A 57043-nucleotide genomic window follows, 5' to 3' on the forward strand; every position below is an offset into this window, starting at 1 on the left:
ATAGCGTGCGGGGCATTCCGCTGCCGCCGCTGTCGGAAAAGCCGGGCCTGGTCGAGCGTGGCATGGTCGCGGTGCGCACCTGGCTGAATCGCGGCGACCTCCCGCTTTATCGCGAACTCGGGCGCGAAAACGGCAAGGGTTATGTGGAGGTGGCCGATGCGCTGCAGGGGCAGAAGCGCTCGATGGTGCGGGTCAATTCGCGCGGCGAGGTGATCGTCTCGGTTGCGGTCCCCGTGCAGCGCTCGCGCGCCATCCGTGGCGCGCTGATGCTGTCGACCCAGGGCGACGAAATCGATCAGATGGTCACGGCCGAGCGCCTCGCGATCCTGAAAGTCGGCGGCGTGGCCGCCGCGGTTATGATCATGCTGTCGCTGCTGCTCGCGAGCACGATCGCAGGTCCCGTGCGCCGGCTCGCCGACAGTGCCGAGCGGGTCCGCCGCCGCATCAAGACCCGCGTCGAGATTCCCGACTTCACCCGTCGCCGCGACGAGATCGGCCATCTCTCCGGCGCGCTGCGCGACATGACCAACGCACTCTACAAGCGGATCGAGGCGATCGAGATGTTCGCCGCCGACGTCGCTCACGAGCTGAAGAATCCGCTGACCTCGCTGCGCTCCGCGGTCGAGACGATGCCGCTGGCGCGCAACGAGAACAGCCGCGCGCGCCTGCTCGAGGTGATCGAGCACGACGTCAAGCGGCTCGACCGCCTGATCTCGGACATCTCCGATGCGAGCCGGCTCGATGCCGAATTGCAGCGGCAGGATGCGATCCCGGTCGATCTCAGGCGGCTCCTGGGTACGCTGGTTGCGGTCGCCAATGAAACCAAGCTCGGCCACGACGTCGCGGTCGAGGCACGCTTCGAGGGCCGCAGCCCGACCGATATTTTCGCGGTCACGGGCCATGACTCGCGGCTTGGGCAGGTGGTTTCCAACCTGCTCTCCAACGCGCAGTCCTTCTCGGAAGCCGGCAGCAAAGTGCGCCTGACCTGCCGCCGTGTCCGCGGCGAGATCGAGATCGTGGTCGACGATGATGGCCCCGGCATCCGCGACGACGCGCTCGAGCGGATCTTCGAACGCTTCTACACCGACCGGCCGCACCAGGGTTTTGGCCAGAATTCCGGCCTCGGCCTGTCGATCTCGAAGCAGATCGTCGACGCCCATGGCGGGCGCATCTGGGCGGAGAATCGCGCCGGCCCCGCTGATGAAGACGGGGCGCCGACAGTTGCCGGCGCGCGCTTCGTGGTGAGGCTGCCGGCGCTATGAGCGACGGCGGGCCGAGCGTTCACGCCTCCGCGGTCAAGGTCGGCCCCCTGGCGGTACTGATCCGCGGGCCCTCCGGCGCCGGCAAATCCCGCCTTGCCTTCGATCTGATCATGGCGGGGCGCTCGGGCATGGTCGAAAGCGCCGTCCTGGTCGGCGACGACCGTGTCCATCTGGCGACAGTCGGCCATGAAATTGCAGTCCGCCCCGCCCCCTCCTGGCCGGGCTGATCGAAATCCGGGGACTGGGAATCCGTGGCTGCGACTTTGTGGAGCATGCGACGGTCGGCCTCGTGGTCGATCTGGATGCCGACGACGCCGAACGGTTGCCACCTCCAGAATCGCTGAAAACCACCATTTTTGGTGTCGAAGTACCGCGAATCCCCGTCGGGCGCGGCCATTCGCCCCTCCCCTTGGTTGTTGCGGCCTTGACCACTACCAAGAGTTAACGTGCGGCCAACCCTTGAGGCGATTGTTTGAAGGGAAATGGTAACCATATGAACCCCACACTCGCGACCGAGTAGACCGGCGCAGCTCCCCTCATCCATCCGTCTAGATTCAGGGAGATACGCAACATCCCCTCTTGCGCGGGGGCTCTGGATGGTCAAAGTGGCGCGTTCGTGCGGTGCACCAAAAGCGCCCGCGAGGAGTTTTCCGATGATTGGTCTAGTACTTGTGACCCACGGGCGCCTTGCCGACGAATTCAAGGCAGCGCTTGAACATGTCATGGGCCCACAAAAGCAAATCGAAGCGATCACGATCGGTGCCGAAGATGATTCCGATCTCTGCCGAAGCGACATCATCGAAGCGGTTAACCGCGTCGATTCCGGCGACGGCGTTGCGATCCTCACCGACATGTTCGGCGGCACCCCGTCGAACCTTGCGATTTCCTGCATGAGCCGGCCGAAGGTCGAGGTGCTCGCGGGGATCAACCTGCCGATGCTGGTGAAGCTCGCCAAGGTGCGCGAGGAGCGTCCGCTACCCGACGCGATTGCGATGGCCCAGGAAGCCGGCCGCAAATACGTCACCATCGCCAGCCGAGTGCTCGCCGGCAAATGAGCGGTGACGCGCCACAAGCCGGGACGGGCGTGCCCGCGGGCGCAATCTCCAAAGAGCTCCTGATCATCAACAAGCGCGGCCTGCATGCGCGCGCCTCGGCGAAATTCGTCCAGGCGGCCGAGCGCTTCGACGCGCAGGTATGGGTCACGCGCGGCGGCGAGACCGTCGGCGGCACCTCGATCATGGGCCTGATGATGCTCGCGGCAGGACCGGGCACGACGATCACGGTCGCCGCCGCCGGCGCCGATGCGGAAGCTGCGCTTGCGGCGATCACGGAACTCGTCGAGAGCAAGTTCAACGAAGAGGGGACCTGAAGGTCACTTCTCCGGCGGGGCGATGTAGACGTTCCACGTCATCGACGGGCCGGCCTTGCCGCGGGTGAAGCGGCGCGTCGTCATCACGATGCGCTCGGCATCCGGCGCGATCTCGGACACCCATTTTTCGAATGCGGGCAGGCGGCCGTCGGTCGGGTCGAACACGCCGATGAAGCCGTATTTCTTGACATCGTCGAGTGTCGTCAGCCCGGACCCCCACGCCTCGTTCGGCGTGAACGCAGCCGGATGATCGGGGCTGTAGAACACCATCGGCTGGATCGACTCCATCGTGCCGGCGACGATCGCCCAGCGCGAGGCGAAGCGCGAATGCCAGGCTTGCGTCAGCTCGCGCGCGAGCTCCGAGCGGGCACCATAGGTCGCCGTGTTGTCCGAATTCATCGCCATCTCGCGTGCGGCGATCCAGGGTGAAGCGACGAGCGTCGCGACGCCGAGCACGAGCCAGATCGCTACAATGTTGAACAGCACTGCGCTCTGCACCCGCAGCGCGGGAATCGCGACCAGCGCGAGCGGCACCAGGAAGAACAGCGAGATGCCCCAATCGGTCTTCATGTAGATGGAGAACGCGAGCGCGCCGAGCGGCGGCCCCGCCGCCACGATGATCTGGATGATCCAGATGTTCAGCGCCTGGGACACATTGACGCCCGCATTGGCGCCGCGCGCCCAGGCCCGCGTGACGATGCGCAACGGTGCGCGCACGAGCAGCGGGAGCCACGGCGGCACCAGCGCCATCGCGAGTGCGGCGAGCGCGACGGGAACAGCCAGCAGCGCGGCATTGTGCAGGACATAGCCGAACACCAGCTGCCGCACCTGGCCGGCATCGTCGATGCTGTAGGTGTCGCCGGCATAGGTCAGCGGCACGAAATGGGCATCCGCAAGCCAGACGATGTGCGGGACCATCGCCACGAGCATCGTCGCGATCGCAACCCAGGGCGCTGGCGACAGCAGGAATTTCATGCGCTCCGGATGAATCAGCGCGGCAAGGCCGATGGCGCCGATCATGGTCAGCACCCAGTATTTGGTCATCAGTGCCAGCGCGCCGGCAAGCCCGAGCCAGATTCCGGACTGCCAGCTCCGCTTCTCGAACGCGTTGAGATAAGCGAGCACGACGAGCGGCAAGGTGACGAGCTGAAGCAGATCGGGGTTGTACTTGAAACCCTTGAAATTGAAGATCGGATAGAGCGCGACCATCACCACGACCAGGAACGCGCGGCGCGGATCGACCACACGCAGCGCCACCAGCCAGCAGATCACCATGCCGACGCTGACGGTCGTCATCGCCAGCGCATAGGTGGCCCAGTCCGTTGCCGGGAACGCCCTGAACCAGAGCCCGGCGACCCAGCCCGACAACGGCGGATGCTTGCCGTAGCCCCACAGGAATTTCTGGCCCCAGCCCCAGGCTTCTGCGACGTCCATGTGAACGTCCTGCGCCGCCTTGAGATTGATCAGGATGAAGGTCCAGATCACGGCATGCAGGATGGCGAACTGGATCACCAGCCAAAGCCGGGCTGAGGGGTGGGTCGCGTAGGCAACCAGCCAGGCCCGGAAACGGTCAAAGCTGAGGCGGGTCTTCGCGCGCGCCCGGGCGGAGGAGATCGAGGTCGTTGACATCGCCGTTGCGTAGCGCGTTTTGGCTCCGCATGGAATCAGCTTGGCGTGAAGAAAGGCCCTGAAAATACAGCAATATGGTTGCCGCACGGGGATGTGAGTGGTATCCCGCGCCCATGACGACCGTCCCCATCTCCAACATCCGCAATTTCTCCATCGTCGCCCATATCGACCATGGCAAATCGACGCTGGCCGACCGCCTGATCCAGATGACCGGAGGCCTGACCGACCGCGAAATGGCCGGCAAGGAGCAGGTGCTCGATTCCATGGACATCGAGCGCGAGCGCGGCATCACCATCAAGGCGCAGACGGTCCGCCTCGCCTACCGCGCCAAGGACGGCAAGGATTACATCTTCAACTTGATGGACACGCCCGGCCATGTCGACTTCGCCTACGAGGTCTCGCGGTCGCTGGCGGCGTGCGAGGGTTCCCTGCTGGTGGTCGACGCCAGCCAGGGCGTCGAAGCGCAGACGCTCGCCAATGTCTATCAGGCGCTCGACAACAATCACGAGATCGTCCCGGTCCTGAACAAGGTCGACCTTCCGGCCGCAGAGCCCGACAAGGTCAAGCAGCAGATCGAGGACGTCATCGGCATCGACGCCTCCGACGCGGTGATGATCTCGGCCAAGACCGGGCTCGGCGTTCCCGACGTGCTGGAAGCCATCGTCACCCGCCTGCCGCCGCCGAAGGGCGATCGCGACGCGACCCTGAAAGCGCTACTGGTCGACAGCTGGTACGACGTCTATCTCGGCGTCGTCGTTCTGATCCGCGTCGTCGACGGCGTCATGAAGAAGGGCAGCCGCGTGCGCATGATGGGCACGGGAGCAGCCTACGACATCGAGCGCGTCGGCTTCTTCACGCCGAAGATGACGCAGGTCGACGAGCTCGGCCCCGGCGAGATCGGCTTCATCACCGCTGCGATCAAGGAAGTCGCCGACACCCGCGTCGGCGATACCATCACCGACGACCGGAAACCGGTGACCGAAATGCTGCCGGGCTTCAAGCCGGCGATCCCCGTGGTGTTCTGCGGCCTGTTCCCGGTCGACGCCGACGACTTCGAGACGTTGCGCGCCGCGATGGGCAAGCTGCGGCTGAACGACGCCAGCTTCTCCTTCGAGATGGAAACCTCGGCCGCACTCGGCTTCGGCTTCCGCTGCGGCTTCCTTGGGCTCTTGCACCTCGAGATCATCCAGGAGCGGCTGTCGCGCGAGTTCGACCTCAACCTGATCGCGACCGCGCCGAGCGTCATCTACAAGATGAAGCTCAACGACGGCTCCGAGATCGAGATCCACAATCCGATCGACATGCCCGACGTGGTCAAGATCGCGGAGATCCAGGAGCCCTGGATCGAGGCGACCATCCTCACGCCCGACGACTATCTCGGCAGCGTGCTGAAGCTGTGCCAGGACCGCCGTGGCGCGCAGAAGGAGCTCACTTACGTCGGCTCCCGCGCGATGGTGAAATACGATCTGCCGCTCAACGAAGTGGTGTTCGATTTCTACGACCGGCTGAAATCGGTCTCCAAGGGCTACGCCTCGTTCGACTATCATCTCACCGACTACAAGCCGGCCGACCTCGTCAAGATGCAGATCCTCGTCAACAACGAACCGGTCGATGCCCTCTCGATGCTGGTGCATCGCACCCGCGCCGAGGGCCGCGGCCGCGCCATGGTCGAGAAGATGAAGGACCTGATCCCGCCGCACATGTTCCAGATCCCGATCCAGGCGGCGATCGGCGGCAAGGTGATTGCGCGCGAGACGGTGCGGGCGCTGCGCAAGGACGTCACCGCCAAGTGCTACGGCGGCGACATCACGCGCAAACGAAAACTTCTGGAGAAGCAGAAGGAAGGCAAGAAGAAGATGCGGCAGTTCGGCAAGGTCGACATCCCGCAGGAAGCCTTCATTGCCGCGCTGAAGGTGGATAGCTGAGGCTGTTCAGGGGCCGGTCCGGGATGCCTGGGACCGGACACTACAAATCTCGAAACAACCTCATGCACAGTAGCCGACGCCTTGTCGGCATTATATTTTTTCGATTTTTAAGAAATCGTCTTGCTCCGTCGGGCAAAACACCGGCATGATGGCATCATGGCAGTGGTGCAGCCGGCAGGCGACGATGTCCGATCAACCCATCCCGTCACGTTTGTGCTCATCGCCCGAATCCCCGTAGAGGGCGTCGCGAACTTCAGGGCCTACGAGGATGCGGTGCTGCCGCTCTTGCCGGAGTTCAACGGACGTCTGGAGCGGCGGCTTCGAAATACCGACGGCACGATAGAAACGCACGTCGTCAGCTTCGCATCGGAAGCGGACTTCCTGAATTATCGGAATGACCCACGGCGAACAGCGCAAGCCTCGCTGCTGGAACAATCATCCGCCACGCTGGAATTGCTTCCGATGGCGAACGTCTGACGGCTCGATGATCGCTTCATGATCTGATGAAGGCAGCGAATGCACGCCGCGCCATTGCATTGGTTCTGGAGGATCGTCGCCATCATGGCTTGAACGCCCATGAACCCTCGTCCGAAAATCTGATCGTCATAAAAACAATCCGAAGGAGATGCCAAGGACGATGGATGCGCAACGCCCGTAGATGTACGGGGAAGCGCGCCGGGCGGCAGCCTCGCTGATTGCGCCAGTTGTGCTCGAAACGCGATTTGAAGGTGCAACGAAATCGAATCGCTCTTCAAGGATGAAAATTAGTTCAGCCTCATAATCGTAATGACTCCGACGCAAAAAAAGAAAATAGGCTGCAACCAACAAGAATAAAGGGAGGAGTACATGGATACTGCGGGTCGCCTGCGCGCGATGGCAGTGTTGTGCCGTCAGACAGCCGCGCGTCATCCTGATCGAAGTTGGAAATTGCTCGCCGAAGCCGAGTATTGGGAACATTTGGCCAATGATGCAGCGCTCGATCATTTCGACCATTGCTCGGTTTGCCCACCGCTTCACGGAGGGCGCAGTATTACACAGCCGGCCGCGGCACCCGCGGAGTGACTGCGAAACAAAATAGTTTGTTAGCTTCTGTGTGCCTAACTTGATGAGTGCCGCCCACCGCCGATTGCGGCACATTGGAATGGGAATGCCGGCCCCGGCTGTTACCCCATCCTGCGGCTGGGGCCGTTTTGAACTTTCACAGCATCGTTCAACCCGGTCCACAACCATGATTAGAGGCTTCGCCATAGCGCTATTCGGAATGGGGTTCCTTTCCCAGCTTGATCGCGCGCTCTTCTACGGTCGCAATACTGAGGCCGCGCTCCGGCTCATGCGGGACATCAGCAGAGGCTTCGGACTGTAGGACACCGTCCGTGCGCCTCGTTGAGCAGGCAGCGCCCCGACACGGCCGCTACTTCTTCAACAATATTCCTTTCGCTCGCGCCATTCGCCTGATCGATCCGGCATGGCGGCCCAATTCGGCGGCGATCTTCAATGCTCCAACGCCCCGCCGGGCCAGCGCGCCCAACCGACGAATCTCCTGCTCGGTCCATTGCTTTGGCTTCGGTGTCTTCATGGTGCGGCCCCGCGACCTGCACCACTTAACGACTGCGGCTAGGGGCCAGCACTTGGGAAATTTACGGGTGGCGCACCCGGGTCGATAACCGCTTCTGGCACGGAAGCAGAGATGGCCGAACTCTAGGTTTCAGAAGCGCGCGCTTAACCTCCGCCAAGATTGCCCTCACCCGATCGCGAAATCCGCCGCTGTCTCCGCGTGAATGGCCGTGGTGTCAAACGTCTCGACCGATGTGTCGGCAGCGCCGACCAGCATCGTGATCTCGGTGCAGCCGAGAATGATGCACTCCGCTCCGCGCTTGACGAGCGCGGCCATCGCGTCCTGATAGCGGCGCCGCGAGACATCGGCGACGGTCCCGAGACACAACTCATCGTAGATGATGCGGTTCACGTCAGCCCGCTCGTCGGCTGAGGGAATCAGGACATCAAGATCATGCGCCCGCAGTCGGTCGATGTAAAAGTCCTCCTCCATCGTGAACTTCGTGCCGAGCAGCCCGACCCGCCGATATCTCTTGGCCCGGATGCGGTGCGCCGTTGCGTCGCCGATGTGAATGAAAGGAATGGTGAGCTTCGGGACGATATCGGGCGCAAGCTTGTGCATCGTGTTCGTGCACAGCACGATCGCACCGGCGCCCGCGCTTTCGAGCCGCACGGCCACGTCCGCAAGGCTCGCCGCTGCCTCGGCCCAGCGGCCGGAATATTGCATCTCCTTGATCTCCTGGAAGTCGTAGGAGTACAGCAACAGCGGCGCCGAATGCAGCTTGCCGAGCCGATCGCGGACACGCTCGTTGATGAGCTTGTAATAGAGCGCAGTGCTCTCCCAGCTCATGCCCCGATCAGGCCAATGGTTTGCATCTTGGCGTCTCCGAACAGTGATTCAACCGCATCGTAAACGAGAACGTCGAAGCTCGTCATCACGTCATCCTGAGGTGCGATGCGCATGCATCGAGGGTCGAGCCTCGAAGGATGCGCGGCCGAGATGCAGCCGGGCCGTCGCCCTTCGAGGGCCGCTGAAGAAGCGGCCATCTCAAGCGACAACGGCTTCGCCGTTGCGCGGGGATGACGGCGATGGATTTCGCTTATCGGAACCACGAACAACGCCGAGCTCGATCTCGACCTGCCGCTCTCATCGAACCCGATCCGGCCTCGACGACACTATCTCCTGCAGAGAAAACGGCCTCGTCCATCCAAGAGCGATACGGGGAGCATCTCGCATGCGGAAGCGAAACTGGCGATTGATCGCCGTGGGTACGGTGCTGCTGGTGCTGGCCGTGCTGTTCTTCCTGTCGATGCGCGACATGACGCTGTGGTCCAACGATCCTGTCGCCTTGATGCGCACCGTCGGAGCGGTCTCCGGTGAGGTCGGCGGCCTCAGCCTTGCCATGATCGTATTCGGCCTGATCGGCCGGAAAGCACCGGTCTGATACACCTCACTTCCGAACGCTTCGCGGCATCCGATATGTTTGGGGCGATCTAGCCACCCTGTCTCACACTATCGAGAAACTCCTCCTTTTCGCCAGGGGCGTAACCCTGCGAAGCACCGTAATACGGTTCATTGTAGCCATGGCCGGGTGCGGGCCGGTATTGGATCGGCGGCCCGGATGGTGCGTAGGCAAAACCCGAAGCGGGGTCTGAGGCCACCATCCCCCGATCGGGACGAACGACAAAGTGCGGCCGGTGCGTGTGGTGCACCGTAGCCGCGTTCGCGGAGGCCGCCAGGGTGATCAAAAGGCTCAACGCCAAAATAGAACGCATTGCTTTTTCTCCAATCGAGAACCCCACCTTCTTAGCTAGGAATCGGGTCACGCCGTTCCAACGCGTGCGGCGTCACGATTGGTCAAATCGGTGGCATTGCGCGGACAGGCCTTCCACTTCATCCTGGCAGGGCAAATCCTATGACCGATCCGGCGCCCGCGAGAAGCGATTACCTCGAATGATTTGAGGAACGCCTGCGGCCAGCAGATTTCCGCAATGAGACGATCTGAGGTTGGACGGATTTCCGGTGTTGACCCCGATAGCGGACCAAGGCGCTGTCGCGCCTATTTTGATCCGAAGCCGACCCTTCCTGTTCAGCTTCCGTCGGGTGCTCCGCGGAGAGCCGACGCCGCCCGTCGGCCCCACACTCCCTCACGACCGCTTCGCCTCGACGTATCGTGCAAAGCTGTCGAGGATCGCCTGCCAGCCGCCTTGCTGCTGCTCGACCGAGTGCGTGTCTTCGCCATCGAAGGTGACGCGGACGACGATGCCCTTCGCCCCCGGTACGAACTCGACTTCGGCCTTGCGATCGCCGAACGCATATTCGATCCGCTTGTGCTCGATGATCTTGGTGTAGGTGCCGGCGAAGTCGAAGCCCATGCTGCCGTCCTTGGCCTCCATCCGGGAGGAGAACACGCCGCCTTCGCGCAGGTCGACGGTCGCTTTGGCCGTATGCCAATCGTCCGACGCGGCGTTCCACTTCACGATGTCGCCAGGCGTCGTATAGGCGCGCCAGACCTGATCGATGGGGGCGGCGACGCTGGTTTCGACGGTGATCCTCATGGGGCATTGCTCCAGTTCGATTTTGACGGCTCGAGGTGACGACATCACGGTGTGCAAGGTCCATGTCAAGCAAGCCGGGACGTGTCCACCCAAGGACGGTCGAGATCGGCTCATGCCGACATGGCCGGGAGGTCAAGACAAAAAAATGACGTTGGAGAGGACGCCTGATGCTCGTGTCATTCGGCGCGAAGGACGCGCACCCGAGCCCCGGGAGGCGCCTTCTACGACAACGGGAAGGTCGTTCCAAGCGACTGGACCATGGCGGTCACGCAAAGCCGGCGATAAAACAGCGCTTGCGAGACACTGGACACAAACCCGTTGGAAGCAAAACGATGGCTTTCTGGATTGCAGGCGCGGCTGGATTTGTGATCGCCTATCTGCTCGGCGCGATCCCTTCGGGGTATCTGGCGGGGAAGCTGCTTCGAGGCATCGACATTCGCGAGCACGGCTCCAGATCCACCGGCGCCACCAATGTGTTGCGGACTCTCGGCAAATGGCCTGCGCTGGTGGTGCTGATCGCCGACGTGCTGAAGGGCGTAGCGGCCATCTTCGTTGCGCGCTGGTTTTGTCCCTGGCTTTATGCCGAACTATCTCCGATGCCGCCAACGACGTCCGATCTGCAGGTCTGGGTGCCCTGGGCGGCGTGCCTCGCCGGAATTGGCGCGCTGCTGGGCCATGGCCGCTCGATCTGGCTGAACTTTTCGGGCGGCAAATCGGCTGCGACCGGGCTTGGCGTCCTGCTGGCGATGTCATGGCCGGTGGGACTGGGGGCGGCCGCAGTGTTTGGCATCGTGCTGGCGATCACCCGGATCGTTTCGCTGAGCTCGATGCTCGCGGCAGCAACGGCCATCATCCTCGTCTGCGGTTTCGAACACCCGCTGCCGTATCGGCTGCTGGTGATCGCAGGCGGCCTCTACGTGATCATCCGCCATCGCGCCAACATTCAACGGCTGCTCGCGGGGACGGAGCCGCGGCTGGGACAGAGCAGCGCGGAGGTGAAGGCGGACGCGCAGCTCTGATGCGAGATCAATTCACCGCCTGAAGCGCCGCCGTGAAGGTGGCGAGGTCGGCGCGCGCCATCTCGTCGGGCGCCCATTTCGGAAGGTCGGCGAGCTCCGCGATCACGCGGGCCCGATCCTGCGGCAGCAGAAAGCTCGCCCAGACCTCGCGCGTGTCGCGCAGCGCGGCTGCGACCAGGCGGGCGTTGGCGGGCTTGCTGGCGCCCTGGATCGCCGCGCAGACCGTGGACAGGATGTAGATGGCGCTGTTCCTGCGGAAGCCCGCAAATCCTCCTCGCGGATGCGGGTACGCTGCTCCGGCGGGAGCTCTTGCAAGAACATCGGCATCGCAACCGCCTCGCGCGCCATGCCGCGGATCATGAAGCTGATCGCCACCGCGTACTGATCGCCATACTCGGTCATATTGCGCCCAAGCGCAGCAAAATCAGGCTGCGGCCCCGGCTTTGCGCCGAACAAGATGAAGAGCTTGTGGCTCTGGTTGGCGGCGTCGGTCCAGTCCGGCAGCCAGTTCATGTCGCTCGCCTCCGGGGGGCGGCAGCGCCCCGAGCGCGTCGAGATCGTAGACGCGGCCGAGCAGGGCGGCGACGTCCGGCCGGGTCAGATCGGGCCGCCCACCCTTCTTCGCGACACCGTCGATGTAGACCTTGAAGGCCTTCGCGGCATCGCGCGCGGCCGCGAGCTCGTGGATGCCGTCCTGCGCGAGCGCCGGCCAGACAAATGCGAGAAGGATCAGGAGAATTCTGACAATTGGCATGTGCGTTGGTCGTGCGCCGCGCCGCCGAGGTTCAGAGCGCCGGCAGCCCGGGCGGCGGCTTGCGCATGTTCGAGGCCTGCTCATAGGCGTAGGCGAGGCGCAAAAGCTTGTGCTCGCTCCAGGCACGGCCCGCGAAGCTGATGCCGAGCGGATAGTCCGGCGTCTCCTTGTCGCCGGCGCCGGAGACGAAACCCGCGGGCACCATGACGCTGGGATAGCCTGCCTTGGCCGAGATCACGCAGCCGCTGCCGCCCGGAAACAGCACCGCGTCGAGCTTGTGCTGGTTCATGTAGGCATCCATGCCGCGCGTCCTGGCGGCGAGCAGGTCCATGGCGCGCGCGGATTTGTACTCGCGCTCGCTCAGATCGCCCTTGGTGAGATCGGCGGTGAGAAACAGGTCCTGGCCGAAGCGCAAGGCGGTCTGCGCGTGCGCCGCGTTGAAGGCGATGATGTCGGCCATGGTCTTGATGCCGGTATTGGTCGCCCAATCCCTGAGATAGAGATTGAGACCGTGCTTCAGCACATAGAGGAACACGATCGGCGAGCCCGTCGGATTGCCCTTGTTCTCGCTCAGCGGGTTGCGGTTGAGCACGGCCATGCCGGTGCCGGGCCCGCCGAGCCAGCCACGCGTCGGGATGTTGGCGCGCACGATGACGGCGCCGAGATCCTCGAGCAGCTTGATCGCGTCCATCATGACCTTGGCCCATGCGGGTTGCAGCTTGCCGTAATAGCGATCGTTGAGCGGATCGGAGGGGTCGCTCGGCACGCCGATGCGCGCGCCCTTCATCGCGTCGCGCGAGAGGCCCGCAGTGTAATCGACGGGCCGACGCTGCCACTCTGTCGCGGGATCGAGCGGATCCTGGGCGGCCAGCACATTCAGCAGCAATGCTGCGTCGCGCACCGAGCGCGTCATCGGCCCTGCGGTGTCCTGGCTGTGCGCGATCGGCACAATGCCGGCGCGGCTGATCAAGCCGACGGTCGGCTTCACCGTGACGAGCCCGTTCTGGCTGGCGGGATACAGCAGCGAGCCCGACGTCTCGGTGCCGATCGAGGCCGCGCACAGGCCGGCCGCTACGGCGACAGCCGATCCAGCGCTCGAGCCACCCGGAGACACCAGCGGGATGCCGTGATCGCCCATCAGCGCCGGCGCATAGGAGTTCTTCACCTGACCACCCAGCGAGGAATAGCCCGCGGGCATCTCGATCGCGAGGATGTTGGCGAACTCGGTCAAATTCGCCTTGCCCAAGATCACCGCGCCGGCCTTCCGCAGCAATTTGACGATCGTGGCGTCGCGCCTGGCGCGCGCGCCTTCCAGCGCCAGCGAGCCTGCCGTGGTCGGCTGCTTGTCGGAGGTTGCGATGTTGTCCTTCAGCAGGATCGGCACGCCGGCCAGCGGCCGCCTGGCCGACGGCCTGATGCCCTCGAGCTTGCCGGCGATCGTGAGCGCGTCCGGATTGAGCGCGCGGACCGCGTTCAGCGCCGGCCCGGCACGATCGTAGGCCGCGATCCGCGCGAGATAGGCCTTTGCCAGCGCGGTCGCGCTGACCTGCCCGCCGGCGAGGGCATCGATGATCTCGCTCATCGGCGCGTGTTCGAGCCTCAGCTCGGGCGGCGCCGTGCCGCGGAGTGCAGCCGCGACGCGACGGGCAGGCTTGTTCATGACGTGCCTCTTGGACCGATGTGCTACGAGATGTAGCATTTATCGCGATTGCGCAGCAAGGTGATCACCGACACGAGCGGAACAATGCGTCGCCGACTCCCTACCTTGATCGCTCCCAGCAAATAGACCACCATCGCGTTACTTACCGCTCACGACAGAATGGGCGAGGAAACGCTGACATGAATGCAACTCCGGGGTTTGGCCTGGTCGCGCGGGCGCGGGCCATCGTGCCGCTGATTGCCGAGGAGGCCGGCCAGATCGAGCGGACGCGGCGGCTGACGCCTGATGTCGTCAATGCGCTGATCGAAAACGGGCTCTATCGCGCGCTGCTGCCGCAGAGTCTCGGCGGATCGGAAGCGCCGCCCGACATCTTCATGCAGATGCTGGAAGAGATCGCGAAGGCCGATGCGTCCACCGCCTGGTGCCTCGGCCAATGCAGCGTCTGTGCCATGATCGCAGCCAGCCTCGACCACGACACCGCGCACGAGATCTTCAACACGGCGCCCGCCGGCATCCTCGCCTGGGGCGCGGTGGCGCATGAAGCACGCGCGGTCGAGGGCGGCTACCGCGTCACCGCGCGCTGGGATTTTGCCTCGGGTTCGCGGCAGGCGAGCTGGCTTGGCGCGCATGTCCGCATCGTCAATGCCGACGGCACGCCGCGCAAGAACGCCGACGGCTCGCCGGAGATGCGCACCATCCTGTTCCCGCTCGCAAGCGCCGTGATGCACGACGTCTGGCAGGCGATCGGGCTCGCCGGCACCGGCACCGATTCCTACGAGGTGCACGACCTCTTCATCCCCGATCGCTTTGCCGTGTTCCGCGACGTGCCCGAAGCCTTGCGCGAGCCGGGCCCGCTCTACCGGCTCCCGACCGGATCGACGTTCAGCCTCGGCTTCGCCGCGGTCTCGCTCGGCGTCGCGCGCGCAACGCTGGATGCGGCCATTGCGCTGGCGCGCGCCAAGCATCAGTCGCTCGCGGCAAGCGCCATGCGCGACAACCAGTCGGTCCAGGGCCTGATCGGCCGCACCGAGGCGGATTTGCGCGCTGCGCGCGCCTATCTCTATGCAACGGCGAATGCGATGTGGCGCGATCTCTCCGCGACCGGCACGTTCAGCCCGGCGCATCGCAGCGCCGTTCGCCTCGCCGCGACCTGGACCATCCAGCAATCAGCCAAGGTGGTCGACACCGCCTATCAGATGGCCGGCGCCACGGCCGTGTTCCGCAGCAATCCGTTCGAACGACGGTTTCGCGACATGCACGCGATCACCCAGCAGATCCAGGCCCGCGACACCCATTACGAGGACGTCGGCAAGATGATCCTTGCCGAAGTACGTTAGCCGCCGCCACGCGAAGCTGCGGCGCTTTGTCCCTGCTTGCGGCGAACGATCGGTCTCTCCATGCGCTTGCCGCATTGAGTCATGCAAAAGGATGGTAGCGAATCCATTGAAACGCGGAGCCGATGCCGCCCTGTTGTTAAGCAATTTCTGGGACCGTTCGATCAATGTTTTGGAATGCCCGGGAATTTTCGATGTTCACGCTCAAGTCGATTGCGGCCCGCCTGATTCTCACCATCGCGCTCACCGTTGCAGTGGCCTGCGCCATCCTGTCCGGTTTCTCGATCAGCCAGCAGCGGGCGCTGACACGGCTGGCGCTCGATCAGCAGCTCAAGCTGCAATATGAGAGCGTGGTCGCGGCGATCGACTATGAGGGACGTTCGGCCCTCGCCGTTTCCGCCGTGATCGCGGCGCTGCCGCCGGTCGGCGACGCCGTCGCCAGGGGTGACCGCGACGCACTCGGCGCCCTGCTCGGCGACGCCAACAAGGCGCTGAAGGCGCAGGGCATCCCGCTGATCACCTTCCAGCTGCCACCGGCGATCTCGTTCTATCGCGTTCACGCGCCCAAGACCTTCGGCGACGACGTCTCCGGGCGCCGTGCCACCGTGGTCGAGGCGCTCAAGAACGGCCGGCAGATCGTCGGCGTCGAGCCCGGCCGCGAGGCGCTCGGCATCTTCGGCATGACGCCGATCGTGCGCGACGGCAAGACCCTCGCCAATGTCGACGTCGGCGCCGCCTTCGGCAAGGAATTCGTCGACCGCGCCAAGAAGCGTTTTGGCATCGATCTCGCGGTCTATTCCGTCGACGGTTCGTCGCTGAACAAGCTGTCCTCGACCTTCGGCGAGAACGCCGTCGCCAGGCCCGACGAGCTGAGAGCCGTGATCAACGGCGCGCCGCTGCTGCGCGAGGCCGAGCTCGACGGCCACCCGGCCGAAGTCTATGCCGGGCCGATCAAGAACTACGCGGGACAGCCGGTCGGCGTGCTCGAAATCATCAAGGACACGACCGAATACGAGGCCGCCTTCGCCGCCTCCGAACGCAATCTGATCCTCGGCACGGTCGCGATCCTCGCCGCGGCGATTCTGCTGGCGTTCCTGCTCGGACGGGGATTGTCGCGGCCGCTGACCGCGATCACCGCGGTGATGAACCGGCTCTCGAGCGGCGACACCGGCGTCACCATTCCCGGCAGCGAGCGGGCGGACGAGCTCGGCACCATGGCGAAGGCGGTCGAAATGTTCCGCCAGAGCATGCTCGAAGCGGGCTCCCTGCGCGAGGCGCAGGAGGCCGACAAGACCAAGGCGGAAATCGAGAAGCAGGCGCTGCAGCGGCGGATGGCCGATCGCTTCGAGGCCGATGTCAAGGGCGTGGTGTCCGCCGTCGCCCAGGCAACCGAAGGCATGCAGCATGTCGCCGGCGAAATCACCTCCAGTGTCAACGGCACCTCGCAACGCGCTTCTGCCGCAGCGACCGCGTCGGAAGAAGCCTCGACCAGCGTCAATGCGGTCGCGGCGGCGACCGAGGAGCTCGCCTCCTCCGTCACCGAGATCGGCCGCCAGGTCACCCATTCCAGCCAGGTTGCGAGCAACGCGGTGGTCAAGGCCACCGAGACGACCGAGATGGTCGCGAGCCTTGCAGCTTCCGCCGAGCGCATCGGCGACGTGCTGCGCCTGATCAGCGAGATCGCGAGTCAGACCAATCTGCTGGCGCTGAATGCCACCATCGAGGCGGCGCGCGCGGGTGAAGCCGGCCGCGGCTTTGCCGTGGTGGCGTCCGAAGTCAAGGAGCTGGCAAGCCAGACCGCCAAGGCGACCGACGAGATCGCGAGCCAGGTCTCCGCGATCCAGGCGGCCACCGGCAATTGCGTCAGCTCGATCTCCGACATCAGCAACACCATCCGCGAGATCAGCGGCATCGCCACGACGATCGCCGCTGCGGTCGAAGAGCAGGGCTCGGCGACGCGCGAGATCGCCCGCAGCGTGCAGCAGGCGTCCACCGGCACCACCGAAGTCTCGGCCAACGTCGCCGGCGCAAGCCAGGCCGCCGACCAGTCGCGTGCGCTCGCCGGCAACGTCATGATTGCCTCGGGCGAGCTTGGCCAGCACGCGACCGCGCTGATGAAGAGCGTGGATGTTTTCCTGGCGGGACTGCGGGCGGCGTAGGGTTGAGGCGCGAACCCGGTGCATCTCTCCCCGCACGCGCAGCGCAATCGCATGTGGGAGCGATTCGCTGTGGCCATCCTTCGAGATGCCCGCCATTGGCGGGCCCTCAGGATGAGGACCGAGCATGGGGGCGTAGTTTTGACGAGGACCGATGCCACTTAGCCTCATCCTGAGGAGACCGCGAAGCGGTCGTCTCAAAGGACGAGGCGCGCAGTCAGGTCATGCAAAATGCCATAAGCGATTGCCCCGCCTGCAAGCAGGAGAGGGAGCGCACCTTCCTCGCGGCTGGCAGCCGGGCTCTATCTCGCAGGCTTAGGCCACCAGCGCGGCGTCTTCGTCCCCATCAATCCCGCGCTGTGCGGCGAGCAGGCTGATGATCTCGGCGTTCGGCCGGGCCTTGCTGAACAGATAGCCCTGGCCTTCGTCGCAGCCTTCGGCCCGCAGGCAGCTCAGCTCGGCCTCGGTCTCGACGCCCTCGGCGGTGATGATGACGCCGAGGCCTTTGCCGAGGCTGACGATGGAGCGGATGATCGCCTGGGCCTCGCGATTGGCGCCGAGATCGCGGACGAAGGACTGGTCGATCTTGATCTTGTCGAACGGGAAGCTGCGTAGGTAACTGAGGCTGGAATAGCCGGTGCCGAAATCGTCCATCGAGATGCGGACGCCGAGTGCGCGTAGCGCATGCAGCGTCGCCAGCACCTGGGCGCTCTTCTCCAGCAGCAGCGTCTCGGTGATCTCCAGCTCCAGCCGCCGCGGCGGCAGGCCGGAATGTTTCAGCGCGTCCGTGACCATCGAGAGCAGATTGCCGCTGCGGAACTGGAGCGGTGACAGGTTGACGGCGATGCGGACGTCGTCCGGCCAGGTCGCGGCGTCCAGGCAGGCGCGGCGCAGCATCAGGCCGCCGAGCGGATTGATGAGACCGGTTTCCTCGGCAACGGGAATGAACTCGGCCGGCGAGACCATGCCGCGCTCGGCATGCGGCCAGCGCACCAGCGCCTCGAAACCGGTGATGCGGCCGCTCGAGAGATCGACCAGCGGCTGATAATAGGGACGCAGCACGTCGTTCTGGATCGCGTCGCGCAGCTCGACCTCGATCTTGCGGCGGCCCTGCGCTTTCGCGTCGAGCGCGGCCTCGAAGAAGGCGAAGGTGCCGCGCGCATCGGACTTGGCGCGCGACAGCGCCATGTCGGCGCTCTTGAGCAGCTTTTCGGACTCGTCGCCGTCCCCGGGCGCCATTGCGATGCCGATCGAGGCGCCGATCACCACGGAATGGCCGTCGAGCAGATAGGGATCGGCGATGGCCTCCAGCAAGCGTTTCGCCAGCCCCACCGCATCTTCCGGTCGGGCCAATCCGCTCTGCACGATCGCGAATTCGTCGGAATTCAGCCGCGCCAGCGCGTCCTCCTCGCGCAAGGTCGAGCGCAGCCGCTTGGCGATGCCGCGCAACAGCTTGTCGCCGACCGCATGGCCCAGCGTGTCGTTGACCGCCCTGAAACTGTCGAGTCCGAGGATCAGCACCGCGACCTTCTCGGGGCTGCGCCGCGAATGCTGCAGCATCTCGTCCATGGTCTGGCGCAAGCGATTGCGGTTGGGAAGGCCGGTCAGCCCGTCGTGCTGGGCCATGAAGGCAAGCCGTGCCTCGGCGCGCTTGCGTTCGGTGATGTCCATCAGCGCGAGCAGCACCGCCGGCCGCTCGTCATAGGTCAATTCGCGCGAATAGATCGCGAGATCGATCAGTGCGCCGTCGGCCTTGACGTGCTTCCAGGTGCGCGCGGCCTGCTCTTCGCTGGACCGGTCGGTGGCCCAGGGCGGCTCGCGATCGAAAGCCTGCAGGGAGCGGATCTTCAGCTTCTCGAATTCGACGCGGCTATAGCCGTAATGCGCGATCGCGGCGTCGTTGACGCCGAGGATGCGCTCGTCATCCAGCGCACAGACGATCATGGGGACGGGGTTGCCGTCGAACAGCAGGCGGAACGAGGCTTCGCGCTGCTTCAATTCGGTGATGTCGACGCGCAGGCCGACCACGCCGCCGTCATCGGTGCGGCGCTCCTCGATCAGGATGACGCGGCCGTCGGACAGCGTCTGCTCGTGGCGCTTGCCGGGCTCGTAGAGCTTCTTCAGCCGTTCGGCGATCCATTCGTCCTCGTGACCGGCCGCTTCCGGATAGTCGCCGCGGGCAACCCCGACGCGGAGCGTGTCTTCGAGCCGCGCGCCTTCGGCAAACAGATCGGCGGTCTTGCTGTAGATCTCGGAATATTGCTTGTTCCAGAGCACGTAGCGGCCCTCGGGATCGAGGATCACGATGCCCTGCGGCAGCATGTCGACAGCCTGCCGCAGCCGCTCATGCGATTTGCGCGCCTCGGTGATGGCCGCTTCGGCTTCCGCACGGCTCTGCACGAGCTGGTCGCGTTCGGCGAGCGGATGAGGCACGCGCGCAAATCGCGGCTTGCGCGGCTGTCGGCCGCCCCGGGCAAGCACGTTGCGCGTTCGCTTTCCTGTTTTCTTGGAGCCCAAACTCAACTTCACACGCCCTGCCCGCACTCAGCGGACGCAAGTCTTGGGGCAAGTCTATGAAAAGAAGGTAATCTTGGCCGACGGTGTCACGGCAGCGCGACCGGGCGCCGGGCCGGTTTGCCTGTTTGCGAGGCGCGACAGGCGTCCGCGGGCGCGTCGAGCCTGCTCCCGCGTCGCGATCGGCGGGAGAGGAGATGCAAAAAGGCGGCAATCTCCATGAATCAGTTGCGGACTGCAGGCCGCTTGCATGCAGGAACCAAGCGCCTCTCGTTCCGCGCATGAATTTTGGTCAATGCAGGATAGAGTTATCGCGCCGTTAAGAAGCCGCCGATCGACATGCGACTTTGGGATGATCGCGTCAGCGGCGGCACATCGCGGTCGTGCCGTGGATGGCAAAACCGTGATGGACAAAGATCGCGTGGGGCATCGGCGTTGCGATCGGCTATAACAGTGCCAGCATGAGTCCCCGCCCCATCCCCTCTCTCCTGCTTATCATGACACTCCTGGCCGCCGGCTCGGCGCTGGCCCAGGACAGGGGCAGCGTGAACCCAAAACCGTTGCCGCCGCTCGCCAACCCCAACGATCCCAAGATCGGCGCCAAGGAGCTGTTCGCGCGCAAGCTGCTGCCCTCGACCGGGCCGGCGCATGTCATCGGCTCCTATGTGAAGGGCTGCATCGGCGGCGCCGAGCAGATGCCCCTCAATGGCGACTATTGGCAGGTGATGCGACTGTCGCGTAACCGCAATTACGGCCATCCCGACATGATCGCGCTGATCAAGCGCCTGGCTGCCGAGGCGCACCGGGACGCGGGCTGGCCGGGCATTTTGGTCGGCGACATCGGCCAGCCGCGCGGCGGGCCGGCGCTATCGGGCCATGCCAGCCATCAGATCGGCCTCGATGCCGACATCTGGCTGACGCCGATGCCGGATCACCGGCTCTCGCGCGAGGAGCGCGAGGAGATGTCGGCGGTGATGATGGTGCGCGAGGATCGTCTCGACGTCGACCCGAAGGTGTTCACGCCGGGCCATGTGCTGGTGCTGCGCGACGCCGCGCAGGAGCCGGCGGTGCAGCGCATCTTCGTCAATCCCGCGATCAAGAAGGCGCTGTGCCGCGAGGCCAAGGGCGACCGCTCCTGGCTATCGAAGATCCGGCCGTGGTGGGGCCACGATTATCACTTCCACATCCGCATGCGCTGCCCGGCGGGCGCGAGCGAATGTCAGGGCCAGCCGTCGCAATCCGAAGACGAAGGCTGCAAGCCCGCCGATTTGGCCTATTGGTTCAGCGAAGGCGTGCGGCACCCGAAATCGCCGGCGGAGCCGCCGAAGCCGAAGCCGCCGATGACGCTGGCCCAAATGCCGGCGGCCTGCAAAGCCGTGCTGCGCGCACCGGATGCGAAGCGGTAACAAGTTCGTCAGCCGGCTGGCCCGTATCCCACGGAATGCATTAGGATCGCCATGCCGCCCGGCCGTAAGCCCGCGGCATTCCGGGATGCGCATCCCTTTCACCGAAGAAGCCTGACTGCAAGCCCGCGGCCCTCGCGTGGCCAACGATGAGATTCGACATGCGCCTCCTTGCACTTCTTGCCGTGCTCTCGATCAGTGCGACCTCCGCCTTCGCCGCGGAAGAACCCAGCGGCTGCGACAAGTTCAAATGGCCGATCGAGCGCGACCGCGCAGCGCTGACGGCGCCGGACCGCGCCAGGCTCGCATCGGGCAGAGAACAGGCCGTGGTCCCCTCGTCGGCGATCACGCTGGGTCTGGTCGCGCCACAGGAGGCAAAACTGCCGTCGCCGCCGGAGCGAGCGCCGAAGGACGGCACCTTCGCCGGCTTCACCGGCATCAAGGCGGTGAAGGCCGGGCTCTATACGATCAGCCTGTCCGGCGGGGCCTGGGTCGATTTGATCCAGGACGGGCATTTCCTCAAGCCTGTTGCCTTCAGCGGCGCCACCGATTGCGACGGCATCCGCAAGACCATGAAATATGAGCTCTCGGACAAGCCGTTCGTGCTGCAAATCAGCGGCGCCAAGGACAATTCGCTCTCGATTTCGATCCTGCCGGGGCAATAGGCCGTTTGGATCGAGAAACGGTCGCCTTTGACCTGAGGCGCCGGCCTGCTATCTTCGAGAGCCGCGATATCCCTGCCGGCCGTAAGCCGTCGCAAGGTCCCGTGGAACAGCGCTTCCGCCCGTCGCGATCTAACCCAACCAACGCCCGATTTGCGCGTGCATTTGCGTGCGCGATCTCGCACGGAGCGCCATCCATGAATCGCATTGCCGGACTTTTCACCGCCTTCGTCATGCTCGCGGGCGCGAGCCTCGCGCCGGCCGCCGCCGAGGACAAGACCATCACGGTCTTCGCCGCGGCGTCGATGAAGAATGCGCTCGACGAGGTCGATGCCGCCTATACCGCCAAGACCGGCGTCAAGTTCAGCGTCAGCTATGCCGCAAGTTCGGTGCTCGCCAAGCAGATCGAGCAGGGCGCGCCCGCCGACGTATTCGTTTCCGCCGACACCGACTGGATGGACTACGCGACAGCCAAGAAGACCATCAACGAGGCGACCCGCGTCAACCTGCTCGGCAACAGCATCGTGCTGATCGCGCCGAAGGATTCAGCGATCACCAACGTCACCATCGCGCCAGGCTTCGACCTCGCAAAGCTCGCCGGCGACGGCAGGATCGCGACCGGCGATGTCAATTCGGTGCCGGCAGGCAAATACGCCAAGGCCGCGCTGGAGAAACTCGGCGCCTGGCAGGCGGCGGAGCCGAAATTCGCGATGGCCGAGAGCGTGCGAGCCGCGCTGACGCTGGTGGCGCGTGGTGAAGCTGCGCTCGGCATCGTCTATTCCACCGACGCCAAGGTCGAGCCCGGCGTCAAGATCGTCGGCACCTTCCCGGCGGATTCGCATCCGGCGATCATCTATCCGGTGGCGGCGACCACGACCGCGAAGCCCGGGACCAACGACTATCTCGCCTTCCTGCGTACCTCGGCCGCCAAGACCATTCTGGAAAAATACGGCTTCAGGTTCCTGATCTCTCCGACCACGTGATATCTACGACTTGATGCTCGACATCTCTCCCGCCGAATGGACGGCGATCCTGCTCTCGCTCAGGGTCGCCGTCATCGCGACACTGGTGGCAACGCCGTTCGGCATTGCGCTGGCGTGGCTGCTCGCCCGCAGGGATTTTGGGGCAAGTCGCTGCTCGACGCGCTTGTGCATCTGCCCCTGGTACTGCCACCTGTCGTCACCGGGTATCTCCTGCTTCTGACCTTCGGCCGCCGCGGCCTGGTCGGCGCCTTTCTCGCCGATCATCTCGGCATCGTCTTCGCCTTCCGCTGGACCGGTGCAGCGCTCGCCTGCGGCGTGATGTCGTTTCCGCTGCTGGTGCGCCCGATGCGGCTGTCGATCGAGGCGATCGACCGCCGGCTCGAGCAGGCCGCCGAGACGCTTGGCGCCGCGCCGGTCAAGGTGTTCTTCACGGTGACGTTGCCGCTGGCACTGCCCGGCGTGCTCGCCGGCATGGTGCTCGGCTTTGCCAAGGCGATCGGCGAGTTCGGCGCCACCATCACCTTCGTCTCCAACATTCCCGGCGAGACCCAGACGATTTCGTCCGCGATCTATTCGCTGATCCAGACGCCGGACGGCGACGCCGCCGCCGGCCGCCTCGTCATCATCTCGGTCGTGATTGCGCTTGGTGCGTTGATCGCGGCCGAATGGTTCGCCCGCCGCGCCACGCAGCGCCTGCACGGAAACTGACCATGCTGCGCCTCGATGTCGAAAAGCAGCTCGGTGAGTTTTCGCTGCATGCATCTTTCGCGAGCGAAGGCCGCGTCACCGGCCTGTTCGGCGCATCCGGCGCCGGCAAGAGCTCGCTGATCAATATGATCGCCGGCCTGCTGCGGCCCGATCGCGGCACCATCGTCATCGACGGCGAGACCGTCGACGACACCGCCGCCGGCATTCATGTGCCGACCTGGCGCCGTCGCATCGGCTATGTGTTCCAGGACGCGCGACTGTTTCCGCATCTCAACGTCGCGCAAAATCTCGACTATGGGCGGCGGATGAACCGCCTCGCGCCCGATCCGGCGCAGCGCACGCGCGTCGTTGATCTGCTCGACATCGGCGCTCTCCTTGATCGCCGTCCCGGAAAGCTCTCCGGCGGCGAACGCCAGCGCGTCGCGCTCGGCCGCGCGCTGCTGTCAAAGCCGCGCCTGCTGCTGCTCGACGAGCCGCTCGGCGCGCTCGACGAAGCCCGCAAGCTCGAGATCCTGCCCTATCTGGTGCGGCTGCGGGACGAGGCCAATGTTCCCATGGTCTATGTCAGCCACGACGTCGCCGAACTGCGCCAGCTCGCGACCCAGATCGTGATGCTCAGGCAGGGACGGGTGACGTCGTTCGGCGGGGTAAAAGTGCTGACGTGAGACGCGGCGGATCGTGGTCGAGGACGCACCGCCGCGCTCGTCACTTACCAACCGCGATCGACGTTGCGCACGTCGCCGGTTCGGGCATCCACGTCGACCTCCATCCAGCGGCCACGGATATCGCGGCCCTCGATCTGCCATTCGTCGCCGGCGAACTGGGTATGCGAGATCGTCATGACGCCGATGTCGGTCGCGACGTCGAGCGCGGCCTGCATCGAGATCTGATCGCCCGTGTCATAGGCCATCGCCGGCGCCGCCGCTCCCAAACCGATCGCGACGATGGCGGGCAAGATGAGTTTGCGCATGGGTTGCTCCTGTCAGATGCGTTGACCGTTACGGGGCTAAGAACCGACAACGCAGCAGAGCGTTCCGGAACCAGGGGTCACGAAGCCGCGCAAATCGTCGGCGGTTGCGGCGATTTGGTGGCGGTTGTCCGGCGCCCGGTGTTTCGTTCCGGGGACGATCGCGGGGACTAAACCCCTGCGACCGAGGTCCACAGCTCCGCGAGCTTGCGCCGAAGCGCCTGGCTGCGCGTCAGCGGCGCCGGCGTCTCGTCTTCTTCGGGCAGGCGGAGGCCGACGACATTGACGCGGCCGCCGGAGATGCTGCGCGCGACGAGGACGATCTCACCCAGTGCCAACTCGGCGCCTTCCTTCGGCGCGCGATCGAGATGGACGTCGAAATAGTCGGCCAGCGTCAGCTTGCTCTCGTCGTCGCTCGCCTTGACGCCGTAGATCTCGGCGAGTTCGGCGAGCGTGTGCTCGCCGGAGACCATGAAGTCGCCGAGCAGATGCGGATCGGGCTCCGAGCTCGGCTGCATGTCGACAAAGAAACGGTCGAGCGCCTCGGCCTTTTCCGGCGGTGCCAGCAGATAGATGTAATCGCCGGGCGCAATCGGCTCGGCCTCCGTCGGCGTCAAAATGCTCTCTTTGCGGATCACCAGGGTCGGCTTGGACCAGGACGGGATCAGGCCGCGGCGGAAATACAGGCTCTTCGGCCGCACCGGATAGCCGACCAGCTGCTGCTCGAGCTGGCCGGGCAGATCCAGTTCGACGCGGCGCGGGCCACGCTCGGCGCGCGGCAGCGCCACATGGAGTTTTCGCGCGGCAGGTGCCAGCGTCCAGCCCTGCAGCAGCAGCGAAATGATCACGACGACGAAGGCGACGTCGAAATAGAGATACGCCTTTGACAGGCCGACCAGCATCGGGATCGAGGCCAGGAAGATCGCGACCGCGCCGCGCAAGCCGGTCCAGGCAATGAAGATCTTTTCGCGCCAGTTGAAGCGGAACGGCGCCAGACACACGAACACCGCGATCGGCCGCGCCACCAGCATCAGGACGAACGAGACGCCGATCGCCGGCAGCACGCTGGAGCCCAGCCGGCTCGGCGACACCAGCAGGCCGAGCAGCACGAACATCACGATTTGCGCCAGCCAGGTCGCGGCATCGAGAAACGCCACCACCGAATTATGCGCACGCGTCGGCCGGTTGCCGATGATGATGCCGGCGAGATAGACGGCGAGGAAGCCCGAGGCATGCATGATCTGCGAGCCGCCGAAGATCACGAGCGCCGCCGTGGTCACGAACGGCGCGTGCAGGCCCTGCGGCAGCGCGACCTTGTTGAGCCCGATGACGACGAGACGTCCGCCGAGGAAGCCGACGACGGCACCCAGCACCGCCTCCTGCAGGAATTCCATCACCACATGGCCGGGCGAACTCGAGCCCAGCGAGATGTATTCGACCAGCATCAAGGTGAGGAAGATGGCGAAGGGATCATTGGTGCCGGATTCGGCTTCAAGCGTCGCGCCGACGCGCGGGCGCAGGCGCAGGCCCTGGGTGTGCACCAGCAGGAACACCGCGGCCGCGTCGGTCGATGCCACCACCGCGCCGACCAGCAACGATTCCGCCCAGTTCAGGTCGAGCGCGTATTTCGCGAATGGCGCCGTGATCAGCGCGGTCAGCAACACGCCGACGGTCGCGAGCACCACCGAGGGTGCGAGCACGGTGCGGATGCTGGCGAAACGCGTCTTCAGGCCGCCGTCGAACAGGATCAGCGCCAGCGCCACCGAGCCGACCAGATAGGTCGTGCCGACGTCGTTGAACTGGAGCTGGCCGGGGCCAGAATCGCCCGCCAGCATGCCGATCGCGAGGAAGACCAGCAGCAGCGGCGCGCCGAAGCGCAGCGCGAGCAGGCTCGACAGGATACCGGCCATCACCAGGACGGCGCCGAGCAGAATGGCGATGCTGAAGGAGTCGAGGGAGGCCATGTGGTGCTGCGGTTACTCCGGGAGATCGACGAGTTCAGTCAGGGGGCCACTGGCCGGGCACTCCCTCGCCCCGCTTGCGGGGAGAGGGTGGGGTGAGGGGGAGCCTCTGCGGTGCCGGTGATATTGGGACTCGCGGAGAGTCCCCCTCACCCGAAATTCAAGCAGCGCTTGAATTTCGACCTCTCCCCGCAAGCGGGGCGAGGTGAAGTGTGCCGCAATCGACAGATTTGCCCATCTCAGAAACATGTGCTCATGCATCCTTATCGTCGCCGCACCGGCGCGCCAACCCATTTTCTCCCGCTCGCGGCAATCTGCCCGTATTTTGCGGCCTTAACGCGCTTCACTTCGCGGTGTAACGATGGCCCGGCCGCAGCCTTTGTGGGATTCTGCGGCGCTTTCGAATCAAATCCTCCGCCCGCCTCCCGACGAGATTTGCCCGATGGACCTCAAAGACTTCATGGAGTTCGTGCAGACCACCGCGCGCAGCGTCGGGGCGGAAATCGCCTCGCCATGGTTCTATTTGCAGTTCGGGCTCATTCTGGCGGCGGCCGGGATTGCCTATGCGGCGGAAGCCGCCATTCGCAGCCGGGTCGACATGACCTCGCTGGCGATGCGCTGGCCGCTGCCGCTGCGCCACTTCGCCCGCGTGATGGTCTCGAGCGGCTCGACGGCGGTGTTCACCCTGCTCGTGATCGTCTCCCGCGTGGTGATGTATCACGCGACTTGGCCGAGCCGCAGCTACCTGTTGATGGTCGCCGCCAAGCTGGGGCTCGCCTGGCTCGCGATCCGGCTCCTGACGTCGGTGCTGCGCAACGCCTTCTTCGTCAAGCTGGTGTCGGTTGCGGCGTGGTTTGTCGCCGCGCTGTCCATCCTCGGCCAGCTCGACACCACGGTCGACCTGCTCGACTCCTATGCGATCGTGCTCGGCGGGCTGCGGCTGACGCCGCTCCTGGTACTCAAGGCCGGCGCGCTGTTGATCCTCGCGCTCTGGCTCACCAACATCGCCAGCAATTTCGCCGAGAGCAAGATCAACTCGGCGACGGACCTGACGCCGTCGGTGCAGGTGCTGCTGGTCAAGATCATCCGCATCGGCCTGCTCGCAATCGCAATCGTGCTCGCGCTCGGCACGGTCGGCATCGACCTCTCCGCGCTTGCGGTATTCTCCGGCGCGGTCGGCGTCGGCATCGGTATCGGCCTGCAGAAGATCGTCGCCAACTTCATCTCCGGCATCATCCTGCTCGCCGACAAATCGGTGAAGCCGGGCGACCTCGTCACCATCGGCGACAACACCGGGCGCATCAGCGCGATGAAGACGCGCTATATTTCAGTGGCCGCCGGCGACGGCCGCGAATTCCTGGTGCCGAACGAGGATCTGGTGACGCAGAAGGTCGTCAACTGGACCTATACCGACAAGAACACGCTGGTGAAGATCACCTTCGGCACCAATTACGACGCCGATCCCAGGCTCGTCTGCAAGCTTGCCATCGAGACTGCGGCCGCCCACCCGCGCGCGCAGAAGGCCAAGCCGCCGAACTGCATCCTGACCGAATTCGCCGAGGCCGGCATGAAGTTCTCGCTGACGCTCTGGCTTGCGGACCCCGACGGCATGGATAACGTCAAGAGCGACGTGATGCTGGCGCTGTGGGACGTCTTCAAGCGCGAGGGCATCCGGGTTCCCTACCCGGTCCGCGAAATCCGCATCCGCGGCGGCGCGCTGCCGGTCGAAACCACCGTAGAAGTCCCGAATTAAGCCTGCTTTCGGGAGCATGGCCGCCAGGATCCGTCTTGTTTTGACGCGTTTTCCTTACGCGAACCGGCACCCACTTCGCTCGAAAACGCTCTGGCTTGGCTTGCGCGAAGGCCCGCAATCATTAAATTGGGCCTGAAATCAAGCCTTTCTGCCCGTATCGGGCTCGAGCCAGAAGAACCAGACCCGCATGAGCTACGTCGAAGCCACCGATACCTCCCTGCGCAAGACCGGACAGATCAAGCTGCATGGGCCGGCCGCCTTTGCCGGCATGCGCAAGGCGGGTGCCCTGGTAGCGAAATGCCTCGACGAGCTCACCGACATCGTCGGTCCCGGCGTACCGACCGATCGCATCGACGAATTCGTCCGCGAGTTCGCCTTCAGCCATGGCGCCTACCCGGCGACGCTGATGTATCGCGGCTACCGCTACTCGACCTGCACCTCGCTCAACCACGTGGTCTGCCACGGCATGCCCGGCGACCGTCCGCTGAAGGAAGGCGACATCGTCAACATCGACGTCACCTTCATCCTCGACGGCTGGTACGGCGATTCCAGCCGGATGTATGCGGTCGGCCCGATCGCGCGCAAGGCGGAGCGGCTGATCGAGGTGACCTATGAAGCGATGATGCGCGGCATCGCCGCGGTGAAGCCCGGCGCCACCACCGGCGACATCGGCCACGCCATCCAGAGTTTCGTCGAGCCGCAGGGCATGAGCGTGGTGCGCGATTTCTGCGGCCATGGCCTCGGGCGCATGTTCCACGACGAGCCGAACATCATCCATATCGGCCGGCCCGGCGAGGGCGTGCAGCTCAAGCCCGGCATGTTCTTCACGATCGAGCCGATGATCAATTTGGGCAAGCCGCATGTGAAGATCCTGTCCGACGGCTGGACCGCAGTCACCCGCGACCGTTCACTCTCGGCGCAGTTCGAGCATTCGGTCGGCGTCACCGCCACCGGCGTCGAGATCTTTACGCTGTCGGAGCGGCACGGCGAGAAGCAGATCGGCTGATCTGCCGCCGCCTCGATTACCGCTGGCGGCGAAAGGACGACGGCGGCCGGTTGTAGGTCGCGGCAGACTGTCCCCGGACGTCCCGGCACTTCATGGTTGCAAAACGCGCTCCGTACTGCATGGTTGTGCGCCATGCCCGACAAAACCAAGGCCGACGACAGCAAGCCCGGGGACACGCCGCACTATCTCGGCCATCGCGAACGGCTGCGCGAGCGCTTCTACAGCGCCGGCGCGGATGCGCTCAGCGACTACGAGCTATTGGAGATGGCACTGTTTCCGGCGCTGCCCCGGCGCGACACCAAGCCGCTGGCGAAAATCCTGATCAAGGTCTTCGGCTCGTTCGCCGAAGTCGTCCATGCGCCGGTGGCGCGGTTGCGCGAGATCGACGGCGTCGGCGAAGCCGCCATCAACCAGCTCAAGCTGATTGCTGCGGCCGCGCACCGCGTCGCCAAGGGCGAGGTCAACAGCCGCAACGCGCTGTCGTCCTGGAACGAGGTGATCGCCTATTGCCGCACCAGCATGGCCTTCGCCGACAAGGAGCAGTTTCGCCTGCTCTTCCTCGACAAGCGCAACCAGCTGATCGCCGACGAGGTGCAGCAGACCGGCACCGTCGACCACACGCCGGTCTATCCGCGCGAGGTGATCAAGCGCGCGCTGGAGCTGTCGGCAACCGCCATCATCCTCGTCCACAATCACCCGAGTGGCGACCCCTCGCCCTCGCAGGCCGACATCCAGATGACCAAGGCGATCATCGACATCGCCAAGCCGCTCGGCATTGCCGTGCACGATCACATCATCGTCGGCAAGAACGGGCATACGAGCTTGCGGGGGATGCGCTTGATCTAGGGCGACCGCATCCTACCGGACGAGCTGCCAGCCCTTCGGTGTCCAGCGCAGCAGCGCGCCCGACAGCGGCTTCGGCGCGCGAGCCATCATATTCTTCGCAACCGCCCGCAGCGCGTCGATCGCGGTGTTACTGTCTTCGCTGGAATAAAGCACGAGATCAGGCGACGGCACCGCAACGATCAGGACACCACCCTGGGCTTGCGCGAGCGGCGCCCAGCTGTCGATCAGTGCAAGCCGGCTGGTCTGATAATAGTCACCCTTCTCTCCCCTCTTCAGCCAACCCGCCCGCCGCCGTCGATCCCGTGATCGCCGGCGGCTGATCGTTCAGTAGCAGTATCTCGGATCGACCGGAACGTAGCGGCCGTCCGGGCGCTGCATGTAGCAGCCGCGCTGATAGGCGTAATAGCCGGACCGGCGACGCTCGCCTTCGGAGGCGATTGCAGCCCCCGTGCCGGCGCCGACGACGGCACCGATGGCGGCGCCGCGGCCACCGCCGAGCGCACCACCCAAAATCGCTCCGCCTACGCCGCCAATGATGGCGCCACCGATAGCGTCCTGCGCCACCGCGTCATGGACCGGGACGGCCATCGCGACTGCGAAACACGCTGCAATTCCAAGACGTCGAAGCATCCCGAATCCTCCCATCTGATGCGGCCAGTCATCGCGTCTGGGACGATCCCGGGCCAGAATAATCGCGCCAATCGGCTCGCCTCCGCCTTGCGTGACACGGCGAGCCTGTCGCGACAACCAGCCGATCGTGGTCGGCCTCTGAGGGGTACGCTTGCCCGCGGCTACGGCTCGATCCAGCGCTGCACCGCTTCCGCCGTGTCGGCGGGCGTCGTGTTGAAGCAGATCGCGGCCTGCGGCGCCAGGCGGTGAACGAGGTTGAGCACCTTCTCGAACAGCAGCAGCCGTTCCTTCGGCTCGCGCAGGCCAGCACCGATGACAATGCAATCGAAGCGCTCGTCGCGCAACGCGGCCGTTACCGCCGCTTCCGCGGCAGCGTCGAGATCGATCAGACAACCCGTGACCTCGTAGCCGAGGCCGCGCAGGCGCAGCAGCTGCGCTTCGATATAGTTGCGCACGAGCTCCGGCGTGAGCTGCGGAAATGCGCTGTAGTCCGCACTGCCGGGCTCGATGCCGATCGCGAGGATGCGCTTGGCCATCGCAGGATTCCCTAAGCAGACCGTCTCCGGTGCTAACGGACGGCCGCCAAGCCGGTTCCCGAACGCGCGTGGCGACGCGCGCTCGCTTACGTCGCTGATGTTGCGTCCTTTGACCGCAACCTTTCGCGCTGCACGTGTAAGCCACTTCACATGCACCGCCGCAATGGCCTGCCACATTTACCGAACCACGCCCACAGCCCCTGCCTCGATTGCGGCATGCGGCTCACGCCTGATTTGCACGACCAACCGATAGTTTAACAATTTGCAGGAGCGGGAGATGGTGTCATACGAGACTCTGAAGAGCGGGTATGAGGGAAACTGGGCCAATCTCCAGATCCGGCCCGCACGCCTTGGCGAAGCCAACGCAACGGCACGCAAAGCCATCAACGGCAAGGCGACCTATCAGCAGGTCGAGCGGCTGACCGGGGTGCCCTGGTACTTCGTCGCGCTCTGCCATTATCGCGAATCCAATTTCGATTTCGATACCTATCTCGGCAACGGCGAGTCGCTGAAGCGCGTGACCTGCCTCGTTCCGAAAGGGCGTGGCCCGTTCGCCTCGTTCGCCGACGGCGCCGTGGACGCGCTGCGGATCCAGCACTTCGTCGGCACGCAGGACTGGTGCATCGCGCGGACCCTGTACCGGCTCGAATGCTTCAACGGCCTCGGCTATCACGCCAAGGGCGTCAACTCGCCCTATCTCTACGGCGGCTCGACCCTGTACGGACCGACCGAGGCAAAGGCCGGCAAGTTCGTCGCAGACCACGTCTTCGATCCGAACCATGTCGATTCCCAGCTCGGCACCGCTGTTATCCTGCATGCGATGATGTCGCAGGATTCCTCGATCACGATCGACGACAGCCCGTCCATTGCCTTCCATTCCGAGCCCGACGAGGACGTGGCCTCGTCGGTCCTGCTCATGCAGCAGACGCTCAACAAGCTCGGCGCCAATCCGCCGCTCGACGAAGACGGCATCAGCGGACCGAAGACCAAGGCGCGGTCTCGCAATTTCAGCAGCAGCACGCCCTCGCGGATACCGGCCTGCTCGACGGCACCACGATGTCCGCCATCACGCGCGCTGGAATGCAGCCGGTCCGGCCGGCCAACATCGATCTTTCGCAGATCCTGAAGCGACTGGACAATATCTCACAGGTCGTGCAGCCAGGAGGGGCAACACCCGCATTGGCAGGCCCGATGTCGGGAGGCCAATCGGTCGATCTGTCTCAAATCCTGAGCCGACTGGAAAATCTCGCACAGCTGATACAGCCGGGAGCAACGACGCCAACGCCGATAGCGACCCCATCGGCGGCAACGGCGGCCGCAGCGCAGTCCATTCAGCTGCCCCAGATCCTGACCCAACTGCAGAGCCTCACGCAGGCCTTGCAGCCGGGAGCGACGGCCGCGGCGAGCCCAATGCCGGCGGCCAACAATGCAGTCGGCCTGCTCGGACAGCTGCTCTCGCTCGTCACCAGGACTGCACCCGGAACGACCACGACAGCAAATCCCGCTGCCGCTGATCAGCTCAAACAGGTGGTCGACCTGCTGAGCACGCTGCTCGGCAACAGGCCCGTGCTCGGCCAGGTCAACGGCGCGCTCGGCGAAACCATCGGCAAGCTGCTGGACGGCAAGAAGACGGCACTCGGCATCGCCGGCGCACTCATCACCGCGCTGCTCTCTGCCGTGACTGCGAGCCCGAGTGCCGGCGGCCTTGCCAGGCTGCTCGGGACGATCGCGTCCGCGGTGCCAGGCCTGAGCCAGTTCGCCCTCCCGATCTCGCTGGCGCTGACGGCCTGGGGCGTGCTCGGCAAGCTGGAGAAATGGGCCCAGGGCACCGCGCCGCCGCCCAAGCCGACGACCTAAAGCGCGATGAGATCAGGCGAGATGTGGCAAGGCGAGATGCGCTCCTCCCCCGCTTGCGGGCCCCAAGCGGGGAGAGGCATCAAAACATCAGATTGTCCTTCACCAGCACCCAGCGGCCGCCCTTGACCTGCTGCACTTGGGTGATGGTGTTGGCGAGGTGGTCGGTCTTGGAGAATTTGGTCGGCGGCGAGTTGAAGATGTCGAGGAACTTTTCGCCGGACTCGAGCGAGTCCAGCATCTTCTGCCCGGTCAAGTCCTTGCCCGCCTTGTCCGCATAGAAGGCGAAGGTCATCACCGCGTTGTAGCCGATGATGGCCTGCGTGTTGGCGTCGGTGCCGAACATCTTCTTGTAGTTGATCAGCCAGTCGTGGACCTTGCCCTTGGCAGTGTCCTCATAGGGAATCTCGAAGCCCGAGGCCGCATAGAGGCCCTCGACCGCCTCCTTGCCCAGCGTCGGCACCTCCAGCACGTTGGTCGGCGTGGCGCCGAGGAAGGTGACGTCCCAACCGAGCTTCCTGGCCTCGGTCATTGCGCCGATGGTCTCGCGGATGACCGTGCCGAGCACGACGAGATCGCAGCCGTCGGACTTCATCTTGGCCACTTGCGCGCTGAAATCGGACGCGCCGCGCTTGTAGCTCGTGATCGAGGCGGCCTGCACCTTCATCGCGGCAAGCTGCTGGTTGAAGCCGTCGAGCACGTTCTTTCCGTACTCGTCGTCCTGATGCATGATGCAGGGCTTCTGAAAGCCTTTCCATTCCACCATGTATTTCAGCGCGGCGCGGGTGCTCTCGACGTAAGGCAGCAGGTTGTTGAACTTGAGCCGCTCCTGCGGCTTGGCCGGGTCGAACTTGAAGGTGAATTCGGCGGCCGTCAGCGGAAACAGCTGGAGCACGCCGGCGTCGAACAGGATGTCCTGCGCGGCCAGCGTCGGCGCCGATCCCATCGAGCCGATCATGACGAAGATCTTGTCGCGCTCGATCATCTTCTGCGAGGCCAGCACGCCCTTCTTCGGATCGTAGCCATTGTCCTCGAGGATCATCCTGATCTTGCGGCCCTGGATGCCCCCGGCGGCATTGATCTCCTCGACCGCCATCTTCATGCCGTTGGAGACCGGCACGCCCCAGACCTTGATCGGGCCCGACAAATCCTGATGGGTGCCGATGACGATCTCGCCCGCCGAGATGCCCTCATTGGTGACCCTGGTTTGCGCTAGGGACGGCTGACAGGCGAGCGCAACCGCACCCACTGCAAGGCCGAACGCTCTCAACGATCTCGACATCGACGTCTCCTCTCCTGGGGGCCCGTATGGTACGAAGGGCGAGGGCCATCACTCCTTCGCTGTTTTTCGAACGAGACGATCTAGGCCACCCCGCGCGCGAGATACATTGCGTCGATCTCGGCGGCGTAGCGCTTGTTCACGAAATTTCGTTTCAGCTTCATGGTCGGCGTCAGTTCCTCGTCCTCCGGGGTGAGCTGGCGTTCGATCAAGTGGAACCTCTTGATGGTCTCGACGCGCGCGACCTTCGCGTTGACGCTTTCGATCCCGTGCCAGATCAGGTGCTGGATCTCGCTGGCCCGGCACAGGCTGGCGTAGTTGGTGAAGGGGATGTCGTGGTCCTGGGCGAACTTCTCGACATTCTCCTGGTCGATCATCACGAGGCAGGTGAGATAGGGACGCTTGTCGCCGATCACGACGGCGTCGGAGATGTAGGGCGAAAACTTGAGCTGGTTCTCGATCTCCGACGGCGTGATGTTCTTGCCGCCTGAGGTGATGATGATGTCCTTCATCCGGTCGGTGATGCGGACGAACCCTTCGTTGTCGATGGTGCCGACATCGCCGGTGTGCAGCCAGCCGCGATGATCGATGGTCTCGGCGGTCTTCTCGGGCTGGTTCAGATAGCCCATGAACAGGAAGTCGCCCCTGATCAGGATCTCGCCGTCGGGCGATAGCGCGACCTCGCCCCAGGGCACCGCCGTGCCGACCGAGCCAAGCTTGATGCGCGACCCCGGCATCATGGTCGCGACCCCGCAATTCTCGGTCTGGCCGTAGACCTCGTGGATGTCGATGCCGAGCGCGAGGTACCAGCGGATCAGATCCGGTGCGATCGGCGCCGCGCCGGTGAAGGCGATGCGGCAGCGGTCGAGCCCGATCATGCGGCGGATGTTGCGGAAGGCGAGCTGGTAAGCGACGCCATTGGCGAGACGCAGCATCAGCGACGGCGCCTTGCCCTCGATCCGGCAATCGACCATGCGATAGCCGATCCCGATGGCGCGGCGATAGACCCATTGCTGGAGCGGCGTCGCGTCTTTCAGCGCGATGGTAATAACCGAATAGAATTTCTCCCAGATCCGCGGCACAGCGAGGAACACGGTCGGCTGCACCTCGCGCAGATTGTCCGGCACGGTCTCCGGACTCTCGGCAAAATTCATCACCGAACCGAGCGCGACCGAGATGTAGTAGCCGCCGATGCGTTCGGCGACATGACAGAGCGGCAGGAAGATCAGCCGGTCCTCGTCCTGGCGCGCCGGGATGAAGTCGTTGGCATGCCGCATCTGGTGCGTGACGCTGCGGTTGGCGTGCATCGCGCCCTTGGGTGGGCCTGTCGTGCCGGATGTGTAGACGAGAACGGCGAGATCACCGGCGCTGCGGCAATCGATCATCTCCTGCCACAGCGCCTCGCGTCCGATCATGTGGTTGCGGCCGAGCGCGCGAAACTCGTCCAGCGACATCACCATCTCGTCGGAGAAGCCGCTGAGGCCCTCCATGTCGAATACGATGATCCGTTGCAGGCCGGGACAGCGCGCGCGACAGCCGAGGATCTTGTCGAGCTGTTCCTCGTCCTCGGCGAAGATCACCCGCGTCGCGGAATCTTTGATGAGATATTCGACCTGAGCCGATGCGTCGGTCGCATAGATGCCGGAGGAGATACCGCCGGCGCACAGGATACCCATGTCGGCATAGATCCATTCGGGCACCGCGTTGGCGATAATCGAGGCGACGTCACCCGGCACGAACCCGAAGGCGCGAAGACCGTAGGCGATCTCCTTGGAGATCTGCAGCCATTCGCGCCAGCTCGTCGGCTGCCAGATGCCGAACTTCTTCTCGCGGATCGCAGCCCTGTCGCCGCGCACCTCTGCCGCGCGCAAAAAGCTCCTCGCGATCGTATCAGCGACCGTCAGCACCGCCAGTCGGGCCATGCGCGTCTCCTCGTTGCCGCTTAGTTCTTCACCACCAGGCTTTTCATCTCCACGTCTTCTTCTTTTTCCAGCGCCGCTCGCCGCGTGCGCCGGCTTCCTTGGCGCCAAGGTAGAACTCCTGGATGTCCCGGGAATGCATCAAGCGGTCGCAGCTGTCGTTCATCACGACGCGGCCGATCTCCAGCACGTAACCATAATGCGCCGTCTCCAGCGCCACGCGCGCATTTTGCTCGACCAGCAGGATCGACATGCCCTGTTCCTCGTTGACGCGGCGGATGATGGTGAAAATCTCCTTCACCAGGATCGGCGACAGGCCGAGCGACGGCTCGTCGAGCAGCAGCAGCATCGGCCGGTTCATCAGCGCGCGGCCGATCGCAAGCATCTGCTGCTCGCCGCCGGAGAGCTGGCCGGCCGGCTGGTCGATGCGTTCTTTCAATCGCGGGAAATAGGCATAGACCCGCTCTAGATCCTCCGCCACGCCGTCGCGATCGCTGCGCGGATAGGCGCCCATCATCAGATTCTCGCGCACCGAGAGGAACGGGAACACCTCGCGTCCCTCCGGCACCTGGCTGAGGCCGAGCCGGACGATGCGATCGGCCTCCATGCGCTGGATCGGCTTGCCCAGGAACTCGATCGAACCTTTTTGCGGATCGAGAATGCCGGAGATCGTCTTCAACACCGTGGTCTTGCCGGCACCGTTGGCCCCTAGCAGCGTGACGATGCGGCCGCGCGGCACCTCCAGCGAGATGCCGCGGATCGCCATGATCGGCCCGTAATAACTCTCGATGTTGGAGAGTTTTAGAATGATGTCGGGCGCCGGGGTCGCATCCATGCATCAGGCTCCCAGATACGCGGCGACGACGTCCGGATGCTGCTGCACCTCGGCGGGCGAGCCCATCGCGAGCACCCGCCCGTAGTTCAGTGCGATGACGCGATCGGAGACGCGGTTGACCAGCGACATGTCGTGCTCGACCATCAGCACGGTCACGCCGAGCTCGCTCTTCATGTCGCGAATCCAGAACGACATGTCGTCGGTCTCCTCGACGTTGAGGCCGGAGGACGGCTCGTCGAGCAGGATCAGCTTCGGCTCCGAGCAGAGCGCGCGCGCGAGCTCGATCACCTTGCGCACGCCATAGGGCAGGCCCGAGATCAATTTATCGCGGTACGGCTCGAGGTCGAGGAATTCGATGACCTGCTCGACCCGGCGGCGGTCCACCTTCTCGTTGGCGCGCACGCTCGGCAGGAACAGCAATTCCTGCCAGAGCTGCGTGGTGGAATGGCGATGACGCCCGACCAGGAGGTTGGACAGCACCGTCGCGTTCTCGAACAGCTCGATGTTCTGGAAGGTCCGGGCGATGCCGAGTCTTGCGATATCGTAAGGCGGCTCTTCCGTGATGTCCTGGTCCTCGAAGAAGATGCGGCCCGAGGTCGGCCGGTAGATGCGCGAGATCAGGTTGAAGATCGAGCTCTTGCCCGCGCCGTTCGGCCCGATGATCGAGAGGATCTCGCCCTTCTCGACCGCGAACGACACCGCATCGACGGCCTTGAGGCCTCCGAAATGCAGCGACAGGTTCTCGGCGCGGAAACAGCTCATCGGTTCCGCTCCGATTTCACGTAGATCTTCTGCCGCTTGAAGGTCGCGCGCTTGTAGAGCGGGAACAGCTGGAAAAAGAGCTTGATCTTGAGCCAACGGCCGTAGATGCCGAGCGGTTCGAACAGCACGAACAGCATGATGATGATGCCGTAGATCGCGCCCTTCAGGCCGTTCAGCGAGGCAAAGGCCGCGACCTTGGACTGGATGTTTGCCGCGGTCGGCGTGCCCGCGCCGAACGTCGCGGCAACACCGGCGATGATGCCGGGCATGTCGTCCTTGAGGTAGGTCAGGAACGGATCGATCATCACGATGAAGATCGCGCCCAGTACCGCGCCGTGCAGGCTGAAGGTGCCGCCGATCAGGATCACCATGATGAACTCGATCGAGAGCTGCAACGTGAACATTTCCGGCGAGATGAAGGAGAGCTTGTGCGCGAACAGCACTCCGGCAAAGCCGGTGATCGCCGCCGAGATCGCAAACGACTTCACCTTGTAAAGCGCGACATTGACGCCCATGCTCCGCGCCGCGGTCTCCGAGTCCCGGATTGCGACGAAGGCGCGGCCCGTCGGCGAGCGCAGCAGATTGAGCGTGCCGACGATGGTCAGCACCAGCACCGCAAGGCAGAGGAAATAGAAGGTCGGGCTGTCGCGCGAGACCGTCACGCCGAGCAGCGACGGTGCCTTGATCCGTAGGCCCTCATTGCCGTTGGTGACGCTCTCCCAGCGCGCCAGAATCTCCTCGACGATGAAGGCGAAGGAGATCGTGGCGATGACCAGATAGATGCCCTGCAGACGCAGCGCCGGAAAGCCGACCAGCGCGCCGATACAGCCGGTCAGGACGCCCGCGGCGAAGAAATAGACCGGAAACGGCACGTTATATTTCTGCAGGTAAGCGGCCGTGTAGGCGCCGATCGCGAGGAATGCCGCATGCCCGAGCGAGGCCTGCCCGGTAAAGCCGGTCAGGATCATCAGCGCCACGCCGACGGTCGCATAGATGCAGACGAAGACGAGCTGGCTCATCAGATAGCTGGAGAGCACGTAAGGCGCGATCAGCAGCACGGCGAGCAGGAGGCCATAGGAGACCACGTAGCCGGAATGCGGAAACAGCCTGATGTCGTCCTCATAATCGGTCTTGAACAGGAAGCGCATGCGCTCAGACCTTCTTGCGGGCGTGAAGGCCGAACAGGCCTTCGGGCTTCAGCAGCAGCACGGCCAGCAGCACGATGTAGGGCGCAACGTCCTTCCAGCCCTCCGCCAGATAGAAGCCGGCCATGCTCTCGATCACGCCGATCAAGACGCCACCGACCACCGCGCCGGGGATCGAACCGAAGCCGCCGAGCACCGCGGCCGGAAACGCCTTCAGGCCGAGCACGAGGCCGACATTGGAGTGGATGAAGGTGATCGGCGCCAGCAGCACGCCGGCGCAGGTCGCCACCGCCGCGCTGATCGCCCAGACGATCGAGACCACGCGCTTGACCGGGATGCCCATGTAGTACGCCGCCAGCATGTTCTCGGAGCTGGCGCGCATCGCGGTGCCGAGCATGGTCTTGTTGAAGAACAGCCAGAGCAGCGCGCACAGGATGATCGTCGCCGCGATCACCGAGAGCTTGTCGTGGGCCAGCACCAGCGAGCCGATGCGCAGCACGCCCTGGCTGAACGGCGTCTCGATCTTGAAATCGTCGGTGCCCCAGATCATGCCCGCGACCGAGCGCAGGAAATAGCCGAGGCCGATGGTCGCCATGATGATGGAGAATTGCGGATAGCCGAGGATCGGCCGCACCACGATCCGCTCCGCCAGCATGCCGAACAGTGCCATCGCGGCCACCGCACCGGCAAAGCCGATCCAGTAGTTCAGGCCCATCATGCCGATGAAGGTGAAGGCGAAGAAGCCGCCCAGCATCATCAGATCGCCCTGGGCGAAATTGACGACCTCAGTGGCCTTGTAGACGAGCACGAACCCGAGTGCGATCAGGCCGTAGACACAGCCAAGCGCAACACCGCTGACCAGCTGCTGAACGAAATCCAGCATCGCCGCGTCCTCCCGATGCAACCAGCGGTTCTTGACGACCGCTTTGCCGCATCTTGTGTCCAGCCGCTACGCAGTCGTTTCGCCGCGTGAGCTGCCATTTGTCCCGGCGCCAATTCAGCCTGAACGCCCGAGCCCTGTCAACAAACGGTGACTTGCCTTTGGTCCAAGGTGGATGCCGGAGTTTGCGGCAGAGCGATTCACCGTGCCGAAACATCTTCAGGCCATGGTCGCGACCGATGCAAAACCGGATGGTGTGGCCGTCATGAAGCCGGACAGCTCGGCGCTCGAAGTTTTGGGGTTAACGAAGCGTTTTGACCGTTTGGCGGTCGATAGCCTCGATCTCACCATCCATGCCGGCGAATTCTATGCCCTGGTCGGCCCCAACGGCGCCGGCAAGACCACCACTTTGCGCATGGTTGCCGGCCTGCTGCGCCCCGATGCCGGCAGCGTCTCGATCTTCGGGATCGATGCGCTTGAAAACCCGGTCGCGGCCAAGCAGGTGATGGCCTGGGTCTCCGACGAGCCCATGGTCTATGACAAGCTCACTCCGCTCGAATATCTCGAATTCGTCGCCGGCCTCTGGGGCATCGCGCCGTCCGTGTCGAAACCGGTCGCCGAGGAACTCCTGAACTCGCTCGGGCTCGAGCCGCACCGGCACGAACGCTGCGAAGGCTTCTCCAAGGGCATGCGCCAGAAGGTGGCGCTTGCCGGCGCGCTGGTGCACGATCCCCGCCTCATCATTCTCGACGAGCCGCTGACCGGCCTCGACGCCGTCTCCGCCCGCCATGTGAAGGGCCTGTTGAGCGAGCGCGTTCAGGCCGGCTGCACCATCATCATGACAACGCATATTCTGGAGGTAGCCGAGCGCATGGCCGACCGCATCGGCGTGATCGCCGCGGGCCGCCTCGTCGCCGAGGGCACGCTGACCGAGCTGCGCCAGCAAAACGGCCATGCCGATACCAGCCTCGAAGATCTCTTCATCGCACTGGTGACGCTCCAGGAAGCTGCATGAGCTCGGCGACCGCTCTTTCGTGGTTTGCCCGTCACGAGCTTCGGCTCGCCTGGCGCGAATGGTTCGCCATGATCACGGGCGGCCGGCGCAGGCGCGCCCGCGCCGCCGTGATTGGCCTGCTGTTCTTCGCTGCAGTGCTGCATGTGCCGGCCTGGGCGGTGATCGGCCGCTTCGCCAATCTGCAACTGCCGCTCGACAAATCCTCGCTGATCGTGATCTCGGCGACGATCTTTCTCGCCTGGACCTTGATGCTGTCGCAAGCGATCGAATCCGTTACGCGGGTGTTTTACGCCCGCGCCGATCTCGATCTCATCATGTCCTCGCCGGCCACGCTGGCCAATCTGTTCTCGGTGCGCATCGCCGCGATCGCACTCACCGTCACCGTGATGGCGCTGTTGTTCTCGACGCCCTTCATCGACGTGCTGGTGATCGGCGGCGGGCCGCGCTGGCTTGCCGCCTTCGGCGTGGTCATCGCGATGGGCCTGTCGGCCGCGGCGATCGCGATTGCCGTCACCATCCTGCTGTTTCGCCTGATCGGCCCGGCGCGCACGCGCTTCGTGGCCCAGATCCTGGCTGCGATCATCGGCGCGGGCTTCGTCATCGCGCTCCAGGTCGCGGCGATCATCTCCTACGGCACGCTGTCGCGGTTCACCATCCTGACATCGGGCACCCTCGCCGCCCATGCGCCCGACATCGACAGCATCTGGTGGTGGCCGGCGCGGGCGACCATGGGCGACACCGAGGCGCTGCTGCTGCTCCTCGCACTCGGGCTGGTGCTGCTCGGAAGCGTGATGGCGATCTTCTCCGGCCGCTTCGCCGACACCGCGATCGACGCTGCCGCCCATGGCACATCCGGCCGCAAGCGCGCGAAGGAGCGTCCGTTCCGCGGCGGATCCCGCCAGCAGGCGCTACGGCGCAAGGAGTTCGTGCTGCTCTGGCGCGATCCCTGGCTGATCTCGCAGACCCTGATGCAGCTGCTCTATCTGGTGCCGCCGGCGCTGCTGCTCTGGCGCAGCTTTGCCGATAGGTCTGCGGCGCTGACGCTGATCTCGCCCGTCATCGTGATGGCCGCGGGTCAGTTCGCCGGCGGGCTCGCCTGGCTGACGATCTCCGGCGAGGACGCGCCCGATCTGGTGGCGACCGCACCGCTGACGCCCAGGGGCGTCATCCGCGCCAAGATCGAGGTGGTGCTGATTGCGATCGTCGTCATCTTCAGCCCGCTGGTGGCCACGCTGGTTTTCGCCTCGCCGTTCCAGGCTGCGATCACGGCCGCCACGATCATCATCAGTGCGGCCTCCGCCACCGCGATCCAGCTCTGGTTCCGGATCCAGGCCCGACGCAGCCAGTTCCGCCGCCGCCAGACGTCGTCACGGCTTGCGACGTTCGCCGAAGCCTTCTCCTCGATCGGCTGGGCCGCCACCGCCGCGCTGCTGCTCACGCTGCCGACCGCCGGAATCGTCAGCGGCCTGATCACCGCGGGCCTGGTGGCGATCACCTGGCGGTTCAGCCCAAGGCGGGAGTGAAGGTGCGACACTGACGCGCTGTTGATCGCGCCCCGTTGGCCACCCGTTGCGTTGCACGCTGGACTCTCCCGGAAGTCATCGGGGACGGATTCATGCGTCGACTGATTTCGGCGGCTCTCGCGTTGTTCGGCGCCTTCCTCTCACCTGCCCTCGCCCAGCAGCCACCTCGACGCAGCGAATGCCTGGCGATGGCGAATGCCGCGCCTCGCGCCATGCCGGCCGCCTTCCGGCAGGCGGCCGCCGCGGCCGAGGTCGAGATCACCTATGCCGGCCACTCCACCTATTTCATCGACACGCCGGGCGGGGTGCGCATCGCGACCGACTATAGCGGCGCATATCAGATCGGCCGGCTGCCCGATGTCGTCACCATGAACCGGGCGCACAGCACCCACTATTCTCTCAATCCCGACAAGCGCATTCCCCACGTGCTGCATGGCTGGGGCGAAGACGGCAAGCCCGCGGTCGTTTCGGAACGCATCGGCGACACCTTCATCCGCAATGTCACCACCGACATCCGCCGCTATTTCGGCGACGATTCCGGCACCGATATGATCCGCGACGGCAACTCGATCTTCATCTTCGAGGTCGCGGGCCTCTGCATCGGCCATCTCGGTCATCTCCACCACAAGCTTGACGAGAGCCATTTCGCCCAGATCGGGCGGCTCGACATCGTGATGGTGCCGATCGACGGCACCTACACTATGTCGCTCGACGGCGTCTCGGAGATCACCAAGCGCTTGCGCGCCTCCGTGGTGCTGCCGATGCACCGCTTCGCCACGCCGCTCGACGAGTTCATGCGCCTGATCGGGCAACAGTTCGAGATCGACCGGCGCACCGAGCGTTCGCTGCGGATCTCGCGGGATACGCTACCGACGACACCGACGGTGATCATCCTCGACGGGGTCTGACGCGCAATTTTCTCCAAGTCGGCTGTCGGCCGGTCGTGCTGATCTCCTTGCAGCAGGAGATCGACATGACCGAGTTTGCGAGATTGTTGCATGCGGACGGACCCAACCCCGAGCACGCAGGGGCGCTTCAGCTCTATGGCCGGTTCGTCGGTGATTGGGATGCCGAGATCACCGCCCACGGCGCCGATGGAACGAAGCACGGCGCACCCGGCGAGATTCATTTCGGCTGGGTGCTGGAGGGCCGCGCCGTCCAGGACGTCTGGATCATTCCCCGTTCGGCGGGTGCGCCGGCCTTCCCGGTCGGCGGCAATTGGTACGGCACGACGCTGCGGGTCTACGATCCCGCCATTTCCGCATGGCGGATTTCCTGGTTCGATCCCGGGCGCAGTGTGTTCCGTCAGCAGATCGGCCGACCTCGCGGAGAAGACATCGTGCAGGAAGGCACGACCGAATCCGGTGACCTGACCCGCTGGAGTTTTGTTGAAATCACCGAGAATTCCTTTCACTGGCTTGGTGAGGTCAGGCCAGTCGCCGCGGCGGATTGGCGGCTGGCGGTCGACGTCAGGGCGGCGCGGCGCAAAGCTTAGAGGGAATTCGATCTTGTTTGAAACGATCGGGCCGCGCACGCGGTGCAACCTCTCCCGCTTGCGGGGAGGTCGCGCCGAAGGCGCGGGTGGGGCTCTCTCCACATCGGGAGCGTCCCGTCGCGGAAGCACCCCCACCCCGGCCCTCCCCCCGCGAGCGGGAGAGGGAGCGCAGCTCCTCCGCGGCTGCCATGGTGCTCTGAGTAGGGCGCGCTGCCGCATGCGAGGACGAGGTGCTAGGCTCCCGCCACAAAAGACATGAGGGAGCGAACGTCGATGGCTGCAAGCGGTCTGCCTGCCAACACCAGCGGGCTATTCGTCGAGCCGCGCGAGGACTGGCTCGCGCAACATCAGGAAGAGATCATCGATCCCGAGCGGCCGATCGTCGATCCTCACCACCATCTCTGGAATCGCGGCCATCGCTATCTGATCGAGGAGATGGCCGCCGACATCGCCTCCGGCCACAACATCATCGCCACCGTCTATGTCGACTGCCGCTCGATGTATCGCGCGCATGGGCCCGAGGCGTTCCGCCCCGTGGGCGAGGTCGAGTTCGCCAACGGCGTCGCCGCGATGAGCGCGAGCGGTGGTTACGGCAACGCCGCTATCTGCGCCGGCATCGTCAGCCACGTCAACCTGCTGCTCGGCGACGCGGCCAAGCCCGTGCTGGAGGCGGAGATCGCTGCCGGTAACGGCCGCTTCCGCGGTATCCGGCATTCATCCGCCTGGGACGAGGACCCCGTTGTCGCCGGCATGTATGCGAACCGCCCGAAGGGATTGTTGCAGGACCCGACCTTCCGCAAGGGCTTTGCCTGCCTTGCACCCCTGAACCTCAGCTTCGATGCCTGGCTGTTTCATCCGCAGATCGGCGAGCTGACGGAATTGGCGCGCGCCTTTCCCGACACCAGAATCGTGCTCGACCATTGCGGCGGGCCGGCCGGGGTCGGCCGCTTTGCGGGACGACGCGAGGAGGTATTTCCGCAATGGCGCGCCTCGATCCAGGAGATAGCGAGGTGCGAGAACGTGGTGGTGAAGCTCGGCGGGCTCGCGATGTGCCTGCTCGGCTACGACTTCCATCTGCGCGCCAAGCCGCCGTCATCGGAGGAACTCGCCGCGGCGTGGAAACCTTATGTCGAAACCTGCATCGAGGCATTCGGCCCGAAGCGGGCGATGTTCGAAAGTAACTTCCCGCCGGACAAGGGCCAGTGCAGCTACCAGGTGATCTTCAACGCCTTCAAGCGCATCGCGGCCCCGTTGAGCGAGGCGGAGAAGACGGCGCTGTTCTCGCAGACGGGGACCGATGTCTACCGGCTCGAGCTGCCGTCATGACGCGAAAGAGGGGCCGGGATGTTGGTCCCGCCCCCTCTTCCGTGGTGGCCGCTGGGAAGCGTCCTTGAATAAGATCAGCCGGCACCCATGAGTGTCGCGGGACGGCGCTCGCCGGGCGACAGGAACATCCGCTTCAGCTTGTTGACGACGCGGATCATGAAGCCGATCACGGCCGGGTTGGTCTTGCGGCAGAAGGCGATCTTCTTGACGTGACCTTCGACATGCCATTTGGCATGCGCGCCATCGCGGAAGAAGACGACGTCGCCGACGCCGTAGCGCTTCGGCGGCATGCCGTCGCTTTCGAGCACGATCGATCCTTCCAGGATCATGATCGTCTCGTCGAAATCATAGTACCAGTTGAAGCGGCCTTCGGTGCAGGACCAGATGATGGTCGAGGAGGTGCCGTCGGAGCTGGTCGAGAGGATGTGCGAGCGCGAGACCGGGTTTCCTTCGATGATCCAGGCCGGCTCGATCGGCCGCAGCTCCAGATCCACGTCGCAACTACTAATTTCAATCAATGACCGCGACATCTGCGTCCCCAGGAGGTAGAATGTGATTGACCGGGCTCAATCCCGGCTTGTTTCGAATGATGTTGGGAACGCTAGTAGCCGGTTTTTAATTCTTTCTTACGCAGGCTCCGACAATCAGCCGCAAGTTGCAGGTGCGAGGCGGTTAGCGCAGCGATTTCCCTGCAAATTCGCGGACATGAACCGATCTTTTCCGGGGTGCGACAAATTGCGCGGAACGAGCTAGAAGGAGCCCATCGATGCCCCTGACCCCAGAGGTTCTGGCAGTTCAAGGCGAGGTCGTCGCCTGGCTCGGCAGCCTCGATGTCTCGTTCGCGCCGGACGAGGAGCCCTGGTTCACGATCGACGGCATCGAAAGCCCCCGGCAGGTCGGCAGCGACGGCTCAGGCGGCATCATCGTTCTGCTGCCGCAACAAAATGTGCTCTACGTCTCGTCGGAGGGACGCGCGGGCGTTGTCGCCGACAGCTTCGAGGCGTTCATCCAGCTCGTAGTCGCCCGCCCCTATTGGCTCGACATCCTCAAATTCTCCGCCGGCGGCGATCTCCAGGAAATGCGGCGCGCGGCGGATGCGCTCGAGGCGACACGCGACGACGAGGACGACCTCAACGAGGCGAGAGAGGAGATCCGCTCCGCGCTCGACCTGCCGGAGGCGAACGATCCGGTCGGCGCGCTCTACGAAGCCGTCACGGCTTCCGACGTCATCGTGCGGGCCACCGACGCTGTTCAACCGCTTCAGCATCGACAGCAACCCGATGCTGCGCGAGCCGGCGGCGTGAGACGTTTTGAAGAAACGAAAGTGCCAGCCTTCATGGTTCGAGACGCGCCGGAAGACGGCGCTCCTCACCATGAGGGTCTAGGACCTCACCACGAAACGTGCCCTCATCCTGAGGAGCCCGCCAGCGGCGGGCGTCTCGAAGGATGGACCGCAGCAAGGCAAGAGGCTTTACTTCGCCCACTCGCCCTTGCGGAACACCGGGACCTTGCTGCCGTCGGCCAGAATGCCGTCGATGTCGGTCTCGGCCGAGCCGATCATCCAGTCGATATGGATCAGGCTCTGATTGCCACCTTGCGCGGCGATCTGCTGCGGCGTGAGTTGCGCGCCGTTGACGAAGCACTTTGAGTAGCACTGGCCGAGCGCGATGTGGGACGCAGCATTTTCGTCGAACAGCGTGTTGTAGAACAACAACCCGCTCTGCGAGATCGGCGAGGAATGCGGGACCAGCGCCACTTCACCGAGACGGCGTGCGCCCTCGTCGGTGTCGAGCACCTTGTTCAGCACCTCCGCGCCGCGCGAGGCCTTGGCGTCGACGATCCTGCCGTCCTCGAAGCGCACCGCGATGTTGTCGATCAGCGTGCCTTGGTAGGACAGCGGTTTCGAGCTCACGACATGGCCATAGACACGCCGGCAATGCGGCGTGGTGAAGACCTCTTCGGTCGGAATGTTGGCGTTGCAGCTGATGCCGTTCTTGGAGAGCGAGGCACCGCCCTCCCATTCATGGCCATCAGCCAAGCCGATGGTAAGGTCGGTGCCCGGCCCTGAATATTGCAGCGCGCGGAAGCGCTGGCCGTTGAGCCAGTTGGTGCGCTCGCGCAGCACCGCATTGTGGCTCGCCCAATTGGCCGTGGCGTCTTCGCGATCGACGCGGGACGCCGCGAAGATCGCGTCCGCGAGCTTGCCGACCGCGACGTCTTCGGGATCGTTCGGAAACACCTGCTTCGCCCAGGACGGGCTCGGATAGGCAATGATGTTCCAGTTGGTATCGAAATTGACGATCTTTTCCAGCGCCGGCTGATACGCCATGGAATTGGCCTTGCTGGCGCGCGCGACCTTGGAAGCATCTTCCCCCGACAGCAGCATCGGATTGTCGCCGACGATCGCAAGACGCGCGGTGTTGTTCGAGAACGCCTTCGCCATACCCTCGTAGAGCCAGTTGGCGGCGCGATCAAAGCTGTTGTCGTGGCCGTGGCGATAGCGCGCCAGCGTCATCTCCTCGTCGGAGAGGATCGGCGTCACGATCCCGGCGCCTGCCTTGTAGGCGTGCGCAGCGATGCGGCGAACCAGCGGCAGCGCGATCGCCGGCGCCGTCAGGAGAAGGTCCTGTCCCGGCCGCAAGCCCAGCCCCACCTTCACCGCCACCTCGGCCAGCCGGTCGAGTTTCACGGGATCGATGGAAGTGGCGGAATTGCGTTGATCGGTCATGCCGGGTCCTCTGTCGGAATCTCTCGTTCAATCTAAGTCTAGCATCGCAAGACACAAGTGTGCGAGCGTCTTGCGAGACGTGAAGATACGGAGTTTCACGCAGTTTGGTTTTCAGCGCGTTGCCGATTTCAGCACCCGATCGACCATGGCAGGCGCAAGACCGAGGTAATTTTTCGGTGAAGTGAGAGCCTCGATGGTCGCGCGATCGATCTGGGCCGCGACGCGCGGATCGACCGCCAGCGCGTCGGCGAGGCTGATGGCCTTCTCGTTGGCGAGCCGGCAGGCGTCATAGACCACGTCGTGCGCATCCTGCCGCCCGATCCGAGGCGCCAGTCCCATCATCACCGCTTCCGCCACAATCAGACCTCGACTAAGGGCGAGGTTGTCGTTCATCTTTGCCTCGTCCACGATCAGGCCGGCGAGCGCGAACTTCGCCTGGTGCAGGGAGCCTGCGGTCAGAACGAAGCTTTCGGGGATCGCCATCCATTCGGCGTGCCATGGACCCGTGGCGCGCTCGAAATCCTGCACCATCGCATCCAGCATCAACCCGGCGTGCTGACGTACAGCCTTGGATGCGGCGAGCATCAGCTCCGAGGAGATCGGGTTGCGTTTCTGCGGCATGGTCGAGGAGGCACCGCGCCCCTTGACGAAGGGCTCGTAGACCTCGGCGAACTCGGTCGACGCCATGATCATGATATCGAGCGCGATCTTGCCGAGCGAGCCGGTGACGAGCGCGAGAAAGTTCACGGCCTCGGCAAAGCCGTCACGTGCGACATGCCAGGTCGAGGCGGGTACGCCGAGCTTCAGCTCGGCGCAGAGCGCCTCCTGCACCTCAAACCCCTTGTCGCCGAGCGAGGCCAGCGTGCCGGCGGCGCCCGCAACCTGCCCGACCAGGACGCGCGGCCTCAATTGCTCAAGACGCTCGGCGTGGCGGTCGAACATCGCGAGCCAGATCGCGGTCTTGTAGCCAAACGTCACCGGCAGCGCCTGCTGGAGATGGGTGCGGCCGGCCATCGGCGTGTCGCGATGACGCCTGGAGAGATCGGCCAGGATTTTTCGCAGCTCGGCGATATCGCGTTCGACGATCTCGAGCCCCGCGCGCAATTGCAGCACCACGGCGGTGTCCATGATGTCCTGCGTGGTCGCACCCCAATGCACGTAGCGGCCGGCCTCGCCGCATTGCTTCACCATCTGATGCACCAAAGGCAGGATCGGATAGCCGACGATGTCGGTCTCCTGCCGCAGCAGATCGAAGTCGAGCGCCGTGACATCGGTCCGCGCCGCGATCTCGTCGGCGGCAGCTTGCGGGATCACACCGCATCGTGCCTCCGCCTTCGCGAGCGCCACCTCGACCTCGGCATAGCGCGCGACCAGCGCGACGTCGGAAAACACGGCGCGCATTGCAGGCGTGCCGAAGGCATCGCGAAACAGCACGGAATCGAGCACGGTGGTCGAGGCGGGAAAGGCGGGCATGGGCGTTTCTTTGCGGCTGGTTTGCTTTGTGTGGAGACAGCTTACGCGGGATATCCAGCGCAGCAATGAACATTCACTGTTGGACAGACCGCCAATGTCGTTCCGGCAGCCATGGCGTTACATTCTATTTTAAATTGCATTCGTCCCCGTAAAGGGCATGGCAGCCATGTGGCGTCGCGGTGAACCGGATCGACTCTCTGGCGCACTCACAGACATCAACGAAATCCATTTTGATTTCATCATTGTCTGATGTCGTTGTGAGGCCTGAGTTTTCGACGTGCAGTTTCTGTTCCAGGACCACCTTCTCGATACCGACCGGCGCGAGCTGAGCCGCGAGCAGGTTCCGGTGTCCGTGGAGCCGCAGGTGTTCGACCTCGTCGTCCACCTCATGGAAAACCGCGATCGGGTGGTCAGCAAGGACGAGCTGATCGACAAGATCTGGCACGGCCGCAGCGTCTCCGAATCCACACTCACCAGCCGGATCAATGCCGCACGCAAGGCAATCGGCGACAGCGGCGCGAACCAGACGCTGATCCGCACCATCGCGCGCAAGGGCTTTCGCTTCGTCGGCGATGTCGAGACCAAGTCCGCCGCGACAGCGCTGGAACCGCGCCGCAGCGTCACAACGTCGCACACTATGCCTGCACTGCCTGAGCGCCCCGCGATCGCAGTGCTGCCGTTCACCAATATGAGCGGCGACCGCGAGCAGGACTATTTTTCCGACGGCATCAGCGAAGACATCATCACCGCCTTGTCAAAACTGCGCTGGTTCTTCGTCATCGCGCGCAACTCCTCCTTTGTCTACAAGGGCCGGGCCGTGCATCTCCACGAGATCGCGCGCGAGCTCGGCGTGCGCTACGTGCTCGAAGGCAGCGTGCGGCGAAGCGGCGATCGCGTGCGCATCTCCGCCCAGCTCAACGACGTCTCCACCGGCGGCCATCTCTGGGCCGAGCGCTACGACCGCGAGCTAGCCGACATCTTTGCGGTGCAGGACGAGATCACCGAAGCCATCGTCGCCGCGATCGAGCCGCAGCTCTACGCGGCCGAAAATTTTCGCGCGCAACAGAAGCCGCCGGGCAGTCTCGATGCCTGGGACTTCGTGATGCGCGCGCTGTCGCATTACTGGCACATCACGCGCGAGGACAATGCATCGGCGCAGGCGCTGCTGGAGCAGGCGATCGCCATCGACCCCGCCTATGGCAAGGCGCTGGGCCTGCTCGCCACCAGCCACATCTTTGGTGCACATATGGGCTGGGCCGATATGGCCGCGACTGTCCCGGTCGCCGAACGCGCAGCACTTGCTGCGGTGGAAGCCGACCGCGACGATGCCTGGGCCCATCACGGGCTCGCCTATACTTATCTGTTCCGGCGTCGCTTCGACGACGCGCTGGCGGAATTCGAGCTGACCCTGACGCTCAATCCGAATTTCGCGATGGCCCACGCCTTCTACGGCGTCACGCTGTGCTACGCCGGACGGTGGCAGGATGGCGATGCCGCCGCTCGCCGCGCGCTGCAGCTCAGCCCGCGCGACCCGCTCGCGGCGATCTATTGCGGCGTTGCCGGCTACGCCCAGTTCATCGGCGGCAATTACGAAGACGCCATGCAGATGGCGCGGGAATCGATGCGGCAGCGGTCCGATTTCGTCGGCGCACATCGCGTGCTCACGGCGGCCGCCGGCATGTCCGGCGATCCAGCACTTGCCGCGTCCGCGCTGGAAGGATTGCGACGCACCCAGCCCGGCATCTCGCTCGCCTGGATCACGCGGGAACTGCCGATGCTGCGCGAACAGGACCGCGCGCATTATCTCGAAGGATTTCGGCGCGCGGGGATGAGGTAACGAAGATCGCTCTCTCCCCGCGAGTGGCAGGGCAATCGGATATGGCATTTTTGCTCGACAGAGTGCGCGCCTCGTCCTTCGAGACGACCGCTTCGCGGTCTCCTCAGGATGAGGCTAAGCGGCATCGGTGCTCGTCAAAACTACGGCCGCGCGCTCAGTCCTCATCCTGAGGGCCCGCCAACGGCGGGCGTCTCGAAGGATGGCCACAAGGGAATCGCTTCCATGTGCGATAGCCCTGCCGCGAGTGGGGAGAGGGAAGTCTATATTTTACTCCTGCATCATCTCGCCGCTGCCGCCGAACTCGGCGGGAAAATCCTTCAGCTTGGGCAGGCCGTCGCGCATTGGCAGCACCGTCTCGGAATAATTGACGTGGACGCCGGGGGTGAAGGCGAGTGTCGGGATGGTGGCGGTGAAGACGTCGATCAAATCGAGCGGCGGGTGATTGGTCATGAGATGACCGCCGCACTTGCTGCAATATTTGCGCTGGCTGAGCGGCGTCTTGGCGAAGGTCTCGACATTTTGTGCGCCTTCGGTGATGCGCACGGCTTCAGGCTTCCATAGGCTGAAGGCGTTCACCGGTCCGCCCGACCACGAGCGGCAGGAACGGCAATGGCAATAGCCCATCGCCGCTGGTTCGCCCGTGACCTCGATCGTGACCGCGCCGCAGAAGCAGTGTCCGACATGTTTCATTGGTTGTCTCCTGAGATGGAAATAGGGATTGAAATCCTTAGATTATAGATGAGGTCTTGTCGCGCGTCCTCCGATTGGCGGACGCGCGACGGAACATGCGACAGCTAGACTGACCGGCGCCAGGGAATAAGCATCGAGACCCGTTGTTTGTACTGCCGGTAGTCGTCGCCGAAGAGATCGACGAGATCGTGCTCCTCCAGCGCGATGCCGACAAAGATGTAGGCGGTGGTCACAGCCGCGAACAGCAGATGGCCTGCGGTCATGGTCGGTGCCGCCCAGAAGGCGACGATGAAGCCAAGATAGATCGGATGGCGGACGAATTTGTAGAGCAGCGGGGTCTTGAACCGCGGCGGCGCGGCCTCCTTCCCGACGAGATGGTTGGTCACCTGATGCAATCCGAACAGTTCAAAATGATTGATGATGAAGGTCGAGATGAACACCAGCACCCAGCCCGCGAACGACAGCGTGACCAGCGTCACGGCAAGGTCCGGATCGGCGACGTCCCATATGACCGACGGCAACGGGCGCCATTGCCAGAACAGGAGCAGCAATGACAGACTCGCGAACAGCACGTAGGTCGAGCGCTCGACCGGCTTGGGGACGAATTGCGTCCACCACGCCTTGAAGCGCTGGCGCGCCATCACGCTGTGTTGAACGGCGAACAGCGTCATCAGCAGCAGATTGATGATCACAGCTTCGGCCGTCGGCGTGTCAGGGCCGGTGTCGATGGTCTTCGGCAACACCAGCCCCATCACAAAGCCGATGGCGTAGACAATCGTAACGAAAAACACGAGATACGCCGCAATTCCGTAAAGAAAGGCGATGAACCTGAAAGCTCTCGAGCCCGAAACGTCGGGGCGCAGGGAATGAACCTGATGATCAATTTGGGTCATAAACAGCTCCGTTGTGCCAAAACATCGGCACTTCATTGGTGGCTGCACCATGCCGCATCGGACGCGCCCTGACTTTCGCGGACGGTTGATTTTCGCCTGAGACGACTTTGATTTTTGCTTGAGACAATAGAAACGTGCGATTCCTCTTTGAAAACAACGTGCTCGACGGCAACCTGCGCGAACTGACCTGCGCCGGGACGGCCGTGCCGCTGCAGCCGCAGGTGTTCGATCTCCTGCTTTACCTCGTGGCGGAGCGCGCCCGCGTCGTCAGCAAGGATGACCTGATCAGCGAGATCTGGAGCGACCGCATCGTCTCGGATTCCGCGCTGAACAGCCGGATCAATGCCGCGCGCAAGGCACTCGGCGACGACGGGGCGACGCAGCGGCTGATCAAGACGATTCCGCGCAAGGGCTTTCGTTTCGTCGGCGAAGTCCGGGAAGAACCGGCAGCCAAGGCCGTTCCGCCCAAGCCCGTGCCGGCCGAAGTCCAACCGGGTTCCCCGCGCGTCGCGACCGACCGTCCGGGCGTCGCGGTACTCGCCTTCGAGAACATGAGCGGCGATCCCGCCCAGGAATATTTCGGGGACGGGATCAGCGAGGATATCCTCACCGCGCTATCCAAACAGCGCTGGTTCATCGTGATCGCCCGCAACTCGTCCTTCACCTATAAGGGGCGCGCGGTCCACATCAGGCAGATCGCCGAGGAGCTGGGCGTCCGCTACATCGTCGAGGGCAGCGTGCGCAAGGTTGAGAACCGCGTGCGCATCACCGCCCAGCTCAACGACGCCACCACCGGCGGTCACCTCTGGGCCGAGCGCTACGACCGCGAGCTGGTCGACGTCTTCGCCGTGCAGGACGAGATCACCGAGCGGATCGTCGCGGCGATCGAGCCGCAGATCCACGCCGCGGAGAATTTTCGCACGCATCGCAAGCCGCCATCGAGCCTGGATGCCTGGGACCTGTTGATGCAGGCGTTGTCGCATTACTGGCGGATCACGCCGCAGGACCACGCCGCGGCGCAGAAGCTGCTCGAGCGCGCAATCGCGATCGACCCGGATTATGGCCAGGCGCTGGCGGTGCTGGCGGCAAGCTACATGTTCGGCGTGCATCTGGGCTGGGCCGAGCTCGCCACGACGGCGCCGATCGCGGAGAACGCCGCGCTCGCGGCAATGCGCTACGACCATGAGAATGCCTGGGCCCATGCCGCGCTCGGCAGCGTCTGCTTCTCGACCAGCCGGCTTGCAGACGCGCTATCCGAGTTCGAGCAGGCGCTCGCGCTCAATCCGAACTTCTCGCTGGCACAGGGCTATTACGCGCTGGCGCTGTCCTATGCCGGGCGCCCCGGGGATTCGTTCGAGGCGGCGCAAAAGGCCATCAGGCTCTCGCCGCGCGATCCGTCGCTGGCGATCTATTACGGCATCGCCGGCTATGCGCGCTTCACCGAGCGGCAGTATGAGGATGCCATCGCGCACGCGCGCGAAGCGATCCGCCATCGCGGCGATCTCACCGGCGCCTATCGCGTGCTCGCCGTGTCCGCCGGCATGACCGGCGACGGTGCGCTTGCGGATATGGCGCTCGGCGAGTTGCGCCGCACCCAGCCCAATATCTCACTGGATTGGATCGCAACGCAGCTGCCGTGGGCCAATGACGCGGACCGCGAGCACTATCTGGAAGGATTTCGGCGCGCAGGGCTGAGATGATTACGGTCACGCGCCCGACATCGGCGGCGTGACGAGGCAATGACTCAAGTGAAAACAGGACGCGCTGTACATTTTTTGTGCGAACACTGTCGAGACTTTCATCTTGCGGCGCGGATTGGGACTATGTGAGCTTCGACGGTGGATGGGGACTGGGATCGGCCGGCCGTCGCTTCGCGCACGAGGACGTTGCGAAGCGTTTACGGCTGGTCTCGCTTGAGAAAGATACGGCATGTCGAAACGAGTGTTGCTTGGACTGCTCCTGGCCTGCGGCCTCACGGCCTCGGCGCTGGCGCAGGAGCCGAAAATGGGGGGAACCATCAATGCGGTGATTCAGCCCGAGCCACCGGGCCTGATGCTTGCGATGATCCAGAACGGTCCGACCCAGATGGTATCGGGCAACATCTTCGAGGGCCTGCTGCGCTACAGCCCCAAGCTCGAGCCGCTTCCGGAGCTCGCCGAGAGCTGGAGCGTCAGCGAGGACGCCAAGACCTACACCTTCAAGCTCCGGAAGGGCGTCACCTGGCATGACGGCAAGCCCTTCACCGCGGCCGACGTGCTGTTCTCGGTCGAGATGCTGAAGCAGACCCATGCGCGTGCCCGCAACAACCTCGCGCAGGTCGACAAGGTCGAGGCGCCCGATGATTACACTGTCGTCTTCACGCTGAAGCAGCCGTTCGGCCCGTTCCTCGGCATTTTCGAGGTCGGATCGATGCCGATGGTGCCCAAACATCTCTATGACGGCACCGATTGGAAGACCAATCCCTACAACAACGCGCCGGTCGGCACCGGCCCCTTCATGTTCAAGGAATGGCAGAAGGGCTCGTTCATCCGGCTGGTCAAGAACCCGAACTATTACGAGAAGGGCAAGCCCTATATCGACGAGATCTACTGGCAGATCATCCCCGACGCCGCCGCGCGCTCGGTCGCCTATGAGACCGGCAAGGTCGACGTGCTGCCCGGCGGCTCGGTCGAGAATTTCGACGTGCCGCGGCTGTCCAAGCTGAAGGACACTTGCGTCACCGGTGCGGGCTGGGAGTTCTTCTCGCCGCTGGCCTGGCTGTGGCTGAACAACCGCCAGGGACCGCTGGCCGACAAGCGGATACGGCAGGCGATCATGTATGCGATCGACCGCGACTTCGCCAAGGACGTGATCTGGAACGGGCTCGGCAAGGTCGCAACCGGTCCCTCGGCCTCGACCATCAAGTACTACACCGACGATGTGCCGAAATATCCCTACGATCCGGCCAAGGCGAAAGCGCTGCTGAAGGAAGCCGGCTACAAGGGCGAGAAGATCCGCATGCTGCCGCTCGCCTATGGCGAGACCTGGCAGCGCTGGGGCGAAGCCGTGAAGCAGAACCTCATGGACATCGGCATGAACATCGAGACGATCTCGACCGACGTTGCCGGCGGCAACCAGAAGATCGGCGACTGGGATTACGACATCGCCTTCACCTATCTCTACCAGTACGGCGATCCCGCACTCGGTGTCGGCCGCAACTACGTCTCCAGCGCCATCGCCAAGGGCCAGGTGTTCAACAATGTCGAGGGCTACTCCAACCCCGAGATCGACAAGCTGTTCGCCGACGGCGCGGTGGCAACGCCCGACACCAAGCGCAAGGAGATCTACGAGAAGGCGCAGAAGATCCTGGTCGAGGACGTGCCGGTGGCCTGGATGCTGGAGCTGCAATTCCCGACCATCACGCGCTGCAAGGTCAAGAACCTGATCACCACCGGGATCGGCGTCAATGACGGCTTCAAGGACGCATGGCTCGACAAGTGAGTTGTGATTCTCGGCCGAGCGGCCAAGACGGTGCACCTTTCCCGCAGGCGGGAGAGGGGGCGCACCGCCGTCGCGGTGGCACTCAAGTCAAACAAGCGTCACTCTAGCTATGCTCTCTTTCGTCGCTCAGCGCGTCGCGAAGGGCGTGATCGTCCTGCTCGCGATCGTCGTCCTCAATTTTTTCCTGATCCGGCTTGCGCCCGGCGACCCCGCGGTCGTGATGGCGGGCGAGGCCGGAGCGAGCGATCAGGTCTTCGTCCAGCAGCTCCGGGAAAAGTTCGGCCTGGACAAGCCGCTGCCCGAGCAGCTCTTCATCTACGTCAAGGGCATCGCCACCCTCGACCTCGGCTTCTCCTTCCGCCAGCAGGCGCCAGTGTCGAAGCTGATCCTGGAGCGGTTGCCGGCAACGCTGTTGTTGACGCTGACCGCGTTCGCAATATCGCTTGCGCTTGGCGTTCTGTTCGGCACCTTCGCCGCCCGCTTCGCCGGAACCTTCCTCGACACCGCCATCACCATCTTCGCGCTGATCTTCTACGCGATGCCGATCTTCTGGGTGGCGCTGATGGGAATCCTGCTGTTCTCGGTCACGGTCGACTGGCTGCCGAGCTTCGGTTACGAGACGGTCGGCGCCAACCTCACCGGCCTTGCCCATGGTGTCGACGTCGCAAAGCACCTGATCATGCCGGCGATGACGCTCGGCCTGTTCTTCATGGCGACCT

48 protein-coding genes and 5 pseudogenes (2 of these 53 cut by a window edge) are annotated in these 57043 nt (G+C 64.4%); 28 read left to right on the forward strand and 25 right to left on the reverse strand.

From position 1 onward, the window contains the following. The 4 genes and pseudogenes from ACTGJ9_RS02780 to ACTGJ9_RS02795 all read left to right on the forward strand — a co-directional run. Positions 1-1262, forward strand: partial view of a stimulus-sensing domain-containing protein gene (locus ACTGJ9_RS02780; protein ID WP_456675826.1) — the 3' portion only. The gene continues 529 nt to the left of window position 1, outside the view; the window shows 1262 of its 1791 coding nt (coding positions 530-1791); its start codon lies beyond the left edge, outside the window; the stop codon is at positions 1260-1262. Further along, positions 1259-1725 (forward strand): annotated as a pseudogene (locus ACTGJ9_RS02785) (HPr kinase/phosphorylase). The gene ACTGJ9_RS02780 and the pseudogene ACTGJ9_RS02785 overlap by 4 nt, the downstream one beginning before the upstream one ends. Positions 1726-1915: 190 nt before the next feature. Next, positions 1916-2317, forward strand: a complete 402-nt coding sequence (locus ACTGJ9_RS02790; RefSeq protein ID WP_007597752.1) for a PTS sugar transporter subunit IIA — start codon at positions 1916-1918, stop codon at positions 2315-2317. Further along, positions 2314-2631, forward strand: coding sequence for an HPr family phosphocarrier protein (locus ACTGJ9_RS02795; protein ID WP_456675827.1), 318 nt, complete (start codon positions 2314-2316; stop codon positions 2629-2631). Before ACTGJ9_RS02790 ends, ACTGJ9_RS02795 begins: the two co-directional genes overlap by 4 nt. 3 nt (positions 2632-2634) lie before the next feature. Here ACTGJ9_RS02795 and ACTGJ9_RS02800 read toward each other — a convergent pair whose 3' ends face one another. Further along, positions 2635-4260 (reverse strand): glycosyltransferase family 39 protein, encoded by a 1626-nt coding sequence (locus ACTGJ9_RS02800; protein WP_456675828.1) that lies wholly within the window; start codon positions 4258-4260, stop codon positions 2635-2637. Between the two features lie 113 nt (positions 4261-4373). Between ACTGJ9_RS02800 and lepA the strand changes: the two genes are divergently transcribed. Together lepA and ACTGJ9_RS02810 are read left to right on the forward strand one after the other, a co-directional pair. Next, the gene (gene lepA / locus ACTGJ9_RS02805; RefSeq protein ID WP_456675829.1) at positions 4374-6185 is read left to right on the forward strand and encodes a translation elongation factor 4; all 1812 of its coding nucleotides are present in this window, start codon (positions 4374-4376) and stop codon (positions 6183-6185) included. A gap of 156 nt (positions 6186-6341) precedes the next feature. Then, the gene (locus ACTGJ9_RS02810) at positions 6342-6662 is read left to right on the forward strand and encodes a hypothetical protein (protein ID WP_456675830.1); all 321 of its coding nucleotides are present in this window, start codon (positions 6342-6344) and stop codon (positions 6660-6662) included. A gap of 126 nt (positions 6663-6788) precedes the next feature. On the opposite strand, the gene ACTGJ9_RS02815 is transcribed toward ACTGJ9_RS02810, so the two are convergent. The 3 genes and pseudogenes from ACTGJ9_RS02815 to ACTGJ9_RS02825 form a co-directional block, all read right to left on the reverse strand. Beyond that, positions 6789-7178: a hypothetical protein gene (locus ACTGJ9_RS02815; protein WP_456675831.1), complete on the reverse strand. Its 390-nt coding sequence runs from the start codon at positions 7176-7178 to the stop codon at positions 6789-6791. Positions 7179-7596: 418 nt separating this feature from the next. Continuing rightward, complete coding sequence (locus tag ACTGJ9_RS02820) at positions 7597-7761, reverse strand: hypothetical protein (protein ID WP_354036328.1); 165 nt, start codon at positions 7759-7761, stop codon at positions 7597-7599. A gap of 165 nt (positions 7762-7926) precedes the next feature. Continuing rightward, a pseudogene (locus ACTGJ9_RS02825) lies at positions 7927-8615 on the reverse strand (aspartate/glutamate racemase family protein). Between the two features lie 359 nt (positions 8616-8974). On the opposite strand from ACTGJ9_RS02825, the gene ACTGJ9_RS02830 reads away from it, so the two are divergent. Beyond that, positions 8975-9184, forward strand: a complete 210-nt coding sequence (locus ACTGJ9_RS02830) for a hypothetical protein (RefSeq protein ID WP_456675832.1) — start codon at positions 8975-8977, stop codon at positions 9182-9184. A 703-nt stretch (positions 9185-9887) separates the two neighbouring features. On the opposite strand, the gene ACTGJ9_RS02835 is transcribed toward ACTGJ9_RS02830, so the two are convergent. Then, positions 9888-10298, reverse strand: a complete 411-nt coding sequence (locus ACTGJ9_RS02835) for an SRPBCC family protein (protein WP_456675833.1) — start codon at positions 10296-10298, stop codon at positions 9888-9890. A 332-nt stretch (positions 10299-10630) separates the two neighbouring features. On the opposite strand from ACTGJ9_RS02835, the gene plsY reads away from it, so the two are divergent. Further along, a complete protein-coding gene (gene plsY, locus ACTGJ9_RS02840; RefSeq protein ID WP_456675834.1) occupies positions 10631-11317 on the forward strand; it encodes a glycerol-3-phosphate 1-O-acyltransferase PlsY in 687 nt (228 codons plus the stop codon). A gap of 424 nt (positions 11318-11741) precedes the next feature. Here plsY and ACTGJ9_RS02845 read toward each other — a convergent pair whose 3' ends face one another. Next, positions 11742-12071 (reverse strand): hypothetical protein, encoded by a 330-nt coding sequence (locus tag ACTGJ9_RS02845; RefSeq protein ID WP_456675835.1) that lies wholly within the window; start codon positions 12069-12071, stop codon positions 11742-11744. A 31-nt stretch (positions 12072-12102) separates the two neighbouring features. Next, the gene (locus tag ACTGJ9_RS02850) at positions 12103-13731 is read right to left on the reverse strand and encodes an amidase family protein (protein WP_456675836.1); all 1629 of its coding nucleotides are present in this window, start codon (positions 13729-13731) and stop codon (positions 12103-12105) included. A 179-nt stretch (positions 13732-13910) separates the two neighbouring features. On the opposite strand from ACTGJ9_RS02850, the gene ACTGJ9_RS02855 reads away from it, so the two are divergent. Both ACTGJ9_RS02855 and ACTGJ9_RS02860 read left to right on the forward strand, forming a co-directional pair. Then, positions 13911-15068: an acyl-CoA dehydrogenase family protein gene (locus tag ACTGJ9_RS02855; RefSeq protein WP_456675837.1), complete on the forward strand. Its 1158-nt coding sequence runs from the start codon at positions 13911-13913 to the stop codon at positions 15066-15068. Between the two features lie 191 nt (positions 15069-15259). After that, entirely contained in the window at positions 15260-17224 is a 1965-nt protein-coding gene (locus ACTGJ9_RS02860) for a methyl-accepting chemotaxis protein (protein WP_456675838.1), read from the forward strand. Between the two features lie 312 nt (positions 17225-17536). Here ACTGJ9_RS02860 and ACTGJ9_RS02865 read toward each other — a convergent pair whose 3' ends face one another. Next, the gene (locus ACTGJ9_RS02865) at positions 17537-19702 is read right to left on the reverse strand and encodes a putative bifunctional diguanylate cyclase/phosphodiesterase (RefSeq protein WP_456675839.1); all 2166 of its coding nucleotides are present in this window, start codon (positions 19700-19702) and stop codon (positions 17537-17539) included. Positions 19703-20196: 494 nt separating this feature from the next. On the opposite strand from ACTGJ9_RS02865, the gene mepA reads away from it, so the two are divergent. From mepA to modC, 5 genes and pseudogenes are all read left to right on the forward strand, one after another. Continuing rightward, a complete protein-coding gene (gene mepA, locus ACTGJ9_RS02870; RefSeq protein WP_456675840.1) occupies positions 20197-21141 on the forward strand; it encodes a penicillin-insensitive murein endopeptidase in 945 nt (314 codons plus the stop codon). A 158-nt stretch (positions 21142-21299) separates the two neighbouring features. Continuing rightward, the gene (locus ACTGJ9_RS02875) at positions 21300-21803 is read left to right on the forward strand and encodes a hypothetical protein (protein ID WP_456675841.1); all 504 of its coding nucleotides are present in this window, start codon (positions 21300-21302) and stop codon (positions 21801-21803) included. Between the two features lie 194 nt (positions 21804-21997). Then, positions 21998-22783, forward strand: a complete 786-nt coding sequence (modA, locus tag ACTGJ9_RS02880) for a molybdate ABC transporter substrate-binding protein (RefSeq protein ID WP_456675842.1) — start codon at positions 21998-22000, stop codon at positions 22781-22783. Positions 22784-22796: 13 nt separating this feature from the next. Beyond that, positions 22797-23491 (forward strand): annotated as a pseudogene (gene modB, locus ACTGJ9_RS02885) (molybdate ABC transporter permease subunit). Between the two features lie 2 nt (positions 23492-23493). Then, entirely contained in the window at positions 23494-24156 is a 663-nt protein-coding gene (gene modC / locus ACTGJ9_RS02890; RefSeq protein WP_456675843.1) for a molybdenum ABC transporter ATP-binding protein, read from the forward strand. 44 nt (positions 24157-24200) lie between these two features. On the opposite strand, the gene ACTGJ9_RS02895 is transcribed toward modC, so the two are convergent. Both ACTGJ9_RS02895 and ACTGJ9_RS02900 read right to left on the reverse strand, forming a co-directional pair. Then, complete coding sequence (locus tag ACTGJ9_RS02895; protein ID WP_456675844.1) at positions 24201-24461, reverse strand: PepSY domain-containing protein; 261 nt, start codon at positions 24459-24461, stop codon at positions 24201-24203. A 167-nt stretch (positions 24462-24628) separates the two neighbouring features. Further along, positions 24629-26422, reverse strand: coding sequence for a potassium/proton antiporter (locus tag ACTGJ9_RS02900; RefSeq protein ID WP_456675845.1), 1794 nt, complete (start codon positions 26420-26422; stop codon positions 24629-24631). A 439-nt stretch (positions 26423-26861) separates the two neighbouring features. Here ACTGJ9_RS02900 and ACTGJ9_RS02905 point away from each other — a divergent pair, with 439 nt between their 5' ends. From ACTGJ9_RS02905 to radC, 3 genes are all read left to right on the forward strand, one after another. Then, entirely contained in the window at positions 26862-28172 is a 1311-nt protein-coding gene (locus tag ACTGJ9_RS02905; RefSeq protein ID WP_456675846.1) for a mechanosensitive ion channel family protein, read from the forward strand. 187 nt (positions 28173-28359) lie between these two features. Beyond that, entirely contained in the window at positions 28360-29178 is an 819-nt protein-coding gene (gene map / locus ACTGJ9_RS02910; protein ID WP_456675847.1) for a type I methionyl aminopeptidase, read from the forward strand. 132 nt (positions 29179-29310) lie between these two features. Next, on the forward strand, positions 29311-30024 hold the full coding sequence (gene radC, locus ACTGJ9_RS02915; RefSeq protein WP_456675848.1) for a RadC family protein: 714 nt from the start codon (positions 29311-29313) through the stop codon (positions 30022-30024). A gap of 12 nt (positions 30025-30036) precedes the next feature. Here radC and ACTGJ9_RS02920 read toward each other — a convergent pair whose 3' ends face one another. From ACTGJ9_RS02920 to ACTGJ9_RS02930, 3 genes are all read right to left on the reverse strand, one after another. Beyond that, positions 30037-30195 (reverse strand): hypothetical protein, encoded by a 159-nt coding sequence (locus tag ACTGJ9_RS02920; RefSeq protein WP_456675849.1) that lies wholly within the window; start codon positions 30193-30195, stop codon positions 30037-30039. A 153-nt stretch (positions 30196-30348) separates the two neighbouring features. Further along, the gene (locus ACTGJ9_RS02925; RefSeq protein ID WP_456675850.1) at positions 30349-30654 is read right to left on the reverse strand and encodes a hypothetical protein; all 306 of its coding nucleotides are present in this window, start codon (positions 30652-30654) and stop codon (positions 30349-30351) included. 161 nt (positions 30655-30815) lie between these two features. Continuing rightward, on the reverse strand, positions 30816-31190 hold the full coding sequence (locus ACTGJ9_RS02930; protein ID WP_456675851.1) for a hypothetical protein: 375 nt from the start codon (positions 31188-31190) through the stop codon (positions 30816-30818). Between the two features lie 277 nt (positions 31191-31467). Here ACTGJ9_RS02930 and ACTGJ9_RS02935 point away from each other — a divergent pair. Beyond that, a pseudogene (locus tag ACTGJ9_RS02935) lies at positions 31468-33047 on the forward strand (peptidoglycan-binding protein). A 79-nt stretch (positions 33048-33126) separates the two neighbouring features. Here ACTGJ9_RS02935 and ACTGJ9_RS02940 read toward each other — a convergent pair. From ACTGJ9_RS02940 to ACTGJ9_RS02965, 6 genes are all read right to left on the reverse strand, one after another. Next, positions 33127-34326: an ABC transporter substrate-binding protein gene (locus ACTGJ9_RS02940; protein WP_456675852.1), complete on the reverse strand. Its 1200-nt coding sequence runs from the start codon at positions 34324-34326 to the stop codon at positions 33127-33129. Positions 34327-34406: 80 nt separating this feature from the next. Continuing rightward, on the reverse strand, positions 34407-36245 hold the full coding sequence (locus ACTGJ9_RS02945) for an AMP-dependent synthetase/ligase (protein ID WP_456675853.1): 1839 nt from the start codon (positions 36243-36245) through the stop codon (positions 34407-34409). Between the two features lie 43 nt (positions 36246-36288). Beyond that, complete coding sequence (locus ACTGJ9_RS02950; protein WP_456675854.1) at positions 36289-37077, reverse strand: ABC transporter ATP-binding protein; 789 nt, start codon at positions 37075-37077, stop codon at positions 36289-36291. A 3-nt stretch (positions 37078-37080) separates the two neighbouring features. Continuing rightward, positions 37081-37839 carry an ABC transporter ATP-binding protein gene (locus ACTGJ9_RS02955; protein ID WP_456675855.1) on the reverse strand — a complete coding sequence of 253 codons (759 nt, stop codon included), beginning with the start codon at positions 37837-37839 and terminating at the stop codon, positions 37081-37083. Continuing rightward, entirely contained in the window at positions 37836-38987 is a 1152-nt protein-coding gene (locus tag ACTGJ9_RS02960) for a branched-chain amino acid ABC transporter permease (protein WP_456675856.1), read from the reverse strand. The genes ACTGJ9_RS02955 and ACTGJ9_RS02960 overlap by 4 nt, the downstream gene beginning before the upstream one ends. A gap of 4 nt (positions 38988-38991) precedes the next feature. Next, the gene (locus tag ACTGJ9_RS02965) at positions 38992-39867 is read right to left on the reverse strand and encodes a branched-chain amino acid ABC transporter permease (RefSeq protein ID WP_456675857.1); all 876 of its coding nucleotides are present in this window, start codon (positions 39865-39867) and stop codon (positions 38992-38994) included. Between the two features lie 316 nt (positions 39868-40183). Between ACTGJ9_RS02965 and ACTGJ9_RS02970 the strand changes: the two are divergent. The 5 genes and pseudogenes from ACTGJ9_RS02970 to ACTGJ9_RS02990 all read left to right on the forward strand — a co-directional run. Next, positions 40184-40879, forward strand: a pseudogene (locus ACTGJ9_RS02970) (ABC transporter ATP-binding protein); the annotation flags it as partial. Then, a complete protein-coding gene (locus tag ACTGJ9_RS02975; RefSeq protein WP_456675858.1) occupies positions 40876-42402 on the forward strand; it encodes a permease in 1527 nt (508 codons plus the stop codon). The pseudogene ACTGJ9_RS02970 and the gene ACTGJ9_RS02975, both read left to right, overlap by 4 nt. Positions 42403-42494: 92 nt before the next feature. Beyond that, entirely contained in the window at positions 42495-43310 is an 816-nt protein-coding gene (locus ACTGJ9_RS02980) for an MBL fold metallo-hydrolase (RefSeq protein ID WP_456675859.1), read from the forward strand. Positions 43311-43375: 65 nt separating this feature from the next. After that, entirely contained in the window at positions 43376-43897 is a 522-nt protein-coding gene (locus ACTGJ9_RS02985; RefSeq protein WP_456675860.1) for a hypothetical protein, read from the forward strand. Between the two features lie 273 nt (positions 43898-44170). Continuing rightward, on the forward strand, positions 44171-45223 hold the full coding sequence (locus tag ACTGJ9_RS02990) for an amidohydrolase family protein (protein WP_456675861.1): 1053 nt from the start codon (positions 44171-44173) through the stop codon (positions 45221-45223). Between the two features lie 74 nt (positions 45224-45297). Here ACTGJ9_RS02990 and ACTGJ9_RS02995 read toward each other — a convergent pair whose 3' ends face one another. The 4 genes from ACTGJ9_RS02995 to pcaB form a co-directional block, all read right to left on the reverse strand. Further along, positions 45298-45753, reverse strand: coding sequence for a cupin domain-containing protein (locus ACTGJ9_RS02995; protein WP_456675862.1), 456 nt, complete (start codon positions 45751-45753; stop codon positions 45298-45300). 380 nt (positions 45754-46133) lie between these two features. Then, the gene (locus ACTGJ9_RS03000) at positions 46134-46598 is read right to left on the reverse strand and encodes a hypothetical protein (protein ID WP_456675863.1); all 465 of its coding nucleotides are present in this window, start codon (positions 46596-46598) and stop codon (positions 46134-46136) included. Positions 46599-46694: 96 nt separating this feature from the next. Next, complete coding sequence (locus ACTGJ9_RS03005) at positions 46695-47951, reverse strand: aminopeptidase (protein ID WP_456675864.1); 1257 nt, start codon at positions 47949-47951, stop codon at positions 46695-46697. A 111-nt stretch (positions 47952-48062) separates the two neighbouring features. Beyond that, positions 48063-49424, reverse strand: a complete 1362-nt coding sequence (gene pcaB / locus ACTGJ9_RS03010) for a 3-carboxy-cis,cis-muconate cycloisomerase (RefSeq protein ID WP_456675865.1) — start codon at positions 49422-49424, stop codon at positions 48063-48065. A 277-nt stretch (positions 49425-49701) separates the two neighbouring features. Here pcaB and ACTGJ9_RS03015 point away from each other — a divergent pair, with 277 nt between their 5' ends. Then, the gene (locus ACTGJ9_RS03015) at positions 49702-51261 is read left to right on the forward strand and encodes a winged helix-turn-helix domain-containing tetratricopeptide repeat protein (protein ID WP_456675866.1); all 1560 of its coding nucleotides are present in this window, start codon (positions 49702-49704) and stop codon (positions 51259-51261) included. A 267-nt stretch (positions 51262-51528) separates the two neighbouring features. Here the strand turns inward: ACTGJ9_RS03015 and ACTGJ9_RS03020 are convergent, their stop codons facing one another. Further along, complete coding sequence (locus tag ACTGJ9_RS03020) at positions 51529-51951, reverse strand: GFA family protein (RefSeq protein WP_456675867.1); 423 nt, start codon at positions 51949-51951, stop codon at positions 51529-51531. A 104-nt stretch (positions 51952-52055) separates the two neighbouring features. Further along, a complete protein-coding gene (gene mddA / locus ACTGJ9_RS03025; RefSeq protein WP_456675868.1) occupies positions 52056-52844 on the reverse strand; it encodes a methanethiol S-methyltransferase in 789 nt (262 codons plus the stop codon). A gap of 134 nt (positions 52845-52978) precedes the next feature. Here mddA and ACTGJ9_RS03030 point away from each other — a divergent pair, with 134 nt between their 5' ends. From ACTGJ9_RS03030 to ACTGJ9_RS03040, 3 genes are all read left to right on the forward strand, one after another. Continuing rightward, complete coding sequence (locus tag ACTGJ9_RS03030) at positions 52979-54544, forward strand: winged helix-turn-helix domain-containing protein (protein ID WP_456675869.1); 1566 nt, start codon at positions 52979-52981, stop codon at positions 54542-54544. Positions 54545-54773: 229 nt separating this feature from the next. Continuing rightward, on the forward strand, positions 54774-56324 hold the full coding sequence (locus ACTGJ9_RS03035) for an ABC transporter substrate-binding protein (protein ID WP_456675870.1): 1551 nt from the start codon (positions 54774-54776) through the stop codon (positions 56322-56324). Between the two features lie 109 nt (positions 56325-56433). Next, positions 56434-57043: the 5' portion of an ABC transporter permease gene (locus ACTGJ9_RS03040; RefSeq protein WP_456675871.1), read on the forward strand. The gene runs 362 nt beyond the window's last position; only the first 610 of its 972 coding nucleotides appear in the window; its start codon is at positions 56434-56436; its stop codon lies off the right edge, out of view.

This window comes from Bradyrhizobium sp. RDM12 (assembly GCF_051917485.1).
GTDB lineage: Bacteria > Pseudomonadota > Alphaproteobacteria > Rhizobiales > Xanthobacteraceae > Bradyrhizobium.

Coding starts and splice junctions, on each gene's coding strand:
- ACTGJ9_RS02875 (WP_456675841.1), top strand. CDS start 21,300: ATGCGCCTCCTTGCACTTCTTGCCGTGCTCTCGATCAGTGCGACCTCC.
- ACTGJ9_RS03020 (WP_456675867.1), bottom strand. CDS start 51,951: ATGAAACATGTCGGACACTGCTTCTGCGGCGCGGTCACGATCGAGGTC.
- ACTGJ9_RS02900 (WP_456675845.1), bottom strand. CDS start 26,422: ATGGCCTCCCTCGACTCCTTCAGCATCGCCATTCTGCTCGGCGCCGTC.
- ACTGJ9_RS02945 (WP_456675853.1), bottom strand. CDS start 36,245: ATGGCCCGACTGGCGGTGCTGACGGTCGCTGATACGATCGCGAGGAGC.
- ACTGJ9_RS02800 (WP_456675828.1), bottom strand. CDS start 4,260: ATGTCAACGACCTCGATCTCCTCCGCCCGGGCGCGCGCGAAGACCCGC.
- ACTGJ9_RS02930 (WP_456675851.1), bottom strand. CDS start 31,190: ATGGCCAAGCGCATCCTCGCGATCGGCATCGAGCCCGGCAGTGCGGAC.
- ACTGJ9_RS02950 (WP_456675854.1), bottom strand. CDS start 37,077: ATGGATGCGACCCCGGCGCCCGACATCATTCTAAAACTCTCCAACATC.
- plsY (WP_456675834.1), top strand. CDS start 10,631: ATGGCTTTCTGGATTGCAGGCGCGGCTGGATTTGTGATCGCCTATCTG.
- mddA (WP_456675868.1), bottom strand. CDS start 52,844: ATGACCCAAATTGATCATCAGGTTCATTCCCTGCGCCCCGACGTTTCG.
- ACTGJ9_RS03000 (WP_456675863.1), bottom strand. CDS start 46,598: ATGGTGAGGAGCGCCGTCTTCCGGCGCGTCTCGAACCATGAAGGCTGG.
- mepA (WP_456675840.1), top strand. CDS start 20,197: ATGAGTCCCCGCCCCATCCCCTCTCTCCTGCTTATCATGACACTCCTG.
- ACTGJ9_RS02795 (WP_456675827.1), top strand. CDS start 2,314: ATGAGCGGTGACGCGCCACAAGCCGGGACGGGCGTGCCCGCGGGCGCA.
- lepA (WP_456675829.1), top strand. CDS start 4,374: ATGACGACCGTCCCCATCTCCAACATCCGCAATTTCTCCATCGTCGCC.
- ACTGJ9_RS02860 (WP_456675838.1), top strand. CDS start 15,260: ATGTTCACGCTCAAGTCGATTGCGGCCCGCCTGATTCTCACCATCGCG.
- ACTGJ9_RS02940 (WP_456675852.1), bottom strand. CDS start 34,326: ATGTCGAGATCGTTGAGAGCGTTCGGCCTTGCAGTGGGTGCGGTTGCG.
- radC (WP_456675848.1), top strand. CDS start 29,311: ATGCCCGACAAAACCAAGGCCGACGACAGCAAGCCCGGGGACACGCCG.
- ACTGJ9_RS02845 (WP_456675835.1), bottom strand. CDS start 12,071: ATGCCAATTGTCAGAATTCTCCTGATCCTTCTCGCATTTGTCTGGCCG.
- ACTGJ9_RS02905 (WP_456675846.1), top strand. CDS start 26,862: ATGGACCTCAAAGACTTCATGGAGTTCGTGCAGACCACCGCGCGCAGC.
- ACTGJ9_RS03005 (WP_456675864.1), bottom strand. CDS start 47,951: ATGACCGATCAACGCAATTCCGCCACTTCCATCGATCCCGTGAAACTC.
- ACTGJ9_RS02990 (WP_456675861.1), top strand. CDS start 44,171: ATGGCTGCAAGCGGTCTGCCTGCCAACACCAGCGGGCTATTCGTCGAG.
- map (WP_456675847.1), top strand. CDS start 28,360: ATGAGCTACGTCGAAGCCACCGATACCTCCCTGCGCAAGACCGGACAG.
- ACTGJ9_RS02995 (WP_456675862.1), bottom strand. CDS start 45,753: ATGTCGCGGTCATTGATTGAAATTAGTAGTTGCGACGTGGATCTGGAG.
- ACTGJ9_RS02955 (WP_456675855.1), bottom strand. CDS start 37,839: ATGAGCTGTTTCCGCGCCGAGAACCTGTCGCTGCATTTCGGAGGCCTC.
- ACTGJ9_RS02790 (WP_007597752.1), top strand. CDS start 1,916: ATGATTGGTCTAGTACTTGTGACCCACGGGCGCCTTGCCGACGAATTC.
- ACTGJ9_RS02985 (WP_456675860.1), top strand. CDS start 43,376: ATGACCGAGTTTGCGAGATTGTTGCATGCGGACGGACCCAACCCCGAG.
- ACTGJ9_RS02975 (WP_456675858.1), top strand. CDS start 40,876: ATGAGCTCGGCGACCGCTCTTTCGTGGTTTGCCCGTCACGAGCTTCGG.
- ACTGJ9_RS02820 (WP_354036328.1), bottom strand. CDS start 7,761: ATGAAGACACCGAAGCCAAAGCAATGGACCGAGCAGGAGATTCGTCGG.
- ACTGJ9_RS02960 (WP_456675856.1), bottom strand. CDS start 38,987: ATGCGCTTCCTGTTCAAGACCGATTATGAGGACGACATCAGGCTGTTT.
- modA (WP_456675842.1), top strand. CDS start 21,998: ATGAATCGCATTGCCGGACTTTTCACCGCCTTCGTCATGCTCGCGGGC.
- ACTGJ9_RS02835 (WP_456675833.1), bottom strand. CDS start 10,298: ATGAGGATCACCGTCGAAACCAGCGTCGCCGCCCCCATCGATCAGGTC.
- ACTGJ9_RS02815 (WP_456675831.1), bottom strand. CDS start 7,178: ATGGTCGAAATGATCGAGCGCTGCATCATTGGCCAAATGTTCCCAATA.
- ACTGJ9_RS02895 (WP_456675844.1), bottom strand. CDS start 24,461: ATGCGCAAACTCATCTTGCCCGCCATCGTCGCGATCGGTTTGGGAGCG.
- ACTGJ9_RS02810 (WP_456675830.1), top strand. CDS start 6,342: ATGGCAGTGGTGCAGCCGGCAGGCGACGATGTCCGATCAACCCATCCC.
- ACTGJ9_RS02925 (WP_456675850.1), bottom strand. CDS start 30,654: ATGCTTCGACGTCTTGGAATTGCAGCGTGTTTCGCAGTCGCGATGGCC.
- ACTGJ9_RS02855 (WP_456675837.1), top strand. CDS start 13,911: ATGAATGCAACTCCGGGGTTTGGCCTGGTCGCGCGGGCGCGGGCCATC.
- modC (WP_456675843.1), top strand. CDS start 23,494: ATGCTGCGCCTCGATGTCGAAAAGCAGCTCGGTGAGTTTTCGCTGCAT.
- ACTGJ9_RS02850 (WP_456675836.1), bottom strand. CDS start 13,731: ATGAACAAGCCTGCCCGTCGCGTCGCGGCTGCACTCCGCGGCACGGCG.
- ACTGJ9_RS02830 (WP_456675832.1), top strand. CDS start 8,975: ATGCGGAAGCGAAACTGGCGATTGATCGCCGTGGGTACGGTGCTGCTG.
- ACTGJ9_RS02980 (WP_456675859.1), top strand. CDS start 42,495: ATGCGTCGACTGATTTCGGCGGCTCTCGCGTTGTTCGGCGCCTTCCTC.
- ACTGJ9_RS02965 (WP_456675857.1), bottom strand. CDS start 39,867: ATGCTGGATTTCGTTCAGCAGCTGGTCAGCGGTGTTGCGCTTGGCTGT.
- ACTGJ9_RS03035 (WP_456675870.1), top strand. CDS start 54,774: ATGTCGAAACGAGTGTTGCTTGGACTGCTCCTGGCCTGCGGCCTCACG.
- pcaB (WP_456675865.1), bottom strand. CDS start 49,424: ATGCCCGCCTTTCCCGCCTCGACCACCGTGCTCGATTCCGTGCTGTTT.